At 60.0% G+C, this 57,671-nt stretch carries 48 protein-coding genes; 27 read left to right on the top strand and 21 right to left on the bottom strand.

The annotated features are described in order from the left end of the window. Window positions 1-126: 126 nt before the first annotated feature. Together GY33_RS19755 and hcp are read left to right on the top strand one after the other, a co-directional pair. Entirely contained in the window at window positions 127-1,845 is a 1,719-nt protein-coding gene (locus tag GY33_RS19755; protein WP_051822445.1) for a sensor histidine kinase, read from the top strand. Window positions 1,846-2,087: 242 nt separating this feature from the next. Beyond that, complete coding sequence (hcp, locus tag GY33_RS0108830) at window positions 2,088-3,716, top strand: hydroxylamine reductase (RefSeq protein ID WP_031386984.1); 1,629 nt, start codon at window positions 2,088-2,090, stop codon at window positions 3,714-3,716. A 199-nt stretch (window positions 3,717-3,915) separates the two neighbouring features. Here the strand turns inward: hcp and GY33_RS0108835 are convergent, their stop codons facing one another. Together GY33_RS0108835 and GY33_RS0108840 are read right to left on the bottom strand one after the other, a co-directional pair. Next, entirely contained in the window at window positions 3,916-6,552 is a 2,637-nt protein-coding gene (locus GY33_RS0108835; protein WP_051822446.1) for an ABC transporter permease, read from the bottom strand. After that, window positions 6,549-7,268, bottom strand: a complete 720-nt coding sequence (locus GY33_RS0108840; protein WP_051822447.1) for an ABC transporter ATP-binding protein — start codon at window positions 7,266-7,268, stop codon at window positions 6,549-6,551. The genes GY33_RS0108835 and GY33_RS0108840 overlap by 4 nt, the downstream gene beginning before the upstream one ends. On the opposite strand from GY33_RS0108840, the gene GY33_RS0108845 reads away from it, so the two are divergent. Further along, window positions 7,242-7,829: an arylesterase gene (locus GY33_RS0108845; RefSeq protein ID WP_051822448.1), complete on the top strand. Its 588-nt coding sequence runs from the start codon at window positions 7,242-7,244 to the stop codon at window positions 7,827-7,829. The two genes, GY33_RS0108840 and GY33_RS0108845, sit on opposite strands and share 27 nt — an antisense overlap. 108 nt (window positions 7,830-7,937) lie before the next feature. Here the strand turns inward: GY33_RS0108845 and GY33_RS0108850 are convergent, their stop codons facing one another. Then, window positions 7,938-8,474: a hypothetical protein gene (locus GY33_RS0108850; RefSeq protein ID WP_035271692.1), complete on the bottom strand. Its 537-nt coding sequence runs from the start codon at window positions 8,472-8,474 to the stop codon at window positions 7,938-7,940. Between the two features lie 380 nt (window positions 8,475-8,854). Between GY33_RS0108850 and GY33_RS0108855 the strand changes: the two genes are divergently transcribed. The 3 genes from GY33_RS0108855 to GY33_RS0108865 all read left to right on the top strand — a co-directional run bounded on the left by GY33_RS0108855 (window position 8,855) and on the right by GY33_RS0108865 (window position 12,167). Continuing rightward, window positions 8,855-10,408 (top strand): PAS domain S-box protein, encoded by a 1,554-nt coding sequence (locus GY33_RS0108855; protein WP_051822449.1) that lies wholly within the window; start codon window positions 8,855-8,857, stop codon window positions 10,406-10,408. Between the two features lie 117 nt (window positions 10,409-10,525). Further along, window positions 10,526-11,248, top strand: a complete 723-nt coding sequence (locus GY33_RS19760; RefSeq protein ID WP_031386990.1) for an OmpA family protein — start codon at window positions 10,526-10,528, stop codon at window positions 11,246-11,248. Between the two features lie 67 nt (window positions 11,249-11,315). Next, on the top strand, window positions 11,316-12,167 hold the full coding sequence (locus GY33_RS0108865) for a motility protein A (RefSeq protein WP_051822450.1): 852 nt from the start codon (window positions 11,316-11,318) through the stop codon (window positions 12,165-12,167). A 110-nt stretch (window positions 12,168-12,277) separates the two neighbouring features. On the opposite strand, the gene GY33_RS0108870 is transcribed toward GY33_RS0108865, so the two are convergent. Together GY33_RS0108870 and GY33_RS0108875 are read right to left on the bottom strand one after the other, a co-directional pair. After that, on the bottom strand, window positions 12,278-13,483 hold the full coding sequence (locus GY33_RS0108870; protein ID WP_031386992.1) for a pyridoxal phosphate-dependent aminotransferase: 1,206 nt from the start codon (window positions 13,481-13,483) through the stop codon (window positions 12,278-12,280). 19 nt (window positions 13,484-13,502) lie between these two features. Continuing rightward, window positions 13,503-15,020, bottom strand: coding sequence for a sigma-54 dependent transcriptional regulator (locus GY33_RS0108875; protein ID WP_031386993.1), 1,518 nt, complete (start codon window positions 15,018-15,020; stop codon window positions 13,503-13,505). Window positions 15,021-15,148: 128 nt separating this feature from the next. Here GY33_RS0108875 and pgl point away from each other — a divergent pair, with 128 nt between their 5' ends. Continuing rightward, the gene (gene pgl, locus GY33_RS0108880) at window positions 15,149-15,883 is read left to right on the top strand and encodes a 6-phosphogluconolactonase (protein WP_031386994.1); all 735 of its coding nucleotides are present in this window, start codon (window positions 15,149-15,151) and stop codon (window positions 15,881-15,883) included. Between the two features lie 15 nt (window positions 15,884-15,898). Here pgl and GY33_RS19765 read toward each other — a convergent pair whose 3' ends face one another. Both GY33_RS19765 and GY33_RS0108890 read right to left on the bottom strand, forming a co-directional pair. Beyond that, window positions 15,899-18,364 (bottom strand): hybrid sensor histidine kinase/response regulator, encoded by a 2,466-nt coding sequence (locus GY33_RS19765; protein WP_152555150.1) that lies wholly within the window; start codon window positions 18,362-18,364, stop codon window positions 15,899-15,901. After that, window positions 18,354-19,919 (bottom strand): ABC transporter substrate-binding protein, encoded by a 1,566-nt coding sequence (locus GY33_RS0108890; protein ID WP_161788457.1) that lies wholly within the window; start codon window positions 19,917-19,919, stop codon window positions 18,354-18,356. Before GY33_RS0108890 ends, GY33_RS19765 begins: the two co-directional genes overlap by 11 nt. A 406-nt stretch (window positions 19,920-20,325) precedes the next feature. Here GY33_RS0108890 and GY33_RS0108895 point away from each other — a divergent pair, with 406 nt between their 5' ends. Then, the gene (locus tag GY33_RS0108895; protein ID WP_031386997.1) at window positions 20,326-22,569 is read left to right on the top strand and encodes an NADP-dependent isocitrate dehydrogenase; all 2,244 of its coding nucleotides are present in this window, start codon (window positions 20,326-20,328) and stop codon (window positions 22,567-22,569) included. Between the two features lie 127 nt (window positions 22,570-22,696). Here GY33_RS0108895 and GY33_RS0108900 read toward each other — a convergent pair whose 3' ends face one another. From GY33_RS0108900 to GY33_RS0108920, 5 genes are read right to left on the bottom strand one after another with little or no spacing between them, the layout of a single operon-like run. Beyond that, entirely contained in the window at window positions 22,697-23,044 is a 348-nt protein-coding gene (locus GY33_RS0108900; protein ID WP_031386998.1) for a DMT family protein, read from the bottom strand. A gap of 34 nt (window positions 23,045-23,078) precedes the next feature. Continuing rightward, complete coding sequence (locus GY33_RS0108905) at window positions 23,079-23,582, bottom strand: GNAT family N-acetyltransferase (RefSeq protein WP_031386999.1); 504 nt, start codon at window positions 23,580-23,582, stop codon at window positions 23,079-23,081. Continuing rightward, window positions 23,579-24,628, bottom strand: coding sequence for a D-alanine--D-alanine ligase family protein (locus GY33_RS0108910; protein WP_035271695.1), 1,050 nt, complete (start codon window positions 24,626-24,628; stop codon window positions 23,579-23,581). Before GY33_RS0108910 ends, GY33_RS0108905 begins: the two co-directional genes overlap by 4 nt. Beyond that, window positions 24,625-25,746, bottom strand: coding sequence for a D-alanine--D-alanine ligase family protein (locus GY33_RS0108915; protein ID WP_084184996.1), 1,122 nt, complete (start codon window positions 25,744-25,746; stop codon window positions 24,625-24,627). The genes GY33_RS0108910 and GY33_RS0108915 overlap by 4 nt, the downstream gene beginning before the upstream one ends. Beyond that, window positions 25,743-27,086, bottom strand: coding sequence for a KamA family radical SAM protein (locus GY33_RS0108920; RefSeq protein WP_051822452.1), 1,344 nt, complete (start codon window positions 27,084-27,086; stop codon window positions 25,743-25,745). The genes GY33_RS0108915 and GY33_RS0108920 overlap by 4 nt, the downstream gene beginning before the upstream one ends. Before the next feature lie 694 nt (window positions 27,087-27,780). Between GY33_RS0108920 and GY33_RS0108925 the strand changes: the two genes are divergently transcribed. Together GY33_RS0108925 and GY33_RS0108930 are read left to right on the top strand one after the other, a co-directional pair. Continuing rightward, entirely contained in the window at window positions 27,781-28,599 is an 819-nt protein-coding gene (locus GY33_RS0108925) for a 4Fe-4S dicluster domain-containing protein (protein ID WP_152555151.1), read from the top strand. A gap of 218 nt (window positions 28,600-28,817) precedes the next feature. Continuing rightward, a complete protein-coding gene (locus tag GY33_RS0108930) occupies window positions 28,818-29,132 on the top strand; it encodes a cupin domain-containing protein (protein ID WP_031387004.1) in 315 nt (104 codons plus the stop codon). 99 nt (window positions 29,133-29,231) lie between these two features. On the opposite strand, the gene GY33_RS0108935 is transcribed toward GY33_RS0108930, so the two are convergent. After that, window positions 29,232-31,343, bottom strand: a complete 2,112-nt coding sequence (locus GY33_RS0108935) for a hydantoinase/oxoprolinase family protein (protein WP_051822453.1) — start codon at window positions 31,341-31,343, stop codon at window positions 29,232-29,234. A 134-nt stretch (window positions 31,344-31,477) separates the two neighbouring features. Here GY33_RS0108935 and GY33_RS0108940 point away from each other — a divergent pair, with 134 nt between their 5' ends. The 9 genes from GY33_RS0108940 (at window position 31,478) to GY33_RS19770 (ending at window position 40,990) form a co-directional block, all read left to right on the top strand. After that, on the top strand, window positions 31,478-32,464 hold the full coding sequence (locus tag GY33_RS0108940; RefSeq protein ID WP_031387006.1) for a TRAP transporter substrate-binding protein: 987 nt from the start codon (window positions 31,478-31,480) through the stop codon (window positions 32,462-32,464). 73 nt (window positions 32,465-32,537) lie between these two features. Continuing rightward, window positions 32,538-33,044 (top strand): TRAP transporter small permease subunit, encoded by a 507-nt coding sequence (locus GY33_RS20470; protein WP_084185068.1) that lies wholly within the window; start codon window positions 32,538-32,540, stop codon window positions 33,042-33,044. Further along, entirely contained in the window at window positions 33,026-34,360 is a 1,335-nt protein-coding gene (locus tag GY33_RS0108950; protein ID WP_031387007.1) for a TRAP transporter large permease, read from the top strand. Before GY33_RS20470 ends, GY33_RS0108950 begins: the two co-directional genes overlap by 19 nt. A gap of 266 nt (window positions 34,361-34,626) precedes the next feature. After that, window positions 34,627-35,121, top strand: a complete 495-nt coding sequence (locus GY33_RS0108955; RefSeq protein ID WP_051822454.1) for a hypothetical protein — start codon at window positions 34,627-34,629, stop codon at window positions 35,119-35,121. A 51-nt stretch (window positions 35,122-35,172) separates the two neighbouring features. Further along, the gene (locus GY33_RS0108960; protein WP_084184998.1) at window positions 35,173-36,462 is read left to right on the top strand and encodes an MFS transporter; all 1,290 of its coding nucleotides are present in this window, start codon (window positions 35,173-35,175) and stop codon (window positions 36,460-36,462) included. A 185-nt stretch (window positions 36,463-36,647) separates the two neighbouring features. Then, complete coding sequence (locus tag GY33_RS0108965) at window positions 36,648-37,925, top strand: phenylacetate--CoA ligase family protein (RefSeq protein WP_031387010.1); 1,278 nt, start codon at window positions 36,648-36,650, stop codon at window positions 37,923-37,925. Window positions 37,926-38,028: 103 nt separating this feature from the next. After that, window positions 38,029-38,637, top strand: coding sequence for an electron transport complex protein RnfA (locus GY33_RS0108970; protein ID WP_051822455.1), 609 nt, complete (start codon window positions 38,029-38,031; stop codon window positions 38,635-38,637). A gap of 80 nt (window positions 38,638-38,717) precedes the next feature. Further along, window positions 38,718-39,821, top strand: a complete 1,104-nt coding sequence (locus GY33_RS0108975; RefSeq protein ID WP_031387012.1) for an NADH:ubiquinone reductase (Na(+)-transporting) subunit F — start codon at window positions 38,718-38,720, stop codon at window positions 39,819-39,821. Between the two features lie 311 nt (window positions 39,822-40,132). After that, the gene (locus GY33_RS19770; protein WP_051822456.1) at window positions 40,133-40,990 is read left to right on the top strand and encodes an SGNH/GDSL hydrolase family protein; all 858 of its coding nucleotides are present in this window, start codon (window positions 40,133-40,135) and stop codon (window positions 40,988-40,990) included. Window positions 40,991-41,077: 87 nt separating this feature from the next. On the opposite strand, the gene GY33_RS0108985 is transcribed toward GY33_RS19770, so the two are convergent. After that, window positions 41,078-41,836 (bottom strand): M48 family metallopeptidase, encoded by a 759-nt coding sequence (locus GY33_RS0108985; RefSeq protein ID WP_161788458.1) that lies wholly within the window; start codon window positions 41,834-41,836, stop codon window positions 41,078-41,080. A gap of 199 nt (window positions 41,837-42,035) precedes the next feature. On the opposite strand from GY33_RS0108985, the gene GY33_RS0108990 reads away from it, so the two are divergent. Both GY33_RS0108990 and GY33_RS0108995 read left to right on the top strand, forming a co-directional pair. Then, the gene (locus tag GY33_RS0108990; RefSeq protein WP_051822458.1) at window positions 42,036-43,844 is read left to right on the top strand and encodes an extracellular solute-binding protein; all 1,809 of its coding nucleotides are present in this window, start codon (window positions 42,036-42,038) and stop codon (window positions 43,842-43,844) included. Between the two features lie 68 nt (window positions 43,845-43,912). Next, a complete protein-coding gene (locus tag GY33_RS0108995) occupies window positions 43,913-45,007 on the top strand; it encodes a microcin C ABC transporter permease YejB (RefSeq protein ID WP_031387016.1) in 1,095 nt (364 codons plus the stop codon). Window positions 45,008-45,050: 43 nt separating this feature from the next. Here GY33_RS0108995 and GY33_RS0109000 read toward each other — a convergent pair whose 3' ends face one another. Then, complete coding sequence (locus GY33_RS0109000) at window positions 45,051-45,812, bottom strand: TrmH family RNA methyltransferase (RefSeq protein ID WP_031387017.1); 762 nt, start codon at window positions 45,810-45,812, stop codon at window positions 45,051-45,053. Between the two features lie 159 nt (window positions 45,813-45,971). Between GY33_RS0109000 and GY33_RS0109005 the strand changes: the two genes are divergently transcribed. Beyond that, window positions 45,972-47,594, top strand: a complete 1,623-nt coding sequence (locus tag GY33_RS0109005) for a lytic transglycosylase domain-containing protein (protein WP_235185497.1) — start codon at window positions 45,972-45,974, stop codon at window positions 47,592-47,594. A 26-nt stretch (window positions 47,595-47,620) separates the two neighbouring features. On the opposite strand, the gene aroE is transcribed toward GY33_RS0109005, so the two are convergent. The 6 genes from aroE to queA form a co-directional block, all read right to left on the bottom strand. Beyond that, window positions 47,621-48,460, bottom strand: a complete 840-nt coding sequence (gene aroE, locus GY33_RS0109010) for a shikimate dehydrogenase (RefSeq protein ID WP_031387019.1) — start codon at window positions 48,458-48,460, stop codon at window positions 47,621-47,623. An 87-nt stretch (window positions 48,461-48,547) separates the two neighbouring features. Continuing rightward, on the bottom strand, window positions 48,548-49,096 hold the full coding sequence (locus GY33_RS0109015; protein WP_031387020.1) for a 2-oxoacid:acceptor oxidoreductase family protein: 549 nt from the start codon (window positions 49,094-49,096) through the stop codon (window positions 48,548-48,550). Beyond that, complete coding sequence (locus GY33_RS0109020; protein ID WP_031387021.1) at window positions 49,093-49,875, bottom strand: thiamine pyrophosphate-dependent enzyme; 783 nt, start codon at window positions 49,873-49,875, stop codon at window positions 49,093-49,095. The genes GY33_RS0109015 and GY33_RS0109020 overlap by 4 nt, the downstream gene beginning before the upstream one ends. Further along, window positions 49,872-50,945 (bottom strand): 3-methyl-2-oxobutanoate dehydrogenase subunit VorB, encoded by a 1,074-nt coding sequence (locus GY33_RS0109025; protein ID WP_031387022.1) that lies wholly within the window; start codon window positions 50,943-50,945, stop codon window positions 49,872-49,874. The genes GY33_RS0109020 and GY33_RS0109025 overlap by 4 nt, the downstream gene beginning before the upstream one ends. After that, on the bottom strand, window positions 50,929-51,189 hold the full coding sequence (locus GY33_RS0109030; protein ID WP_407637381.1) for a 4Fe-4S dicluster domain-containing protein: 261 nt from the start codon (window positions 51,187-51,189) through the stop codon (window positions 50,929-50,931). Before GY33_RS0109030 ends, GY33_RS0109025 begins: the two co-directional genes overlap by 17 nt. A 168-nt stretch (window positions 51,190-51,357) precedes the next feature. After that, a complete protein-coding gene (gene queA, locus GY33_RS0109035; RefSeq protein ID WP_407637384.1) occupies window positions 51,358-52,461 on the bottom strand; it encodes a tRNA preQ1(34) S-adenosylmethionine ribosyltransferase-isomerase QueA in 1,104 nt (367 codons plus the stop codon). A gap of 231 nt (window positions 52,462-52,692) precedes the next feature. On the opposite strand from queA, the gene GY33_RS0109040 reads away from it, so the two are divergent. The 5 genes from GY33_RS0109040 (at window position 52,693) to GY33_RS19115 (ending at window position 57,480) form a co-directional block, all read left to right on the top strand. After that, window positions 52,693-53,175 carry a hypothetical protein gene (locus GY33_RS0109040; protein ID WP_051822459.1) on the top strand — a complete coding sequence of 161 codons (483 nt, stop codon included), beginning with the start codon at window positions 52,693-52,695 and terminating at the stop codon, window positions 53,173-53,175. Next, window positions 53,172-54,398 (top strand): bifunctional phosphopantothenoylcysteine decarboxylase/phosphopantothenate--cysteine ligase CoaBC, encoded by a 1,227-nt coding sequence (coaBC, locus tag GY33_RS0109045; protein ID WP_031387026.1) that lies wholly within the window; start codon window positions 53,172-53,174, stop codon window positions 54,396-54,398. Before GY33_RS0109040 ends, coaBC begins: the two co-directional genes overlap by 4 nt. A gap of 673 nt (window positions 54,399-55,071) precedes the next feature. Further along, complete coding sequence (locus GY33_RS0109055; protein WP_035271698.1) at window positions 55,072-56,391, top strand: NfeD family protein; 1,320 nt, start codon at window positions 55,072-55,074, stop codon at window positions 56,389-56,391. Window positions 56,392-56,395: 4 nt separating this feature from the next. Continuing rightward, on the top strand, window positions 56,396-57,136 hold the full coding sequence (locus GY33_RS0109060; protein ID WP_031387029.1) for a slipin family protein: 741 nt from the start codon (window positions 56,396-56,398) through the stop codon (window positions 57,134-57,136). 47 nt (window positions 57,137-57,183) lie between these two features. Beyond that, window positions 57,184-57,480 (top strand): GAK system XXXCH domain-containing protein, encoded by a 297-nt coding sequence (locus GY33_RS19115; RefSeq protein ID WP_035271700.1) that lies wholly within the window; start codon window positions 57,184-57,186, stop codon window positions 57,478-57,480. Window positions 57,481-57,671: the final 191 nt, after the last annotated feature.

The following is a 57,671-nucleotide window of genomic DNA, read 5'->3' on the forward strand; positions in this document are numbered from 1 at the left end:
TAGCGAGTCCGACGGGCAAGACGCTTTCACTGCCCCTTGAGATGCAGACCCGACGCGCTTGCGCCGCGTGCCGACGAAAGTCGTAAAGCTCCGGGAATGGCCTTTGGCTAAATAACAGGAGAACATATGAGCATAAATACCCGCCTGGCCGCGACGATTGGGGGAGTTATTCTTGTCGCCGCCTTGATTTCGATTCTCTTTGTAAATGCCAGGATGAAAGAGCATGCCTTGCTCGAAGCCCAGGAAAAGGCCCAGGTGATTCTGGATTCCAGGTTGGCCGTGCATACCTATTTCTCGCATCAACTCAAACCGACATTGTTTGACTTCGCCGCGGCAAACGCACCTGAACTGGGCGAGCAGTTCGACCCGGTGTGGATGTCCTCAACATATGCCGTGCGCGAAATGGAAGAGTATTTTAAAGGATTGCACGACATTCCTTATTATTACAAGGAGGCGGCAATCAATGCTCGTCACCCGGCTAATGAAGCCGACGCCCTGGAGCGGGATTTCATTGAAAGGCTGAACCAGGACGATGGGGTGCATTCGTTGTCTGAAATCCGGATTTTCGACGGTGAGCCCTACTTCACCGTTTTGCAGCGCGGCGAGGCCATGGAAGCAACATGTCTTCGTTGCCATTCCGAACCGGAGTTCGCTCCGCGGGGCCTCGTGGAAGCCTACGGCTCGGAGCGCAGCTTTAGCCGGACGGAGGGTGAGGTCGTCTCAGCCGTATCCATCCGGATTCCCCTTGAGGCGGCATACACATCCGTCAATCACCTCACTTTGCAGTTGGCCATTGCGTTCGGGACCGTACTCGTAGGCCTTTTCTGCGTGACCGTGTTCCTGAACAAGCGCTGGATATTCAGCCCATTGGGATATCTTCGCGACAAGGCCCAGGCCATCGCCACGGACCCCGCGCACTTGGGGGAGCAGATCACGCCGCCCAAAGGCACGGAACTGGTCGATCTCGCCAACACGTTCAACAGCATGTCCAAAGCCCTCCAAATTGAACGAAACGAACTTGAAGATCGTGTTCGGCGACGAACGATGGAGCTTGAAACGTCCAACGCCAAGCTACGCAGCGAAATGGCTGAACGCGAACAGGCCGAGGAGATGATCAGGCAGGTCAATCAGCAGTTGCAAAGATCCAATGAGGACAAAGACAGACTCTTTTCCATTATCGCCCATGACCTGAAATCCCCCTTGTCCGGCCTGATGACCTCAACCCAGTTGCTTTCCGAAGACATCAAGCTCTTCACGGAACATGAGACAGCCCATCTGGCCGCGGAACTGCATACGAGCACGCGCAATGTGATGGCGCTTTTGGAAGACTTGATGCAATGGGCGCGCATGGAGCAAGGCAACCTGGAGTTTGTAAGGAAGTCGTCCAATTTGTCTGAATTGGCGAATATTAGTCTGAAATCGGCCCAGGGGGTGGCCGATCAGAAGAGCATCTCAATTACCATTGACATCCCCCATAACATGACGGCCATGATCGACAAGCCGATGATCAACACCGTCATTCGCAACCTGCTCTTCAATGCCGTGAAATTCACGCCCCGTGGTGGAGAAGTTCTCGTTACGGCCCGCCAAGAAGGCGACGTTATTCAGATGGCCGTGAAAGACAGCGGTATCGGCATAAACAAGGAGAGGCTGTCCAACCTCTTCGTCATTTCCAAGGACAAGCGTCAGCTTGGAACGGAAGGCGAGAAGGGAACCGGCCTCGGCCTGGTCATCTGCAAACAGTTTATCGAGAAGCATGGGGGCCGAATCTGGGTAGAAAGCGCACAAGGGCAGGGAACGACCGTGTATTTTACGCTGCCCAAGGGCGGGCGGGACCTCGTGTAGCGGCAACCATCACAGCGAGATGGGGCATGAGTCGACATGGGGGCATCTGCATCAACTGAACGAGACAGATGCGTCCTGGAAAAACTGACAGCGGACATTGCCGAAAAGCATCAGAAAAACGGATTTGCGGCTTTTTGACATAGATCAAGGCGCGGCTTTGCAAGTTAGGTAGAACGAGACCCGTGTTCGGCGGAAAATCCTTTTTACCAAACCTATAGATTCAGAGGAGGCAAGTCATGACCATGTTTTGTTACCAGTGTGAACAGACGGCCAAGGGCCAGGGATGCGAGAAGGTCGGCGTGTGCGGCAAACAGCCGGACGTTGCCGCGTTACAGGACCTGCTGGTGTATGCACTGCAGGGGTTGGGGCTGGTGGCCCACGAAGGCCGCAAGGTGGGCGTGAAGAGCGCGGAGATTGACGCTTTTGCCTGCGAGGCGTTGTTTTCCACGTTGACCAACGTGGACTTCGATCCGGAGCGGTTCGTGCCCCTGATCAAACAGGCTGTCACCTACCGCGAGGAACTGCGGGCCAAGGTCAAGGCAGCGGGCGGCGTCGCGGAATTCGATGCTCCGGAAGCGACCTTCGAGCCTGCTCCGACCATGGACGGCTTGGTCCACCAAGGCGAAGAGCACGGTCTGCACAACGACAAGGTGACCGACCCGGACAAGCGCTCCCTGAAGCATACTCTGCTGTTTGGACTCAAAGGTGTGGCCGCCTATGCCGATCACGCCCGGATTCTGGGCCAAACCGACGACTCGGTGTACGCCTTCATCCATGAGGCCATGGCCACCATGACCCGCACGGATCTGGAGCTGCCAGACTGGCTGGGACTGGTGCTGCGCTGCGGCGAGGTCAACCTGAAGACCATGGAGATTCTGGATGCGGCCAATACCGGCGCCTACGGCGACCCGGTCCCCACGCCCGTGCCCCTTGGCCCGATAAAGGGCAAGGCCATCCTGGTGTCCGGCCACGATCTGAAGGATCTGGAAGAGTTGCTCAAGCAGACCACAGGCAAGGGCATCAACATCTACACCCACGGGGAAATGCTGCCGGCCCACGGCTATCCCAAGTTGAAGGCCTATTCGCACTTCCATGGCCACTACGGCACGGCCTGGCAGAACCAGCACAAGGAATTCAGCGCCTTCCCCGGGGCCATCCTGATGACCACCAACTGCATCCAGCGCCCGCAGGAAAGCTACAAGGGCAACATCTTCACCACCGGTCTGGTGGGCTTTCCCGGGGTCCAGCACGTCAAGAACGGCGAATTCGGTCCGGTGATCGCCAAGGCCTTGGAAATGCCCGGCTTTGCCGAGGACGTCCCCGGCAAGACCGTAATGACCGGCTTTGCCCGCAACGCGGTGCTTTCCGCGGCGGACAAGGTCGTCGAACTGGTCAAGAACAAGAAGATCCGCCACTTTTTCCTGGTTGCCGGCTGCGACGGGGCCAAGCCCGGCCGTAACTACTACACCGAGTTCGTGGAAAAGGTGCCCTCGGACTGCGTGGTCCTGACCCTGGCCTGCGGCAAGTTCCGCTTTTTCGACAAGGATCTGGGCGCCATCGACGGCCTGCCCCGGCTGCTGGACATGGGCCAGTGCAACGATGCCTACTCGGCCATCCAGGTGGCCGTGGCCCTGTCCAAGGCCTTTGGCGTGGGCGTGAACGAACTGCCCCTGTCCCTGGTCCTGTCCTGGTACGAACAGAAGGCCGTGGCCATCCTGCTGACCCTGCTGCACCTGGGCATCCAGGATATCCGCCTCGGACCCTCACTGCCGGCCTTCACCTCGCCCAACGTGCTCCAGGTCCTGGTGGACACCTTCAACATCAAGCCCATCACCACTCCGGACGAAGACCTGAAGGCCATTCTCGGCTAGTTCGAAGTCGTGCGGATTGTATTAAAGAAGGGGGGCGTTACGCCCCCCTTCTTTCTTTTTTTGGCCCCACGCATGCCCGTCCTGACTCGTGAGCGTCCCCGTACACGTACACGAAAATTTTCGCGATGATTCAGGTGGGTTCGTGGACGTGGACGGGGACGGGGAAGAAATGACAATGGAAGGTTGTTCGCTTTTCCCGTTATTCATTCCGCAGCAGGGCCCAGGGCCGGGCGGCCAGGACCGAGCGCATTCCGGCCAAGCCGCAGGCCAGGACCACAAGCAGCCCCAGGGCCAGCACCGTCAGTAGGGTGCCGGGGAGAAACGTCCAGGGGTCGTCCAGGACGCGGCTCACGAACCACCAGGCCAGGCCCGTGCCCAGCCCGGCGGCCAGGGAGGCGGCCACGCCGCCCAGCAGCAGAAACTCCAGCCCCAGGGTGGTGACCACGTCCCGGCGGGTGGCCCCGCAGACCTTAAAGATCGCGGCTTCGTAGCGCCGTCGGTCCAGCCCGGCCCGGATCACTCCGGCCAGAACCACGACCCCGGCCAGCAGGGTCATGGCCGCGATGGCCCGGACGCCCAGGCCGATCTGGTCCGTGACCCGGGCTACGTCTTCCAGCACGTCCCGGACATCCACGGCCACCACCCGGCTGAAATTCTCGGACAATGCGGCCAGCAACGCCGCCCGGCGGTCCTCCGGTGTTTGCGGTGCCAGGGAGACGGTGGCGATATGCGTGTATGGCGAGCCGTCCAGGATGCCGGGGGAAAAGATGATCGAGTGGTTCAGGGCCAGGGATTCCCAGTCCACCTCCCGCAGACAGGTGATCTCGGCCTGGATTTCCCGGCCCAGAATGTTCATGACCAGGGTGTCGCCCAGCCCTGCGCTCAGGCCGCGGGCAATGCCCTCGTCCATGCACACCCGGGCCGGGCCGCGATAGCCCTCCGGCCACCAGGTCCCACCCACGATGCGGACGTCTTCCATGGGCCGGTCGGCAAAGGTCACCCCGCGTTCACCGCGAATAGCCCATTCCACGGCTGGGTCCCGCAGGGCCTCCTCCGGGGTCAGGCCGCCGATGGCCACGATTCGCCCGCGAATGGAAGGTTGGTCTTTCCATTCCGTCAGCTCCGGCCAGGACCGCGCCGTCTCACGCAATGCCTCGACCTGGTTCCGGGGAATATCCACGAAAAAGAAGTCCGGCGCGTTTCTGGGCAATTGCCGGAGGAGCCGATCCTGGAACGAGCCGTCCACCAGGGCCACGGTCACCAGCATGGTCAACCCCAGACCCAGGGAAAAGATCACGCTGGCGGTCATGGCCCCTGGTCGGTGCAGGTTAGCCACGGCCTGGCGCAACAGAGGCCCCGCCCAACGTGGACTGTGTCCGGCCCAAACTCCACTGACCTTGGCTGCACCCCATCCAGCGAGCCGGGCGGCGCCGTAGAACAGGAACACGCTGACCAGAGCGGCGCTGAAAAAAGCGGCCACGGTCCGGGTGTCCTCCACGGCCGCGGCCATCAACCCGGCCAGGGCCAGCCAGGTCAGGGTGATCATCACCCGTTCCCGGAAGCGCAAGGGTTGAGAAAGGGGTTGAACGTACCCGCGAAACAGCTCAGCCGGACGAAACCGCAAGGCGAGATACAGAGGCCGGAGCACAAAGGCCAGGGTGGTGCACAGCCCCAGGATCAGGGCCGTGGCCAGCACTTCAGGGTACAGGCCCAGAACCGCTTGCAGGCCAAGACCCCGGGCCAGGGCCGCGGCCCCGAGGTTGGCCAGACCGACGCCCAGGGCCAGTCCCGCGAGGCCGCCCAGCAGAGCCATCACCAGCACCTGGGTCAGGCAAAAGATGAAAAGGGTTCGAGACGTGGCCCCCAGGCAGCGCATGGTGGCCAGGGTCGTTCGACGGCCCTCGAAATAGGCCTGGACGCTTCCGGCCACCCCCAACCCGCCGATGAGCAGGGCGGCCAAGCCCACGAGATTGAGGTATTTGGACAGATTCTCAATGGCCCGGGTCAGCCCTCTGGCCGCGGAGCCGTGCTCCCGGATTTGCCAGGAGGCCTCGGGAAAAGCGGCCTCCAGCTCGACGCGCACGGCCCGCGTTGCTGCGGCCCGGTCGCCTTCAGGCGGCAAGGCCAGGCGCACCGCGTACCGGACCAGACTGCCGGGCTGGACCAGTCCGGTGGCCTCCAGGTCGTCCAGGGAGATCATCAGGCGAGGGCCCAGGCCGAAGAATCCCGCGGCCTTGTCCGGCTCTCGCTCCAGCACGTCCACCAACCGGAAAGCTGCGTCCCCAACGATCACCAAGTCTCCCACCTCGGCCCCGATCCTCGCCAGCAGCCCGGCTTCGGCCACGGCGCTTGGCTCGGCTCCTGGCTCGTTTTCTCCAGCGGTCAAAGCGGTTTGAAGGTCCGCCCCGGAACGGAGCCGGGCTTGGCCGTACAACGGATAGCCCTGGTCCACGGCCTTGAGTTCGGTCAGGGTCGAGGCCCCGGCCGGTCCACGAGCCATGGCCCGGAGGGAGGCGATCCGGGACGTTGCTCCAAATGTCCGGAACGCTTCCACGGCGGTGTCCGGAATGGGTGCATGGGCCTGGCGCAGTTCCAGGTCACCGCCGAGAATGGCCCGGGTATTGTTCCGAATCCCGGCGTCCAGAGCCGCGGACAAGGTCCCGATCCCGGCCACCGCCCCAACGCCGAGGACCAAACAGAGCAGGAAAATCCCGAACCCCTTGGGCCGGTTACGGATCTCCCGCAAGGCCAGGCCCATGGCAATGATCAGCGGGGTGTCCGCCGCAGCGTTCTCTCCGCTGAGACCGGCCAGGGTGTTTCGAGGCACGTCGCTCATGGGCCGCTGTCCGCGCCGGGCTCCAGGCGACCGTCGCGCATCGCCAGGTTGCGGTCGCACTGCCCGGCCAATCCGGCGTCGTGGGTCACCAGGACCAAGGCCGCGCCGTGCTCGCGGCGCAGAGCGAACATCCGGCGCATCACCTCGGAGCCGGTGGCAGCGTCCAGGTTTCCGGTGGGCTCGTCGGCCAGCACGATCCCCGGTGCATCGGCAAAGGCCCGGGCCAGAGCCACCCGCTGTTGCTCCCCGCCGGACAATTGGGCCGGGTAATGCCGCAGCCGCTCACTCAACCCGACCCGCTCCAGGGACTCCTCGGCCTTGCGCCGGGCATCCGGAGCCCCGGCCAGCTCCAGGGGCAGCCGGACATTTTCCACCGCGGTCATGGTGGGCACGAGATGAAACCCCTGAAACACGATGCCGACCCGCCCGCGCCGCAACCGGGCCAGGGCGTCCTCGCTCATGTGGGTCACGTCCCGGCCCAGAATGCGCACCTCGCCGGAGCTGACCGCCTCCAAACCGGCCATGACCATCAGCAGCGAGGTCTTGCCGGAACCGGACGGGCCGGTCACGGCCACGGTTTCACCGGAAGCCACGCGTAGATCCACGCCGCGCAGAATCTTGACCGTACTCCCACCCGCGTCTAGGCTCAGCCGCACGTCGCGCAACTCAATCACCGGATGATCATCAACATGACTTCCCCCGTTTTCCGTCCGCATCACATTCTCGCCTTCCTGGTGGTGTTCATGGTCTTCGCAACATCTCAAAAGCTTTCCGGTCCATCCTCCGGCCACGCCGCTTCCTCCAACGAAGCCATGCTTCTGGCCTTCGGCGACAGCCTCACCGCCGGATACGGCGTGGCCGAGCAGGACGCTTTTCCCGCCGTTCTCGAAACCCGACTGCGCGGCAAAGGCTATCCCGTCCAGGTGATCAACGCCGGGGTTTCCGGGGATACCACGGCTGACGGTCTGGATCGGCTGGAATGGGTGCTGGCCGGGTTGCCGTCGGATCGCAAAATTCTGGCAATTCTCGAACTGGGCGCCAACGACGCCCTGCGCGGGGTGAACCCGGACATCACCCGCCGCAACCTCACCGCCATGGTGGAGATATTTCAGGAGCGCGACGTTCCGGTCTTCCTGGCCGGGATGCTCGCCCCGCTGAACCTGGGCAGGGACTTCGCCGCACGGTTCAACGCCATCTTTCCGGACCTGGCAGATACATTTGACCTGCCCTTGATCGCCGACTTTCTGGGCCAGAATGGGGTTCAGCCTGTTCCGTAATGCCAGAGAAAAAACGTGCTCATGTTCAGCAAATCCGTGTCTGCAATCTGGAGGCCTGTGTTGCCGCGGCCTTAATAGATTGCGAACACGAGCACGACGAGCCGCCTCTTACTCCAGCAGATACCCGTACCGTCCCTTGATCCGGTCCGTTTCCGCGACCAGCACCTCGGCTTCCTGGGCCACCACGTCCGCGTCCACGAAGCCCAGGCGTTCCCCTAAAAAGTAGGCCAGAACCTCCCTGGATTCCACGTACCGCCAGACCAGCACGTAGGCTGAGCCGAGATACGGACGGTCCGCGAACTGGGGGCGGGTGACCAGGCGCAGGCCGAGGTGCTTCTCATCCGGCCCGGCCAGTCGGAACAGGCTGGATTTCTGGAACGTCTCCTTGAGGTGCAGGGCCAGACGCATGCCCACTGGATCCGTTCCCAGGTGTTCCACCAACACGGGAATCCCGACTTCCTTCACCGCCTCCGGCGCCGATTCCTCCACCGCTTCCTCCGTCGGCGGAGGGGCCTGTCTGGGCTGGGCCGTGGGTTGTTCTGGCGACTGGTCCGTGGTCTCCTGCGCCGAAACCGTTCCCACCGTACCAAACAAAGCAAGGCCGACGGCGAGCAACAGGCAATGAATCGTTTTTCGCGAGATCATGGATGATCCTCCTGAAAAGGGATAAGAAGCGCTCAATAAATACAATGCCGGACGGTCAAGGTCTGTCATGAACGGCGGTCATGTCAATACGTCGGGTGCATGTTGCCGCGAAACCAAATCATTGTAGCGGTCCAGCGACCGCGCGTTTCTATTGGGAACGGTAGGCGCGACCTGCTTTTGACCCCAACAAGTGATGACGCAAGAATCGCAAGCCAAACACCTATCCATTGCCCATTATTTGACTTTTCTTTAGCCCACGGCCGTGATACGCATTTAAACGCCTTGATGTTCAATATGTTGAGGAAAATAAGAAACCCTTGTATTTTCGAGATATTAACCACTGTTTTTAGTGTTCGCGACTATGTCCATTTGGAGACCCCATGGCACAAGAGATTGACTTACGGGAACGAAAGCGAATCGAAAAGGAATTGGTCCAATCCAAACAAATGCTTGAACTGGTCATGGACGCCATTCCCCAGCTCATCTTCTGGAAAGATCGCGACTCCGTCTTCCTGGGTTGCAACAGGAACGCGGCCAAGGCGGCGGGGCTAAGTCACCCTTCCGAAATTCAGGGAAAAACGGACCACGATTTGGCCTGGAGAAAGGAAGAGGCCGATTTTTATCGTGCTTGCGACGAAAAAGTGATGCGCTCAGGCCGAGCCGAATACCATATCCAAGAGCCTCAATTCCAGGCTGATGGAAAAAATGCTTGGCTGGACACCAACAAAATTCCCCTTCACGATGAGGACGGTAACGTCAGCGGTATCCTGGTGACGGTCGAGGACATCACCGAACGGAAGCAGGCGGAGGAAGCGCTACGAAAAAGCGAACGGCGCTACCGGGAACTTTTTGACGGCGCTCCAGTGGGTATTTTTCAGTCGACTCCGGAAGGCCGCTATCTGACCGTGAATCCGGAGTACGCCCGGATCGCCGGATATGCGTCGCCCGAGGAAATGGTGGCCCAGGTGACGAACATTGCCGACCAGCTTTACGCTCGCCCCGAAGAGCGGAAACTGTTCATGGAGGTGCTACGCGAACAGGGCGGGACGGGGTGCTTCGTCGCGGAGTTCAGACGTCGCGACGGGAGCACGTACTGGGCGACCATGACAACCAGGTGCGAGCAGGATGAGCATGGGCGTGTATCCTATACCGGGTTTCTTGCCGACATTACCCATCAAAAACTGGCCGAACAGTCCATCATCACGGCCAAGGAAGCGGCCGAGGCCGCCAACAGGACCAAAAGCGAGTTCCTGGCCAACATGAGTCACGAATTGCGTACGCCGTTCAACGGAATCCTGGGCATGCTGCAGCTTTTGCAGACCACGAATTTGGACGAGGAACAACGCCAGTTCGTCTCTCTGGCGGTAAAAGCTTCCGAAAGATTCACCCGGCTACTCACCGACCTGCTGGAGATTTCACAATACGAGTCGGGGATGCGAAGGGCAGTTGCCGAGCAGTTTCGGGTCCCGGGTCTCTGTGAGACGGTTCTTGATCTTTTCACGGTCATTACTTTGGAGAAAGGCATCGCGGTGGAATGTTCCATTGACGAGGCAATCCCATCGGAACTCGTCGGCGACGTGGGCAGGGTCCGCCAGATTCTGTTCAACCTGATTGGCAATGCCTTGAAGTTTACGCAAAAAGGGAGCGTCAAGCTGGGACTGACTCAACTTCCTCCAATCCGGGATGGAGATCCTCGAATTTTGTTTTCGGTGACGGACACCGGCGTCGGCATTCCCGACGACAAGCTCAAGGACTTGTTCGCGCCATTCGTCCAAGTCGATGGTTCCTACACCCGCGAATACCAGGGCGCCGGTTTGGGGCTGGCCGTGGTCAAGCGACTTGTGGACCAAATGGGCGGAAACATATCCGTGGAAAGCTTTCCCGACGAAGGGACTTCCGTTCACGTGGTCCTACCGTTTAAACACGTCCCCTGATCTCTTCCCGCAACCCGGAGTCTTCCCTCAACCGGGACAGGTCATCTCCGCTTGGGTCAAAGCAAAAACAGGCATTGCACTTGCATGTATCCCTGGCAAACCCCAAGCGAGAACATTATGCCCCGGCAAAAAGCTCCTCCTGAAAAATCCCCTTCAGTCCACCAACATCCCTTGAATATCCCGGAGTTTTCTCTGGAACGGGGCGAACAGCGGTCCGTGACGTGGTCCGTGCCCTGGTCCGACCTGATGATGGTCATGTTCATCCTGTTCCTGGTGCTGTTCGTCTTTTCCCTGCGCGAAAAGGACCGGATGGTGATCGGCCATCGCACCCCGGCCAGCATCCAGACCGTTTCCTCGTCTCCGGCTCAGTTGAACATGCTCCCGCTCTATGAGGTGCTCCGGGATCGCCTGCTCGGCCACGAGCGTTCGGTGAACGTCGCTTTCCTCGACGACGCTTCCATCGTTATTTCCTTGTTTGGCGAGAATCTATTTCCGCCCCTGTCCCACGAGTTGGACCTGCGTTCCAGGCCTCTGTTGTCAAAAATCGGACACACGGTTGCCCTGGCCCAGGGCAACGTGGTGATCACCGGCTTTGCCGATGACGCCCATACTGCTTCGGAAGTGCCTGGACCGCCCTCCGGCGGTCGCGCTCGACACCCCGGCGTCTGGGAGGTCGCGGCCTTGCGGGCCGCCGCCGTGGCTGAACATTTCGTGCGGGAAACTGGTCTGAATCCGGACATGCTGATCATCCAGGCCACCGGTGCCGATCGCCCCCTGACTCCCCGGCTGTCAGGACGGGAGCATATCCAACGCCGCGTGGAAATCCGGATCGAGCCTTGATCGTTCCAGAAAATCACCATCAAACGCCTTCAACACAGCGCAAATCTCTCCGGCCAAGGAGTTTCTCATGAAAAGCAGAACCCTGATCACAGCGGCTATTTGTTTCTTCGGCTTCATCGCCGTGTTTTTCTTTTCCGGTCAGGCCCAGGTCTACTTCAACCTAACGGCCTTGCTCGTGGTGTTCACCGGGACCTTGGGATCGGCGCTTTTGGGCAGCGGACCGGACGGGCTGCGACGGGCTTGGCGCTGCGTGCGAACGGCCTATGCGGAAAACTCCGTGCCGGAGCGGATTCTGGTCAAGGAACTGCTGCGCACGGCCCATGTCTACAAACGCACAGGTCGGCTTGCCCTGGAAGAAAACGCCCCGGACTATCCGCCGCTCACGCGGGGTCTGGAAATGCTGGAGGACGGCTATACCGAGGCGGAGATTCGGGAAGTGTTTCAGGCCGAGGCCAAGGCTTTCGTGCAATACCGAGAGGAGATGGAGCGCATTTTTCGGAATATGGCCACTTACGCCCCGTCCTTCGGCGTGGCCGGCAGCGTCATCGGGTTGGTGGGCATGTTGGTGGGTCTGGGCGACACGACGTTGATCCTGAAGAGCATCCCGGTCACCCTGGTCTCCACGCTTTATGGCATCGTCCTGGCCAACTTCCTGCTGCTGCCCCTGGCTGAAAAGCTTCGGGAGAGCACCCGCGGAGAACTGGCCCTGCGCCGCATCGTGCTCGGCGGGATGGTGGGCATGATCCGGGGAACGGACTTCCTGAAACTGCAAACCCTGCTCAACGCCATCACCACCAAGCACGACGCCCACGTGGACGGGTTACAGGTCATCCGGGAAATCAAGGCCAACCTGTCCAGACCGGCACAGCCGACCACGGCTGGTCGTCTGGAACTGGCTCCGGCGGTGAAGCGGTCCTGAAGTATCCTAATGGATGCGTTCCTTCCAACGGATGGAAAATTCAGTGGAAAGGTTGGCAAAATAGATCGCTGCAAACCTCCCAAGGGGGCGTCAAGTGAGCTTCGCCCGACTCACCGAAATTTCGTCGCGGCTCGCTTGAATCCTTCGGCGGAACGGCGGATGACGGTTTCGTCCACGCAGAAGGCCAGGCGGAAATAGCCGGGGGTGCCGAAGCCGCGGCCGGGGACGGCTAGAATCAGTTCTTCCTGGAGGGCTTGGACAAAGGCCACATCGTCGCCGCCAGGGGCTTTGGGGAAGAAGTAGAACGCGCCCTGGGGCTTGAAGAAGGGGATGTTTGCGCCTTCCAGGATTTCGGCCATGGCCGTGCGGCGCTGGGCGTAGAGGTTTACGTCCACCTGCGCGCCCAGGGCCTTTTGCATCAGGCGCTGTCCGATGGCCGGGGCGTTGACGTAGCCCAGGATGCGGTTGGTCAGGGTCAGTCCAGCCAGCAGTTCGGCCTTGCCGGGCATGGTCGGATTGACCAGGGCGTAGCCGATGCGCTCCCCGGCCAGGGCCAGGCTTTTGGAAAAGGAGCTGACCACCACGGTATGCGGGTACAGGGGCAGGAGCGAGGGCACGGGGTGGCCGTCAAAGGTCAGGAAGCGGTAGGGCTCGTCCGAAAGCAGGTAGATGGTCCGCCCCGTCTCCCGGCTCTTGGCTTGCAGCAGTTCGGCCAGGGCTTCAAGTTCGGACCGGGTGTAGACCCGCCCGGAAGGATTGTTCGGGGTGTTGATCAGCACCACTCGGGTCTTGGGACCGATGGCCGCGGCCACGGCGTCCAGGTCCAGGCTGAAATCATCCGGGTTCGTGGGCACGGGGCGCAGTACGCCGGAGTGATTTTCAGCATAAAAACCGTACTCCACGAAGAACGGAGCCGGACACAGCACTTCGTCTCCCGGCTCCAGCACGGCTCTGAAGAAGCTGTTCAGGGCCCCGGCCGCGCCGCAGGTCAGGATCACGTCCTGATCCGAGACGGGCACGCCCTGTTCCTGGGACAGAAAAGCGGCCAGGGCGGATCGGGCCTCGGGATATCCGGCGTTGGGCATGTATCCGAAGCGCTGGTCCCGGCGAGCCAAACCTTCCAGGGCCTCGTACACGGCTTCCGGTGGAGAGAGGTCCGGGTTACCCAGGCTGAAGTCGCAGACCGCGTCCACGCCGTGCCGTGCCTTGAGTTCCGCGCCGGTCTCGAACATTTTGCGGATCCAGGAGGATCGCTGGAGATAGGCCTGGATTTGCGGAGCCAGGGTGCTGGACTCTGTTGTCGTCGCTTGGGGCATGCTGCTTTCCTCCATCCGTTCAGGGGACCTGGAGCCCCATTTTTCGGTATTCGTTAAGTTTGTTGCGCAGGGTACGCACGGACACTCCCAGCAGCAGAGCCGCCTGGGTTCGGTTGCCGGCGGTGTGGTCCAGGCTTTTGAAGATCAATTGCCGTTCCACCTCGTGCAGCGGCAGGATCGGACGCTGGGCGTCGGAAATGTCCAGAGTGGTCGCGTCCGAGGATCTGTCAACTACGGCGGCTTCAGCATCTCCGACTTCGACTTCCACTTCGGTATCGTCCTCGTATTCGGCCTTGGCACTGGGCTCGCTTCGCGGCTCTTCAGCGCAAAAGCTCCCCAGGTCATTCCCGAAGGCTTGCTCCTGCCAGTCGCCGCTCTCATCCAGAAGAAAATGCCTGGACTCGATGGGCGCTCCGCCGCAGAGCAGCGCGGCTCGTTCCATCAGGTTTTGCAATTCGCGCACGTTGCCCGGCCAGTCGTGCTCCGTGAGCCACTGGCGGGCTTCCGGGCTGATGCTGATCTCGCCCAGGGAGTACATCTTGGCGAACCGGCCAACGAAAAAATCGGCCAGAAGCTGGATGTCCTCCCCCCGTTCGCGCAGAGGCGGCAGGCGCAAAGGGATGACGTTCAGGCGGTAGTAGAGATCCTGACGAAACTCTTTAGCCTCCACGGAAGCGGCCAGGTTGCGGTTGGTGGTGGCCAGAACCCGGACATCCACGGGAACCGTCTCGCTTCCGCCGACCCGGTCCAGTTCGCCTTCCTGCAAGACCCGGAGCAGCTTGGCCTGCAAGCCCTGGTCCATCTCTGAAATTTCATCCAAGAGAAGCGTCCCACCGTGAGCCAGCTCGAACTTGCCCAGCTTGCGGGTGATGGCACCGGTGAAGGCTCCTTTTTCGTGGCCGAACAGTTCGCTTTCCAGAAGGTGTTCCGGCAGGGCCGCGCAGTTCACGGCAATGAAGGGTTGCGCCGAGCGGTCGCTGAAGTTGTGCAGGAACCTGGCGAACATTTCCTTACCTGTTCCGGATTCGCCGGAAATCAGGATGGTCGCCTTGGAGCGGGCCACCTGGCGGGCCAAGGCCAGAGCCCGTTTCATGGTCGGGTGTCGGCCGATAATCGCGGTTTCCGGGTCGTGCTGGGATTCCGTGGGGCCCGGTTTCGGGGGCTCTTTGGGCTTGGTCTCGGACGGGGCCGTGAGCAGGGCGCGAACCTTGTCCCAGAGCAAAGGCTCCAGCCAATAGTCCCTGGCCCCCAGATCCAGGAATCGCTTGGCGTCCTCCGCCGAGCCGTTGTCCGTGAAGATGATCACCGGGGGCATGGAGTTGCCGGACTGTTGCATGGCGCGGAGCAAGTCCTCGGCTTGGAAGCCGGTCAGCCGGTCCCGGCAGAATACCAGAATCGGCTGCTGGCGCTGGATGAACTTCAACGCCCCGGGGATGGTTTCGGCCATCCCCACGTCCAGACCGGCGCGTTTGATGGGCTGAAAGAGCGGCGTGACCACGGAAGTGGGCGCCAGAAAGAGGATGCTCGCTACAGGCATGATTTCATCTAACTGGAAGACGATTGTTTTTCAATCGTTTCGTGTTGATGCTCCAGTGCAAAGCGAATATGTGACCAAGGCGGACGACAAAATCGAACACGCACGGAATGAAAACAAGAGGAGAACGGATGATTTCCCGAGACACGGTCCATGACTTCCCCAACGTCCAAGCGGCCTACGCCAATGCGGCGCTGTGCATCGCCGCCGCGCTACGCATTCCCGGTTCTCGACGGATCACCCTGGCCTTGAGCGGCGGGCGCTCGCCCATCAAGCTCTTCGAACTGCTCCGCGCCGATTCCCAGGGCCTTTTCAAGGACATCCCCTGGGAGCGAGTGGTCGTCTGCTGGGTGGACGAACGCTTCGTCCCGCCGGACCATCCGGAAAGCAACTTCGGTCTGGCCCGCAAATGGCTGCTCTCCAGCCTGCCCATTCCCGAGGAGCAAATCTTCCCCATACCCACCCAGCCCTCCCCGGAACAGGCGGCTCAAGGCTATGAACAGACCCTGCGTCAGCTGTTCGCTTCGGAAACGGAGCCCGCCGCCCCTTTCCCCCGCTTCGATCTCGTGCTCCTGGGCATGGGCCCGGACGGCCACGTGGCTTCCCTTTTTCCGGGCAAGCCGGCCCTGGACGAGCATGAGCGTTGGGTCACCCACGTGCCCGAGCCGGGCATGGACCCACGCATTCCACGCATCACCCTGACCCTGCCCGTGCTCAACAGCGCCCGCTCCACCGTGGCCCTGGTCACCGGAAGCAAAAAACAGCCCGCGTTTCAGGAAGCCTTGACCAATCCGCGAAGCGCCCTCCCCGCGGCCCTGCTCGCCCCCCAAGGGGACATGGCCTGGGTGACCTGCTTCGCGGACTGAACGAGTGGCGAAACGTCACGGCGCGTCCGGGTCATTGTCCAAGACCCGGCGAACCTCGTCCAACAACTCCTGCATGCGATACGGCTTGCCGATGAAGCCGGTCGCGCCCTGGCTAAGCAGTTCCGACGCGTTACCCTGGACGGAAAATCCGCTGGCGATGAGCACCTTGGCCCTGGGCTCGTGGGCCAGCAATGCGCTCAGACATCGCCGCCCTCCCATGCCGGGCATGTTCAGGTCCAGGATGATCATGTCCACGGCGGAGGACTGTTCCTGGTAGAAGCGCAAAGCCTCTTCCCCGCTTCCGGCGCCGACCACCGTGTATCCGGCGCTCTCCAAAACTTCTCGCGTCAATTCAAGGATCTCCGGCTCGTCGTCCACCACCAGAATGCTTTCTTCGCCTCCGGGCGAAGAGCTTTCGGTTTTGTCGGATGATGATGACGCCGGGGGCTGATCCGCCTCGGGAAAGTACAGCATGAACGTCGTTCCCAAGCCGGGCTCGCTGTGGCATTGGATCAGGCCGTCGTGACTGGAAACGATGCCGTAGACCGAGGCCAGCCCCAATCCCGTGCCTTTCCCCAGTTCCTTGGTGGTGAAAAAGGGATCGAAGATTCGCTCTCTGGTCTCCTGGTCCATGCCGGAGCCGGTGTCCGCGACTCGGAGCAGTACGTAGTCCCGCGGCGTATCGGACCGGTTCAACTCCTCCGGTAATGCCTTCCTGACCACATTTTCAGTGGAAATGCGCAAGAGACCCCCATCCGGCATGGCATCCGCGGCGTTGCCAACCAGATTGAGCAGGATCTGTTGAATCTGGACCGGATCGGCGTTGATCGGCCGGAGTGATTCGGCCAGAGACGTCTCCACCTGAATCATCCTGGGAAACCTCTGTCGCCACATCTTTTCGGTCTCGAGAATTTCCCGGTTCAAGTCCATGGGCAATGGTCTGGACTCCAGCTTGCGGCTGAAGGTCAGCAACTGGCGAACAAGACTGGTCGCTCGTCGACCGGCATTGTCGATCTGCTCCAAAGCGTTCAGATCCGGGTCGTCCGTGGCCTTTTTGGCCAACAAAAGCTGGGTATAGCCGTTCATGACCTGCAGGAGATTGTTGAAATCATGGGCCACCCCTCCGGCCATGGTCCCGACGGCCTCCATCTTCTGGGCATGCAGAAGCTGGGATTGGAGTTGCTCCCTTTCCTGTTCTGCCAGGACACGTTCGGTGATGTCCGTGTCCCTGCCATGGAAGCCGTAAAGCCTTCCCTGGTCATCCAACAGCGGCATTCCGCTGCTGTTCACCCAGACCGTGGCACCGTCCTTGGCCAGAAGAGGCTTGAGCGGCATGGAGAGACGCAGGCCGCGACTCAAGGCATTGTCAAAGATTTTTTGGCAGCCTTCGCGTTCCTCCGCCGGGCACATCTCGGTAAACCGCTTGCCGATCAGTTCCTCCGGGCTATACCCGGCAACCTCTTTCACCACCGTGCTGATGCTGGTGTAGCGGCCCTGGACGTCCAGCTCCCAGACAAAGGTTCGGCTCTGTTCAGCCAACTGATCAAACCGGAAGGTGGTTTCCCGCAATCGTGCGCTGATGATTTCCTGCTCTTGCAGCAGGGCGCCCAACTCCTGGTTGCGACGCTGGATTTCCTGGAAGGACTCCCAGAGTCGGTGACGCAGGGATTCGAAGGACGCAGCCAGAACACGGGTTTCTCCCAGGCCCACCAAGTCGATAGGCCGGTTCAGCCAGCCTTCGGTCATCCCCCCAACGGCCCCGGTCAGTTGGCGCAAGGGCCGGATATGGTAGTCGACGATCAGGTAAAAGATGCCGAACAAGACGGACAAACCGAGAATGCTCCAACCGATGTTGAACCGCAGGATGCGTTTTTCCGCGCCAAGCATTTGATTCAGGGGGACTTGGTATGCCAACACCAACACGCCGATGGGATCGTGGTGAATGGAACCGACCAGGGGGAGATAATCCGTCAACCCGGCTTCCGGCTGCCTGGAGAACGGCCCGGCCAGCTTGAGCGAGGGCAGAACGGGCTGAGCTGAGTCTTCTTGGCTCCACAGTCTCGAAGGCGGACTCCATGTCAAGCTCTCAGGAGCGGAGACTGGTCGTCCATCTTGAAAATCCAGGAGAATCTCGTCGGTCATGGAGAGCAGAGTCAGGCGATGCGGTGGCGTCAGGGAGGCCTGCTCCAAGTAGCGCATCAGGGATCGTTCCAGCTCCTGCCGGAAAAACGCGGCCTCCTCGTGCAGCCCCAGCCGCAGATCCATGACGTACATGCCCATGGTCGGCAGATTGGCTACGAACTGGAGGTCCATGCGCCGCTGTTGGATGTATTCCTGGATCAACCGCTCGCTGCCCTGTCGGGCAAGGGCGTAGTTGAAAATCACCCCACCCCCGGCGGCAAGCAGAAAAAAGGGCATCAGCCAGCCGAGCATCAGCCGCCGCAGGCCCCAGTAGGACATGGGCGGAAGTTTAGGGGTCAATGGCGATCTCCCCCAGGTTGAGCAGGTATCCGCTTCCGGAGAAAGAATTCTGGGCGATGCGCCGGTTCATGACGAAGATGCTGGGCCAGATGAACAGGGGCATGGAGTAGTGCTGGTCGTAAAGGTGGATTTCCATTTCCGCCAGGGCGTCGTGGACCCCTTCCGGGGTTTTGGCCCGCATGGCCGCGAGGAACAAATCGTCCGCCTGGTGGTCGACCTCGATCCAGCGATTGCCGCCGTCATTGAAAAACGCCTCGAAATGCGTGGCCACGGTGTTGGTATACAGCCCGCTCTGCACGATGGACAGGTCCCACCGCTCCGCCTCGATGGGGTTGTCCGGCCCGTGGGTATAGTTCTTGATCCGCTGGTAGTATTCCTGGCGGGTCACGTACCGCTCCAACTCCACCTCGACGCCTCCGGCCCGGAGCATGGCCGTGATGGCCAAAGCCAGCTTTTCCTCGCTGATGAAATATCCGACGACGATGGACAGGGGATTCTCCGGTCCGAACCCGGCTTCGGCCAGCAGCTCCTGGGCCGATTGCGGATCGTAGGGATAGGGCTGAAGCCCCTCGGCTTCGTCCAAGGGCAGGATAAAGGCGACCATCCGCGCGGTATCTCGGGAAACATAACGCAGCAATGTATGCCGATCCACCAGGAAGTTCAGGGCTTGGCGCACTCGGATGTCGCTCAGCGGTGTATCCGGCTTGCGAGTGTTGTATAAAGTGGTCAGGTGGCTTGTAGGGTAGGCAATGACACGGTGCAGATGGGCATGGCCCGCGAGCAGGGGCAACATGGAGGGCGTGCCGGCGTCGAACAGATCTGCCTTGCCGTCGATCATCCACTGGTAGGCGGTCTGGCTGTCCACTGCGGCGGGGCCATGGATCAGGAGTCGCGATGTCCGTGGATACCCCGCTCGCCAGTAGTCAGGGTTGCGTTCCAAAGTGCTCAACGCGCCGCCTCCGGAAATCTCCCGCACGATGTACGGTCCGGTCCCCCAGGGTCCGACTTGGAGAATATTGGCCTGATTTCCGGGAGGGTATCGTCCGGCTGTATGTTCGAAGTAGCTTGGCGAATACATGTAGAACGCGCGCAGATAGACCAGCATTTGCCCTACGTAGCCGTCCGGCTTGAAGTGCATGCGAACCATGTGGTCCCCCAAAGGCTCCACGTCCCGCACGGCCATGCGCAAGTCCAAGGTGGAGTAGGGTGCGACCTGGGCCGCGGTTTCCACGTACCGCTCCCAGTTATGAAGCACGGACCGGCTGGTGAATGGCGTGCCGTCGTGAAATACTACTCCTTGCCGCAAATACAGGTCCATGTGCGTGTCCGTGATTTCCCAGCGCTCGGCTAAGCGGGGCACGAACCGATTCTCATTGTCTACGCCCACCATCGGTTCGACCACGGAGTTGCCCACCACCCAGGAGGCGGCGATGTGCGCGATGACCCGCAACGTGTCCTCAGGCGCTTCCCCGGAATGCTCGGCGGCCCCCGCCGGAAACGCGACGAGCAGCAAGACGAGCCAGCAGACGGCAAGCTTTCCCAGCCGGGATGACATCCAAGCGGGCTGTCTAAAAAATAATTGGAGGGAGGACATGACTGATGCGGGATCGGACGCTTTCCGCGAGAAAAAGCGGAGTGCAGAGGCTGGACGCATGGGGGCTCCTTGTTTGAAAGCCGAGCTTCGAAACAGGGTTGGTCGACAGGTTGAAGGATTGTCGAGGACCGCCCCGGAGGACGGATTTCATCCGTCATCTTGCGGATATGTCCGTCAAACGGTCAAAGTCAACCTCCAACTTGCTATTGGAGTGAAAGTTGATCATATGCCGAACGGCTTCAAGCGATAAGGCGGTTTTCTTGCAGCCGTCGACAACTTTCCAACCGCCGTTCTGTCATGTACACCCGGACTTTTTATTGCATAGCCGACAAGCGACAAAACGAATCCACTCATAGGAGTTAAAAATATGACAAAGGCAAAAAACGCAAAGATCATCTACACCCTTGTGGACGAGGCCCCGGGATTGGCCACGAGGTCTTTTCTGCCGGTGGTCACGGCTTTTGCCGAAGCGGCCGGGATAAATGTCGCGACCCGGGACATTTCCCTGGCCGGACGCATTCTGGCCAAGTTCCCGGATCGACTTTCCGAAGAGCGGCGCATCCCCGACGACCTGGCCGAGCTGGGCGCCCTGGTGCGCGAGCCCGAGGCCAACGTGATCAAGCTGCCGAACATCAGCGCCTCCACCCCCCAGCTCAAAGCCGCGATCAAGGAACTGCAAGGCAAAGGCTACGACCTGCCGGACTATCCGGAGGAGCCGAAGACGGACGAGGAAGTTGAGATCAAGGCGCGGTACGACGCGGTCAAGGGCAGTGCGGTGAACCCGGTGCTGCGTGAAGGAAACTCCGATCGTCGGGCCCCGGATTCGGTCAAGAACTTCGCCCGCAAGCATCCCCACTCCATGGGCGCGTGGACCCCGGATTCCCGGTCCCAGGTGGCCACCATGCGGGACGGGGACCTGCGTTCCAGCGAACAATCGACCACCATCACCGAGGAAACAGCCGGGAAGGCCCGGATCGAATTCGTGGCCCCCAGCGGCGAGGCGACCACCTTGAAGGCCGGGATGGCGCTGGCCGTCGGCGACATCGTGGACGCCGCGGTGATGCGTCGCAACGCTTTGCGAACATTCCTCGCGGAACAGATCGCCGACGCCAGGGACCGGGATCTGCTGTTCTCGGTCCACCTGAAGGCCACGATGATGAAAGTCTCGGACCCGGTGATCTTCGGCCATGTGGTGTCCGTCTTTTTCCAGGACGTCTTTGCAAAGCACGCCGAGACCTTCGCGGCCTTGCGGGTGGTTCCGGATAACGGCCTGGGTGACCTCCTGGTCAAGGCGGCCACCCTTCCGGAAGACCAGCGAGCGGCCATCGAGGCGGACATCCGGGACGCCCTGGCCAAGGGGCCGAAGCTGGCCATGGTGGACTCGGACAAGGGCATCACCAACCTGCACGTTCCCAGCGACGTGATCATCGACGCCTCCATGCCCGCGGCCATCCGCGCCTCGGGCCGGATGTGGGGGCCGGACGGCACGTTGCACGACACCAAGTTCGTCATTCCGGACAGCAGCTACGCCGGGGTCTACCAGGCCGTGATCGACGACTGCAAGGCTCATGGGGCTCTTGACCCCAAGACCATGGGCACGGTGCCCAACGTCGGCCTGATGGCCCAAAAGGCCGAGGAGTACGGAAGCCATGACAAGACCTTTCCGGCTCCGGGGGAAGGCGTGATCCGGATCGTGACCGCCTCGGGCCAGGTGCTTCTGGAACAGCAGGTGAAACAAGGGGACATCTGGCGGGCCTGCCAGACCAGGGACGTTCCGGTGCGCGACTGGGTCAAACTGGCCGTGAACCGGGCCCGGGCCACGGGCTGGCCAGCGGTCTTCTGGCTGGACGACCAGCGGGCCCACGACCGCGAACTCATCGCCAAGGTCCGGGACTATCTGCCCGAGCACGACACCACCGGTCTGGACATCCGGATCATGGCCCCGACCCAGGCCGCCGCGTTCAGCGTGCAGCGGATGCGGGCCGGGGAGAACACCATTTCCGTGACCGGAAACGTGCTCCGGGACTATCTCACGGACCTGTTTCCGATCCTGGAGGTGGGCACCAGCGCGAAAATGCTCTCCATCGTCCCGTTGATCAACGGCGGCGGGCTGTTCGAGACCGGGGCCGGGGGGTCCGCGCCCAAGCATGTCCAGCAGTTCCTGGCCGAAGGCCATCTGCGGTGGGATTCCCTGGGCGAGTTCCTGGCCCTGGCCGCGTCCCTGGAGCACCTGGCCCACGTGACGGGCAACCCCGGCGCCAAAATCTTGGCGCAAACCCTGGACAAAGCCAACGGACGTTTCCTGGAAAGCAACAAGTCACCCTCCCGCAAATGCGGCGAGATCGACACCCGGGGCAGCCATTTTTACCTGGCCTTGTACTGGGCCGAGGAACTGGCCCGGCAACAGGAAGACACGGCCCTTGGAGGCGCGTTCGCCCCTCTGGCCGTGAAGCTGAAAGAAAACGAAGCCGGGATCAACGAGGAACTGCTCGCGGCCCAGGGCCGGCCCGTGGACATCGGCGGTTATTACCGCCCCGACGATAAGCTGGCGAACACGGCCATGCGTCCGAGCCGGACCTTCAACGCCCTGCTGGACTCGCTCGCTGGGTAGGCTTTTTTGAGCACGCTCCTTTCGCGAAAAGACGGTGCAGACTGAACATTAAATGACCACCTACCGCAACCGGGATTTCGGCGGCCCGCGCACGCCGGGCCGCAAGAAATCACGGCGCTGATCTCCACTACTGCACCGGCCCGCCGCCCCGGAACATGAAGTACACCGCGCCCACCAGGCACAGGGCGGCCCAGAGATAATCCAGGCGCAACGGCTCCTTCATGTACACGAAGGCAAAGGCGGCGAACACGCTCAGGCTGATCACTTCCTGCATCACCCGCAGTTGCCCCAGGGTGTAGAAATTGATGCCGATGCGGTTGGCCGGGATCATCAACGCATATTCGAACAGGGCGATGCCCCAACTGAACAGGATCACCAGGACCAGGGGCTTGGCGGCCATGTGCTTGAGATGGCCGTACCAGGCGAAGGTCATGAACATGTTGGAGAAGAAAAGCAGGATGATGGGTTTGAACATGGCGGATGGTTCGCGAAGGAGGACGGCCGTCGACTCAGGCGCGAGCCGCGGGAAGGAATTTACGATAGATCAACTTGTCGTCCCCCGGGGCGTAGAAATCCTTGAGCTCGGCTTCCAGGGCGTATCCGCACCGTTCGTAGAACCGCCGCGTGGGGTGGTAGAGATCGCGGGAGGACGTTTCAATATAGACCCTGGTGCCGCCCAGGGCCTGAATTTCTGCTTCGGCCGACTGGATAAGGCGCTTGCCCAGGCCGTGGCCCTGCCGACGCGGATCGACGATGATCCAGTAGAGGTCAAAGCTGGAAATCGTGCAGGGAATGGGGCCGAAGCAGGCGTAGCCCATAAGACAGCTGGCCGCGTCCTCGGCGAACAGAAAATGATACCCGCTGGCCGGGCCCTTGTTCAGGCGCTCCTCGGCCAGTTCGGCGGCTACGGCCACCTCCTCGGCGGTGAAGAAACCCGTGGCCTTGGCCAAGCGCGCAATGGCCGGAATGTCCGCGGCCCGGACCTCGTCGCGCAAAGCCATGGGGTCGCTCATGCATGCCTCCTTGGGACCGCGACGGCTCGAAAGATACGGTCCAGGGCCGTGTCGAAGGTCAGGCCCGAGGCCGACAGCGCGGCCTGAAACCCGGCGTCCGGAGAAAGGCAGGGGTTGGCGTTCACGTCGATGATCCAGGGCCGACCTTTCTTATCTACCCGATAGTCCACGCGGGCATACCCTTCCAGGCCGAAGACCCGCCAGCAGTCCAGGGCCAAAGCGCTCAATTCGGCCAACAGCGGCGCGTCCCGCTCCGAAAATGCCAACTCCCGCACGGTGTTTTGGAACTCGAAGCTCTGCTCCAGCCACTTGGCCCGAAAACCCACCACCTGGGGCTGGTCCGCGGGGAAGTCCAGGAAACGGATTTCCGCCGGGGCCAGGACCTGAACCGGCGTATCAGCCAGGCTGGGGGCCGCGTCAGGGTCCGCCAGCAGGGCCAGATTGAATTCCCGGCCTGGAACATATGCTTCGGCGAACCATTCCCCCCCAAAATTCCGTTGCCTTTCGCGCATGGCGGCCATGAGTTCCTCCGGGCCGATCACGGCCAGGACGTTGTCCGCGTCCAGGCCGTGGGAGGCGTGTTCCCAGACGGACTTGACGATGTACGTGCCGGGAAAGACCGCGTTGCCCCGGCCCTGGTGGTCCAGCCAGACCGGCGTGGGCAATCCGGCCCCGGTCAGATCGGCCTTGGCCAGCAGTTTGCTGGTGGAGCGCTCCAGTGCCCTGGCCGGACTGCCGGTGCAAGGCAGACCGTGCCGGGCCAGGACGGCCGGGACGTGATGTACGTGCCGGGCCGAGCCCTGAATGCTCTCCACCAGATTGACGACCAGATCCGCCGCGACGTCCGGGAACGGGCCAGGGGCGTCTGGTGCGCCAGAAGCACCGGGCGCGTCGGGCGCAAACCCAGCTTCTGGCCAGGGCCGGACCTCCACCTCATGGCCCAGCCGGGTCGCGGCCTCGGCCACGGCCCGGACCTGGGCCAAAACGTCCGCGTCGTCCAGAGAGGCTACCTCGCCCAGCGGGCTGTGCGCCACCAGGATCTTCATGCGGCCCGGACCAGCGACTGACCGTGCCCTCTCAGGTCCACTTTTAAAGCGGCACTTGGTTCCTGGGGATGGAAACAGTCCGACGCAAGCCGGACGGCGGATACGACCCCGAGGTCCGGTTCTTGGCCAAGAGCCACATTTCGCACTTCCAGCCGTTCCAGGGCCGACTCCATGATCATCCGGATCAGGTCCCGATGGGCGATACCCTGAAAGCCGCACAGAATGGACAGATCCGAACGAACCGGGTGCAGACCGGGCAGGGGGTTGACTTCCAGGATCTGGGCCGCGCCGTGTTCGTCCAGGCGGAAGTCCACCCGCCCTCCGTCCCGGGCCCCCAAACCGCGCCAGGTTTCCAGGGCCAGCAGGGACAGCATAGTTCCTTCCACGCCCTCCACCAGCCGGTAGCGGACCCGCTCCTCGTACTCCTCCTTGTTGTCCTGAGAGTAGATCAGCCGGTCCGCGCCTTCCAGAAGCAGCACCTCCATCACGCCCAGAGATCTGGCGCGCTTTCCCGTGCCGACGACGCCCACGGTGAACTCCCGGCCGGACAGGAAGCGCTCCACCAGCACCGGCTGGTCAAAGCGGCGCAGCAGGTCCGCGCAGGTCCGGGACAGCTCTTCCCTGGTTTGGATCAGGCTGGCGCACTCCACGCCCTTGCTGGTGCCCTCGGCCACGGGCTTGGCGAATAAGGGGAAAGCCAGGTTCACGGACTCCAGGTCAGCCAAAGATTCCACCAGGGCAAAGTCCGGCGTGGGCAGCTTCAGGTCCCGGAGCACCCGCTTGGTCATGGCCTTATGCAGGCACAGGCCAAGCAGCAGCGGATCGGAAAAGGTGCAAGGAATGCCGTATGCCTCCAGCAGGCTCGGCACCTGGGACTCGCGGCTGAAACCGCGCAGCCCCTCGGCGATATTGAAGACCATGTCCCAGCGTCGCCCCGCGCCCAGGGCGCGCATTACCGCGTCCAGATTGCCGATGCGCTCCGTTTCCAGGCCCATGGAGCGAATACCGGCCTCGATGGCTTCGATGGTTTCCGGGCTGTCGAACTCCGCGGTCTGTTCCAGCGTATAGCCCTGGGCCAAATAGTCCCGGCGCAGGTCGTAAGTCAGTCCGATTTTCATGCTCCACCTCCTGATTCCCGCGAGGCGAACGGCTCCGGATCATGCACGCGGAACGTTGCCCCCTCGAAGTTCCTGAACACCAGATCTTCCCCGACTCGACCTTGGAGATACTCCGGGCATAATGGCGTCTTGCCCCCGCCGCCGGGCAGGTCCACCACGAAGTGGGGCACGGCGTAGCCCGAAGTGTGTCCGCGCAGGCCCTGAATCATCTCCAGGCCTCTGGTTACCGGGGTCCGAAAATGGCTGGTTCCCACCACCTGGTCGCACTGGTAGAGGTAATAGGGCCGGACGCGGTTGCGCAGCAGGCCCTGGAACAGGCTGGTCAGCGCGGGTACGGAGTCGTTCACGCCTTTGAGCAGCACGGTCTGCCCGCCCAGGGGAATGCCGGCGTCCGCCAACCGGGTGCAGGCAGCGGACGCCTCCGGGGTCAACTCCTCGGCATGGGTGCAGTGGATGCTTATGAACAGCGGATGGTAGCGCTTGAGCATTTGGACCAGGCCGGTGGTGATCCGCTGGGGCAGGACCATGGGCACCTTGGTCCCAATGCGGATGATCTCCACGTGCGGGATGGCCCGCAGCCGCTGGAGCAGGTACTCCAGGGCGTGGTCCGTCATGGTCAGGGGATCGCCGCCGGAAACCAGCACGTCGCGCACCACGGAATTGCGGGCGATGTAGCGCAGGGCCGGTTCCCAGCGGCCCGGGCCTTGCGCGATATCCTGGCCGTGATCCGATCCCTGTCCAACGCGCCGGGAGCGGGTGCAGTACCGGCAGTACGTGGAGCAGAAATCCGTGGCCAGAAAGAGCACCCGGTCCGGATACCGATGGACCAGCCCCGGCGCCGGACTGTCATGCTCCTCGGCCAGGGGATCGCCCTGTTCGCAAGGAAGGACATGGTGCTCCGCCATGGTCGGGATCACGCACCGCCGCAAGGGATCGTGGGCGTCGCGGGCATCCACCAGACTGAGGTAGTAGGGCGTCGCGGCCATGGGCAACATGCTCAGGTCCGGACGCAAAGCTTCGCGCTCCGCGTCGGAAAGTACGAGCATCCGTTCCAGCTCATCAAGAGAGGTGACCCGGTGCTTCAGTTGCCAGCGCCAGTCGTTCCATTGGCCGGGCTTGGTTTGAGGATAGTGCTTGGCCAGAAAGGCCGCGGAGCGAGGATTGAGGGGAAAGGAAGGTTTCGTGGATTTGCGTGTCGCGAATCCACCCCAGGGACGGCCAAAAGTTTGGCCGATCACGCCGTCCAGCAGTCCGGTGAATCCGGACTCCGGTCCAGAGCCGATGCCCGCGTCACGTAATAAAGCGGGAGGCTCGCTGTCCATCTCCATGATTTCTTCCATGAATTGGCCTCGTGATTCTCCGGAAGATCGTCCCGGAATAATACATCCATATGCGCGACTCCCAAAAGGTAACCACCTGACATAAAGAAGTTACCTTGACATCACCACGGGGGACATCCGAGGGAGGCGAAAAAAGATGAGGCCATTTGCTCCGAAATGTTGAAAAACACAAGAGGGGGAGAAGGAAATGGAGTGCTGGTCGCTGATGGGAAAGATGAGGTTTTGGCTGTAATAGTCAGTAATAAAAGAATAAAATCCTAATGACCTGCAAGCGATGAATCTTTCGAGACCATGATCCGAGGATGAAGCTTAAGGGTAAAACGCGAGGCCCGTGGCCTTTTTGAGACAAAAAAGCAAACTCCAAAAGGTCGCCAATGAGTGATATATTCTCTTAAAATGTCGTTTTGTATGGCTAATTAGTCTCAAGCATATCCTTGAAGTCGCCTTCCTCAGCCCCAGTGGTTTCCAAAAATACGTTTTTTTTGATTCGAGACGACGCTGTGATGAATCGAACAGCTATCTCAATGAGATATGACGGAACTCGGGATGTGGGTCATTTTTGATATGGAGTTTCGTGATGCAAACTTGACACAGGTCAAGGCGGCTGATTCCGCAATGCGGCATACAGGACTCACGCGCAAGGGAAACTCGTCCGGCGCGACTGCAAAACCGCGACAACAAGGAGAGACGATTCATGACCAAGCGACTGAGAGAAATGAGAGATATCGTTCGTATCGACGAGGACCTTTGCGACGGCTGCGGGATCTGTGTACCTGGCTGCGCCGAAGGGGCCATTGAAATCATTGATGGCAAGGCCAAGCTGGTGGCCGAGAAATATTGCGACGGCCTGGGTGCCTGCCTGGGAACCTGCCCCAAGGATGCCATCACGGTCATCAAACGCGAGGCCGACTCGTTTGACGAGGAAGCCGTGGAAGAGCGACTGCACGAACTCAAGGCCTCGGAGCAAGCACAAGCCGACCAGAAGCCGAAAGCTGCTCCAACCCTGGGTTGCGGATGCCCCGGCTCAGCCATGGCCACTTTTGCCCCGGCCAAGCCCGCCCCAGGTGCCTCATCAGCCGCTTCGGGTCCGCGGTCCGCGGAAGAATCGGTCTCGGCCCTGACCCACTGGCCGATCCAGATCCGGTTGATCCCTCCGCACGCCCCGTTTTTGAAGGGCGCGAATCTGTTGGTGGCCGCGGACTGCGTTCCGGCCGCCTACCCGGCTTTGCACCAGGAACTGCTGCCCGGTAAGGTGATCATGCTCGGCTGTCCCAAATTCGACGACGCCCAGAGCTATGTCGAACGCTTCGTCGACATCTTCAACCAGGCCGGGATCAACAGCATCACCGTGTTGTCCATGGAAGTGCCCTGCTGCGCCGGGCTGGCCGAAATCGTCCGCCGGGCCCTGCTTGTCTCCGGAAAACATATTCCGTACCAGGAAATCGTGATCACCCGCCAAGGCCGAATAGCTCCCCAAGGCAGGGCAGAGTTCAAGGGCATGCAGCCTTTGTAAGAGCGAGTACGGCTACTCAGTTCCTCCAAGAATACGGACTGGATACCCGCCTTCGCGGGAATGACATGTTTATTAGTGCTGTTCCCAAGTCAGTCATACCCGCGAAGGCGGGTATCCAGCCGCGGAATGAGGCTCTAACCGGGCTGTACTGAATTGTTACGGGCGATTCGAATTAGCCGAAGCGAAAGTAAATCACCCCTCAACCAAGGAGTTCTATCATGAAGAAGATCAATCTGTTCGAAGCCAACGGTTTCAACGACCTGGGGTTGAGCAAGTTTCTGGTGCATGATTCGCCCTACTTCAAAATTCTGAATTTCAACTTCAGAGCCGGACAGCAACTGCCCATCCATTCCCACGACATCGAAGGACAGCTCTCGATCCTGGTCGTTGAAGGCGAAGGAGAATTCCTGGCCCAGGACGGAACCCTTCCGGCCAAGCCCGGTGACGTCCTGGTCTGCGACATCAGCGTGCCCCACGGCATCAAGGCGACAACGGACATGCGGACCTTGGTGACCATCGCTCCGCCGATCTGATGGGGCCTAGCGACAGAGAACAAATAATCGTGCCGGGCTGAAAAGCCCGGCACGATTATTTGTTGATCATTGGGAGGCCTAACCGTCTAATCGACGGATTCAGCTGTTGATATCCAGTACCAAGGCCCCGAATTCATCCACCCGGGCCTCGGCAAAGGGCGGGACCAGCAGGGTGGAGGTGTATTCCACGATCACGGCGGGGCCGGGAAGGTGGTTGTCGGCCAGGAGGGCGTCGCGTTGCCAGATGTTGGTGTCGTGGACTTGTCCGTCAAAGACCACCGGCCGGGTGTCCAACAGGGCGTCCGCTGGTGGCTGGGCCGTGCCTTGGGCAATGGAGGCAAAGACCGGTTTCTTGGGGACGCCTCGGGCTCGAAGGCGCAGGGTAACGATTTCCACGGGTTTGGATGGATTGCGGTAGCCGTATGCCTTTTCATGCAGTTCGTGGAAGGCGTCCGCTGGGTCGGCCTGAATGTCGAATGGGGTGATGATCTCAAAGGATTGGCCTTGGTAACGCATGTCCAGGAAGCGCTCCAGCAGGACATCCTCGTTGGAAACGCCCTCCTCGGCCATCTCCTGGACGGCCCGTGATTCCAGAGGGGCGAAAAGCCCCAGCAACTCGTCCGTAAGCTCTCGCGTTTTCCTTGATGAGGTTCCAGGCCCTGCTTCCGGCCCTGGTCCCGGCGCTTCCCGCATCACGGTCTGGGAATAATCCTTGATCACGTCGGCCATGACCATGCCCACCGCGGAGAGGATGCCCGGATTCATGGGGATCAGCACCCGGGGCATGTTCAGCAGCTTGGCCAGATACGCGGCATGCAGGCCACCGGCCCCGCCGAAGGAGAAGAGCGTGAATTCCCTGGGATCAAAGCCTCGCTCCACGGAAATGACCCGGATGGCCCGCTCCATGTTGGCGTTGGCCACGGCAAGGACGCCTTCGGCAAGTTCACGGGGGGCGAGCCTCATTTTTTGCGCCGTGACTTCGAAGGGTTCCTGAATTCGCCGGACGTCCAGGGCCATGTTCCCGCCCAAAAAATAATCCGGCAGCAGCCGTCCCAGAAACAGATTCGCGTCCGTGACCGTAATCCGCTCGCCGCGGCCGTAGCAGATGGGGCCGGGGTCGGCCCCGGCGGATTCAGGCCCCACGGTCAGGGCCCCCCCGGCGTCCAGCCCGGCAATGGACCCGCCTCCAGCGCCCACGGTGTGGATGTCCAGCATCGGGGTGCGCACCGGATAGCCGGAAATAGCCGCGTCCGTGGTCAGGGAGAGATCGCCGTTCAGCAGGGCCACATCCGTGGACGTGCCGCCCATGTCAAAGGTGATTAGCCGATCGAAGCCGGACAGCCGGCCCATGGCCAGGGCTCCGACAACCCCGCCGGCCGGACCTGAGAGGATGGTCCGCACGGACTCACGCATGGCCGTGGCCGCGGAAATGGATCCGCCGTTGGACTGCATGATCCGCAGGGTGCTTTCCGGATGGCCGCCCTCGGCCTCCGGGGCCTGGAGGTGGTCCTGCAGAAACGACAGATACCGGTGCATCTTCGGGGAGACGTAGGCGTTGATCACCGTGGTGGACATCCGCTCGAACTCCCGGAACTCGGCCAGAATCTCGTGAGACAAAGAGACCGGCGGCCCGGCCTCGCCGCCTAGTTCGGCCAGCAGTTCGGCCATGCGCCGCTCATGAGCCGGGTTGGCGAAACCGAACAAAAAGCAGACCGCCACGGATTCCGCGCCCGAGGCGAGGATTTCCCGGACCACCTCCGCGGCCCGCCCCTCGTCCAGGGGCGTGCGTTCTTCCCCGCTCTGGATCATCCGTCCTGGCACGCCAAAGCAAAGTTCCTGAGGAACCAATGGCTGCTCCTTGACGTAGGCCAAGTCGTACAGTCGGGAACGGTTCTGGCGGCCGATGGCCATCACGTCCTCGAATCCGGCGTTGGTGATCAGAGCCGTGCACACGCCCTTGCGTTCCAGAATGGCGTTGGTGGCCACGGTGGAGCCGTGGACCACCTGCACCGGTCCGTGTCCGGCTATGGACCGTAATCCGTCCAGCACGGCCCGGGCCGGATTGTCCGGCGTGGAAAGCAGCTTAAACACCTGCCAGCCGTCGCCGTCCTGGTAGATCAGATCCGTGAAGGTCCCACCGGTGTCTACGCCGATGATACAGGAGCCGACGCGGGTGCGGGATGATGAGAGCGAGCGTGGATGTGGGGTCATGGGGTGGAGATGATATTGGGATGAAAGGTTGAGAGGCGACGATGAACAACCTTGCCGAATTTTTCATGACCGTGTAACAGAGTTGTCGCAAACTTTCCAGCTTTTCCCCAACCGCTACAGGAGGATTTACAAAAATGCGAAAACGCCTTGCTCTGCTCGTCGCCCTGGTCTGTTTTTCGGCGTTGGCTTGCGTATCCTGGGCCAATGCCCAGACCATGCGCATGGATTTGAACGCCATCTACCCGGCTTCCAACTTCCACTCCCAGGGGGCGGTGAACTTTGCCGAGAAGGTCCGGGAGTCCACGGGCGGCTCAGTGGACATCACCGTGCACCCCGGCGGCAGCCTGGGTTTCAAGGGGCCGGAACTGCTCAAGGCGATCATGGACGGCACTCTGCCCATGTCCGACATCCTGATGGGCGTGGTTTCCGGCAGCGAAGAGATTTTCGGGCTGTCCACATACCCGATGATTGTGGGCTCCTACGCCGAAGCCAAGGTCTTTTACGACGCGGCCAAGCCACATTATGAAAGCGCCTGCGCCAAGTGGAACCAGAAGCTGCTCTACGCCGCGCCCTGGCCGCCCTCGGGGCTGTTCACCAAGAAGCCTCTGATGGCTCTGGCGGACATGAGCGGACTGAAGACCCGAACCTACGATCGCAACGGAGCCCTGTTTCTGGAAAAAGCCGGCGGCAATCCCATGTCCCTGCCCTGGGGCGAGGTTTATTCCGCCCTGTCCACCGGCCTGATCGACTCGGTGCTCACCTCCGCGGTCTCGGGCAAGGACGGGGCCTTCTGGGAGGTCTTGGACCACTTCACCAAGATCAACTTCGCCTATCCTCTGAACATGGTGACCATCAATCTGGACTACTGGAACGCGCTCAGCCCGGACCAGCGGCAGGCCATGCTTGCCGCGGCGGCGGAAGTCGAGGCCGAACAATGGGCCGCTTCGGAAACCGGCAACGAGGACTCCCTCCAGATTCTGGCGGCCAACGGCATCACCATCGCTGAAATGACCCCGGAAATCGAGAACGCCCTGCGCGACTTCGCCATGGAAATTCTCGAAGAATTCAAGGCCCAAGCCGGAGAGGAATCCAAGGCAGCCTTATTGGCCATTGGGAAGTAACGTTGTTTGGGGCGGCGGCGGGCGCCGCCCCTTTTTTTTATGACGTATGGGATTTATGCGACCTATGTGACCTATGGGACGACTGATTGATCGGATATTGCGCTTTTTTGATTTCCTGAGTCGCGCCGCTGGGTGGATCGCGGCGGGATTCGCGGTTTTGATCGTGCTGTTGATGACCGTGGAGATCCTCAGCCGGTCCTTGCTGAGCAAATCCACGATGGTGGTCAGCGACTACTCGGGCTATTTTCTCGTGGCCCTGGTCCTTTTGGGCCTGGGCTTCACATTGCGCGAGGACGGTCATATCCGGATCAAGCTGGTCCGGATGCGCCTAGCCGAACCCATCAGTCGCGTTCTGGACGTGCTCATTGCCTTGGGCTGCGCGGCCATGACCATCTTTGCCCTGCGGGCCACCCTGCGCATGGTCATGGCCTCCCACCGCCTGGACATGCGCGCGGACACCGTCGCCCAGACCCCGTTCTGGGTTCCCCAACTTGTCATCCCCATCGGCCTTGCTCTGCTGCTTGTCCAACTTCTGGCCTTCATCATCCGGAGGGTGCGGTCATCATCAGCGACCCGTTGATCCTTGCCCTGGTTCTGCTGGGGATCATGTTCGCCCTGCTCCTGTCCAGCATGTGGATCGGCTTTGCCCTGTTCGCCACGGGCTTCGCCGGGTTGCTGCTCTACGACGTGACCCTGCCGCCGACCATCTCCATCTGGGACCGCATCGCCCAGATCCTGGCCAATTCCATCTGGAACTCCTTGAATTCCTGGGCACTGGCGGCCCTGCCACTGTTTATCCTCATGGGAGAACTGCTCTATCGCACTGCTATTTCCACCCGGCTGATGAACGCTCTGACCCCCTGGTTGAGCAACGTGCCGGGACGACTCTACCACATCAACGTGGCGGCCTGCTCTCTGTTCGCGGCCGTGTCCGGCTCCAGCGCGGCCACCACGGCCACGGTGGGCAAGATCACCCTCAAGGAACTGCGCCGCAGGGGCTACGACAAGCGACTGGCCATTGGCTCCCTGGCCGGGGCCGGAACCCTGGGCTTTCTGATCCCGCCCAGCCTGATTATGATCATCTACGGGGTGCTCTCGGACACCTCCATCGGCCGTTTGTTCATGGCCGGGATTCTGCCCGGGCTGGTCCTGGCCGGGATGTACTCCCTGTACATCGCCATTGCCTGCCTACTCCGGCCCGAAGCCGTGCCCGCGTCCGACGAGCGCTATACAATGCGTCAGCGCTTGGTCGCCCTGAAAGACCTCCTGCCCGTTGTCCTGCTGATCATCCTGGTTCTGGGCGGAATCTACGCCGGATTGACCACCCCCACCGAGGCCGCTGCCATTGGGGTTCTGGGTGCGCTGGGGCTGGCTCTGGTCTCCGGAAGTCTGACCCGGACGGCTCTGACCGAGTCCCTGCTCTCCACGGTCAAGACCACGGCCATGATCTGCTTTATTATTGCCGGGGCGGCCTTCATGTCCCAGATGGTCGGGTTCGTGGGCATCACCCGTTCTGTCTCGCAGTACATCACCGCCCTGGAACTCTCCCCCTACATGCTCCTGCTTGTTCTCGGCCTGATGTATCTCTTGCTGGGCATGATTCTGGACGGGATATCCATCGTGGTGATGACCCTGCCCATTGTCCTGCCCATCGTGGTCCTGGCCGGATTCGATCCGCTCTGGTTCGGCATCTTCGTGGTGATCATGGTCGAACTGTCTCAGATCACTCCTCCGGTGGGCTTCTCCATCTTCGTCATCCAGTTCATCTCCCGCGAAGACGTGGGTACCATTTTCAAGGCCACCTTTCCCTTCTTCCTGATCACCGTGTTCATGGTCGTGCTCATCACGGTTTTCCCGGAACTGGTCTTTTACCTGCCGAACAAGATGCTGCGCTGATTGTGCTCCATGGTTCCCCCTGGAATCGTGCCTGAGTACGTGAACAAAACCAAAAATCCCTCAGCACCAGGGCTCCGCAAACGTTCGTTGGGTCACCGTGAAAAGGCTGCGGGTCCTTTCGTTTCGTTGACCATTGCCTGTTCCACGGGAAACAGATAAGATTGCAAACTTGGCACGCCACAAGGGGAAACGCTCCTTGTGGCTTTTTTTACCCGGAACAGCGGTCGCGGACTCTTCGGAGCGACGTGACCCTCAGAAGGATCGTTATGACCACCGAAAGCATCCAGGCCGGCAGTTCGGTCGAATCGGCATGTCGCAAATGCAAAACCGTCACGGATCACCATGTGGTGGTCATGATCGACGAGAAAATCGGCAAAGTGCAATGCAAAGTCTGCGGAGGGCAGCATGCTCACCGGCCCCCCAAGGCGGCCCCTGCTCCCAAAGCCGCCGCCCAACCCAAAGCAACGGCCGATAAAAAGCCGAGAGCCTCAGCGGCAAAGAAACCCGCGGGGCCTAAAAAGCCTTCCCCCGAGGTCTTGGCCCTTTGGGAGGGCAAAGTTGCCTCCACGGCTCCGGCGGATGTAAAACCCTACGCCATGACCGCCGACTTTGCAGACGGCGACGTGATCAGCCACACGGTTTTCGGCCCAGGGTACGTCCAGCGGTTCATCAAGCCGAACATGATCGAAGTGCTGTTCGAGGACGGCTTGAAAATGCTGCGGTGTTGCGCCGAAGCTCCCGAAGCACCTGGCAACTCCTGATCCGACCGCCGGGAGTCTTCCGTAGCGGCGCACCGCCGCTTTCGCACCCTCATGTCACCCGTCAGCGATCCTTCCGTCCCGTTCCCCGCGCGCGCTACCGAGAACAATTCCTCGCCAGGCCCGCCAGGAGGCCCTTCAAGCGGACCGGCTGATCCGGCTGGTCTGGCGGCGCCTTACGACCCGGCCTCCTCCCGCAAGATCCTCGCGGTATTGTGGGTGCTGCTCTTCGCCACCTGGAGCCAGTTCATGATCGTGGCTCCGCTGCTGCCCCAGATCAGCGTCCGCCTGGCTGTTCCGGAGGTCCATCTTGGCTGGCTGATTTCCGGGTACGCCATCTCCATGGGCGTCTGCACCCTGTTCTGGGGGCCCATTTCCGACCGGCTCGGGCGCAAGCGCCTGTTGATGCTGGCAAGCGGCCTGATGGCCCTGGTGCTCTTCGCCCATTGGTGGACCCACTCCTATTCGGCCATGCTTCTGATGCGGATTCTGGCCGGAACCGTCGGCGGCGCCTTGACCACCGGGACTCTGGCCGCGGTGGGGGACTACATCCCTCCGTCCCATCGCGGGTGGGCCACGGGCTGGATCATCAGCGGCTTCGCCGCCGGACAGATCTTCGGCGTCCCGGCCGGAGCCTTTCTCTCCGGGGTCATGGACGATCGCCTGCCCTTCATCTTGCTGGGGCTGCTCATGGCCGCAGCGGGCTGGCTGGCCTGGCGCTGGATGCCGCCCTTGCCGCCCACCCCGTCCATCTCCTGGCCGACGATGCTCATGGACATGCGCCGACATTTGGCCACCCCCCGGTTGCTGGCCGGGTGCGGGGTTGGAGTCTGTCTTTTCGGCGGCATGGGGTTGTTCGTCCCGTTTTTTCCATTATGGATGGAACGCTCCCTGCTGCTGACCAGCCAGCAGGTGGCCTGGGTTTTTTCCATCGGCGGCGTGGCCGTGGTGATCAGCAGCGTGGTCATGGGTCGGCTCTCGGACCGGATCGGGCGCTACGGCTTGATCATATTCGGCTCCTTGGGAGTGGGACTGTTCATGCTCGCCAGTCCGTTACTGCTCCATTGGCCTGACGGTGCGTACCTGCTCTTCGCCTTGATCATGGGCTGCGCCGCGGCCCGGGGCAGCGCCTTTCGGGCACTGCAAACCGAACTGGTTCCCGCCGGAGAACTGGGCCGCTACCTGAGCCTGTCCGCGTCCCTGGAAAACATCGGATACGCCGCGGGCAGCGCTTTGGCCGGCTTGCTCTACGTGGCCTTCGGTTTCTCCGCCATCGCGGCGGCCTCGGCCATGACCGGCCTGATCGTCCTTGTGCTCGTTCGCGGTTTTCTGCGGCCCAAATGACGGTTCGGACAACGGATCAGATAGCGGTTTGGGGCACGTTTTCAACGACCACGATGTTGAACATTCGCCTTGTTCGGGTTAACCATGCCGGGGACGGTAGGGAAGCCGAACGTGGGTGCGCCCCCTGAGCCTTTCGCTGGACCTCCCGCCGAACCGACATCAGAACCAGAAGGAAGGAGCTATCCATGGACGACGCATCGCGCAAGGACGGCATGTTTCACGAAATGGAACGGGAACCCGAGGAACAACGCCGAGACAGAAAGTGGGGGGCGGTCAGGAATCTGGTCCGCCAAGCCTGGACCGAGGCGCCCGCTTTCAAGTCCAGGTTGGAGAGCGCGGGGCTGACCCCGGACGACATCCGGTCCCCGCAAGACTGGCCGCGTATCCCGGTGCTGCGCAAGAAGCAGTTGATCGATCTGCAACGCTCCGGTCCTCGCCTGGGCGGGCTGTTGACCACGGATCTGGGCGATCTTCGCCGACTCTATTTTTCCCCCGGACCCATTGCCGACCCCGAAGGCCTTGGCCGGGATTTCTGGGGCTGGGCCGAGGCGTTTTACGCCGCGGGTTTTCGCGAATCCGACCTGGTCCAGATGACCTTCGGCTATCACCTTACTCCGGCCGGACTGATGCTGGAGGAACCGCTGCGCGAACTGGGCTGCGCCGTGATCCCGGCCGGACCGGGCAACACCATGCAGCAGGTGGAGATCATGACCTCCTGGCCGGTGACCGGGTTCGTGGGCATGGCCAGTTTTCTGAAAATCATCCGGGACAAGGCCGTGGGGCAGGGCAAGGATCCACGGCGGGACTTTCAGCTCAAAACCGCCTTCGTTGCCGCCGAACGGCTGACCGAGTCCGTGCGCCAGGACCTGGAAAGCAGTTTCGACATGCTGGTCCGTCAGGGTTACGGCACCGCGGATTTGGGCTGCATCGCCTACGAGTGCCCGGCCCTTGGCGGGATGCACCTGTCTTCGCGCCGCCTGGTGGAAATCTGCGATCCGAAAACCGGCGAACCGTTGCCCGCCGGGGAGATCGGCGAGGTGGTGGTTACCCCGTTCAACCCCGTATATTCGCTGATTCGCTTTGCCACCGGGGACCTTTCCCGGCTGGTCACCGAACCCTGCGCCTGCGGACGCACCGCCCCCAAACTGGCCGGCATCCTTGGCCGGGCCGACGACACGGCCAAGGTCAAGGGACAGTTCATCTACCCCCACCAAGTGGCCCAGGCCATGTGCCGTGTCCCGCCCGTGGCCCGGTGGCAGGTGGTGGTGTCCAACCCCAAGGGCAAGGACCGCCTTGAACTGCGGGTGGAACTCAGCGAGGCCGTGGAACCGGAAAAAATCCAGGCCGTGTTCCAGGAAGGATTGAAGTTACGGCCGGAAGTAAAAATTCTCGGCGACGGAGAGCGGCTGGATGAGAATGCTCCACCTTTGGTGGATGAGCGGACTTATGATGATGAAAAATAGTACGTGTTCCGCACCCGAAATCCCATCGAACGTCGGCGCTTGCCAGACCCAATCCAGCCGGGCTAAGCTCTACTGAACCGGTTTTCTTTAAGAGGAGAGACGAATGGAAGACGCCGTCAACCTGACCGGCTTCGCCTCGGTGGTGCTCATCTTCGTGTCCGCGGCCTTCACGGACAATATTCTCCTGACCCGCTTCCTGGGCATGTGCTCGGTGCTTGGCGTGTCCAAGAGGGTGGACACCAGCCTGGGCCTGGGGGCTGCGGTGATTTTCGTGACCACCTGCACCTCTGGTCTGAATTATCTTGTCTACCGGTATCTGCTCGTGCCTCTGGAGCTGGAGTATCTGCGGCTCATCGTGTTCATCGTGGTCATCGCCGCTTTCGTCCAGTTCGTGGAAATGGTCGTGGAACGCATCTCCGAGGGGCTCTACAACGCCCTTGGTATTTTCCTGCCGTTGATCACGGTCAACTGCGCCATTCTCGGCGTCTCGCTGTTCATGCTGGGCACGCCCTACAACCTGCTCCAGACCTTGGCCTACGGAGCCGGAGCGGGGACGGGCTGGGCCCTGGCCATCACCATCATCGGCGGCATCCGCGAGAAGATCAACGAACAAGCCTTGCCGCGCGGACTGGCTGGACCAGGAATCACCCTGATCGTCATCGGAATCATGTCCCTGGCCTTTGTCGGCTTTTCCGGCATGATCCGGATTTAACAGCGGCAACGCTCTAAGCCGATAAAACGCCGAGTTTTCGGCCCTTCCTCCCAACCAACCACCCACCCACACGACGTTCCATGCTCGCTTCCATCGGTCTCGCCGTCGGCTTCCTGGCCATTACGACCCTCCTGCTGGCCATCCTGCTCGTCTTCGCCGAACGCCGCATCCTGAACTACGGCCCCTGCACCCTGGACATCAACAACGGCAAGAAGTCCCTGGTGGTCACCGGCGGGTCCTCGCTGCTCTCCAGCTTGGCCGACAACGACATCTTCATCCCCTCTGCCTGCGGCGGACGAGGAAGTTGCGCCTACTGCAAGGTCCAGGTCCTGGACGGCGGAGGGATGGTCAGTCCGGTGGAAGAGCCCTACCTGACACCTGAGGACATCAAGACCAACGTCCGGCTTTCCTGCCAGGTCAAGGTCCGCCGGGACATCAAGCTGGCCATCCCGGACGAACTGTTCCTGGCCAGGCGCTTTCAGGGCAAGCTGGTCCACAAGCGCAAACTGACTTATGACGTAGTGGAGTTGCGTATTGCCTTGAACAATCCGGAATCCATCGAGTTCGCCGCTGGCCAGTACATCCAGCTTGAATCTCAGGAGTACGCGGGCCGCGACGCGGTCATGCGCGCCTACTCAATCTCGTCCATCCCTTCGGACAGTCGCCACGTGGAGGTAATCATCCGCAAAGTGCCGGAAGGCATCTGCACCACCTGGGTCTTCGACCATCTCCAGGAGGGCCAGGAGGTTTTCCTGAGCGGGCCCTTCGGCGAATTCAAGCTCTCCGACACCAAGGCCCCGGCGGTGTTTCTGGCCGGAGGCAGCGGCATGGCCCCGATCTGGAGCATCCTGCGAGACATGCGCGAACGCGGAGACGACCGCGAGGCGATCTACTTTTTCAGCGGCCGCAATCAGGACGACCTGTTCTTCACCGAGGAACTCTTCGCCCTGGAAAAGGAACTGCCCAACTTCCGCTACGTGCCCTGCCTGACCAGGGAAGATCCCGATTCCGACTGGAAGGGCGAACGCGGCCGCATCCCCGCGGTCCTGCCCAAGTACATTCCCGACACCACGGCCTACGAAGCCTACCTTTGCGGCTCCTCCAACCTCATCGACGCCTGCGTCGACGCCATGAAACAGCGCGGCCTCCAGGAACCGAACATCTTTTACGATAAATTCGAGTAGCGGATCTCCCGCAACGATTCCCCCGTACACGTCCACGGTTCTCATCCACTGAAAGTTTACCCGGAAATGCGGGCTTCACCTGGGTTTGGCACGCTCTTTATCTGTCCACATGGGAAAATAGTTGACATGGTTGGATCACAGTGACTAACAACTGCCAGCTATTCGTGAACAACCTCGAAACCGAGGGTTTTGTTGCGGAAGCTTCCGTGCCAAGGTTCTCCGCTGAACAGGAAAACACCGGCACGGCGTCGGCAACGTTCCCTGAATGATCTTTATTCCGTGCCCCCTACTGTTCAACGGAGATCACCGTCATGCAACGAGTTTTCATCTTCGCCCTGTTTTTTTTCACTCTGTGTCTCACTCTGGCTCCACAATCATCCCTGGCCTCCGCGGAGCTGCAGTTACACAAATCAAATTTTCAACAGCCGGCATCGCCTCCCGCGCACGACTTCGGCGACAATGACCCCAACGTCATTCTGGCCCTTGGGGACAGCATCACCGAAGGCACCCCGTTCGTCGGGCGTAGTGAAACCTATCCGGCGCATCTGCAGGCCATGCTCGGCAGGACGGTGATCAATGCCGGCGTTGGTGGAGCACGCAGTCGTGACGGTGTTGCCAGGATCAATGGTCTGCTACGGCGCTACAAGCCCGGCTACGTGCTGATCATGTACGGTGCCAACGACGTCATGGAACGATCAGCTGAGGAAATAACGAAAAATTTATTGACCATAGCCAATACGGCAACGGAAAACAAAACAATTCCTATTCTGGCCACGGTCACCCCGGTGGACGGACCGAGAATCGGCAGAAAAAACTTCATTCTCAACCTGAACGAAGTCATCACAACCAAAGCCACTGAATCTGGCTATCTCGTGGCCGATACGGCCACAGCTTTCGGCTGGGAAGGTCAATATCTTCTTTCCGACGGATTGCACCCCAACAGCGCTGGGATGGAAATCCTCGCTCAAACCTATTATGAAAAAATTCTTGAAGCGGAGAACGAAAACGGCGGAGGCGGAGGCGGTGGAGGCGGCTGCACCATTGCCGCTCATGGCCGACTCACCGGGGATTGGCTGATCGTGCTGGCGGGCCTGTTCGCGCTTTTCTTCCTTGGCCGACGTGGCCGAAATCCTCATCCGGCGAAAAACGCCGAGGTGATCACTGGTTAAGCGCAATAGGTAAATGCGCCGGCAGGGCGACCAAACCGACGAGGATGACGCGAATACGCCCGAAAAAGTAGGATTTTCGCCTCCAGGTCAACGACTGGTCAGCCAAGTCGGCATAAGCCGCCAGGCCGTGCGCATTTCCGCGCGGATACACTTGGCTTGCGGCTCGTGCATGGTCAGCAGGGTCCAGAAGTCAGGGCCGTGGTTCATGATTTTTGTGTGGCAGAGTTCGTGGATCAGGACGTAGCGAGTCCAGGAACGGGGGAGGAAGAGCAGTTTGCAGTTCAGGTTGATGCGCCCGTGGCAGGAGCAGCTTCCCCAGCGGCTTCGCTGATCGCGAATCGTGACCCGGGAAAAGGGCATCCGCAGATCACGCGCCAGTTCGGCCAGCCAAGTCGGCAGCACGGCGGCGGCCTTGACGCGAACCCAGGCCCGCAGCGCCTGGGCGCGATCTTCGGCACGGCCGGACTCCGGCCCGCAAACCCGGAGCACGCCTTGGGTCATGACGCGCACCCGGGTCGATGTGGACGCTTGATTCGCGTCCGGGTCGGCATAGCGTACCTCCCAATGTTCGTTAATGGCCGGAAGGTCGATGCATTCCGGCAATACGACCTCCCCGGCTTGGGCGGCGCGTCCCGCTTGCGCGAACCGGTGCAGATGACGGGCGATCCAACGGGACTTGTTCCGGAGCAGCCGCTCCAGGTTTTCGCGTGGCGGAGCCGCCCCGGCTGGCACGATCACCACCATGCCTTCCGCGGCGGACAGCCTGATTCGAATCTTTCTTGCGCGATCGGATTCTTGAATCCGGTATGGACAGGATCGCCCGTCGGCCAGTTCAACGCACTGCATGCGACCGTCATAGCCCAGACCGCCATTGGTGTCATTGCTTGAATTCCGGGCCGTGACTCGAACGGTCCCGCCTCCCTTCGATTCTCTTCCGCCCCCTCTTGCTTCACCATGCTTGGTTCCGTATTCTCCTGGAAAGCGTGACGCGTAGCGAAAGCGCTCCATTTCAACTTCGCCCATCGATCAGCCAAAGCGAGGATCCATGCCCGCAATCCAGCTCCATTTCCGATTTGCCCTGTTCATGTTTTTCTCCCTGCTCCTTTCCGCTCCCTCGCCATCATCGGCGGAACAGCCTTGGCGGCATGGGCTGGCCCTGCACTATGACCTGAAGTACCCGCCGGACTTTACGCACTTCGACTACGTCAACCCCGACGCCCCCAAGGGCGGGGAGTTGCGGCTCGCCGGCATAGGGACCTTCGACAGCCTGAATCCCTTTATTCTGCGCGGCACGCCTCCTCTGGGCATGGGGATGATTTTCGAGACCCTGACGGAACGGTCCCAGGACGAGCCGTTTTCCGAATACGGGCTGATCGCCGAGAGCATGCTGATCCCGGAGGACCACTCCTGGGTGGCCTTTACCTTGCGGGAAGAGGCTCGGTTTCATGACGGTTCGCCCATTACGGTGCAGGACGTGATCTTCACCTTGGAGCTGCTCCAGACCAAGGGCCATCCGTTCTACCGGGCCTATTACGCCAACGTGGTTTCCGCGGAGGAAATCGGTCCCAGACAGGTCCGCTTTTCCTTCGGGGAATCGGTGAACCGGGAGCTGCCGCTGATCATCGGCCAGATGCCCGTTCTGTCCAAAGCCTATTGGCAGGATCGGGATTTTGACCGCACGACCTTGGACATCCCCCTGGGCAGCGGCCCGTACCGCATCGCCCGGGTGGAGCCCGGACGGTCCATCACCTATCAGCGGGTGGAGGACTACTGGGCCGCGGACCTGCCCGTGAACCGCGGCCGGTACAACTTCGACGTGATGCGCTACGACTACTACCGGGACGTGAATGTGGCCCTGGAGGCCTTCAAGGCCGGGCAGTACGACTTCCGGCAGGAAAACGTGGCCCGGAACTGGGCCACGGGGTATGACGGACCGGCCCTGCGTCAGGGCCGGATCGTGATGGCGGAGATTCCCCACGAACTGCCCACGGGCATGCAGGGTTTCGTGTTCAACACCCGCCGCCCCATGTTCCGCGATCCTCTGGTCCGGCAGGCCCTGGCCGAAGTATTCGACTTCGAGTGGTCCAACGCCAACCTTTTCCATGGCGCCTACACCCGGACCGCGAGCTACTTTTCCAATTCCGAACTGGCCTCCGCCGGTCTGCCGCCCCCGGAGGAACTGACGCTGTTGGAGCCTCACCGGGACATCCTGCCGGAGAGTGTTTTCTCCACCGAGTTTCAGCCTTCGGTCACGGACGGGTCCGGGAACATCCGCGAAAATCTGCGCAGGGCTTTGGACCTCTTAGAACAGGCCGGCTGGACCATTTCCGGTCGAGACCGCAAGTTACGCCATGCTTCCGGCGGAGAGGCCCTGGAGTTTGAGATCCTGCTCAACGATTCAATCTTTGAACGGGTTTGCCTGCCCTATGCCCGAAACCTGGAACGGCTGGGCATCACGGCCCGGGTGCGCACCGTGGACGCCACCCAGTACCAGAACCGAATGAACGACTTTGATTTCGACATGACCGTGGGCCTGTTTCCGCAATCCCTGTCGCCGGGCAACGAGCAGCGCGACTTCTGGACCTCCGAGGCGGCCGCGACGCCCGGTTCCCGGAACATCGCCGGGGTCCGTGACCCGGTGGTGGACGAACTGGTGGACCTGGTCATCGCCGCTCCGGATCGGGACAGCCTGGTCACCCGCGCCCGGGCTCTGGACAGGGTTTTGCTCCACGGCCACTACGTGATCCCACACTGGCATTCGCGGGAATTCCGCGTAGCGTATTGGGACAAATTCGCCCGACCGGAAATCAACCCCAGATACGGGCTGGCCTTGGACGCCTGGTGGGAGAAGTAGTCCGCTCCGGAAGAGCCTTGTCAATAATCCCGGAACCATCCTAGCCGCCCCTTGCCGGAAGACCCGCCGTGACCGCCTACATCCTGCGTCGACTGCTGCTCATGATCCCCACGCTGCTGGGAATCATGGTCCTGAACTTCATCATTATCCAGGCCGCGCCCGGGGGTCCGGTGGAACGGGTGATCGCGCAACTGCGCGGCCATGACGTCGCGGCCACGGGGCGCTTCGCCGGCACGGACCGGGGCGAGATGCAGGCCGCCCATCTCTCGGATGCGGATCAATCTCGATATCGCGGGGCTCAGGGCATCGATCCGGAGCTGATCGCGGAACTGGAGCGGATGTACGGGTTTGACCAGCCTCCGGCGGCCCGGTTCGTTCAGATGATCGGCAACTACCTGCGGTTCGACTTCGGACAGAGCTTTTACCGCGACCAAACCGTGGTTTCGCTGATCCTCCAGAAAATGCCCGTGTCCATCTCCCTGGGGCTGTGGACGACCCTGTTGGTCTACGCCATCTCCATCCCCCTGGGGATTCGCAAGGCCGTCCGGGACGGCTCCACCTTTGACGTGGCCACCAGCGCCGTCGTCGTCGTGGGCTACGCCATTCCCGGCTTTTTATTCGCCGTGCTCCTGATCGTCCTGTTCGCCGGAGGCAGTTTTCTGGACCTCTTTCCTCTGCGCGGCCTGACGTCGGAGAATTGGCATGAGCTGAGTTGGCCCATGCGTGTTCTGGATTATTTCTGGCACCTGACCCTGCCCGTAGCGGCCATGGTCATCGGCGGATTCGCCGGTCTGACCATGCTCACCAAGAACTCCTTCCTGGAAGAGATCAACAAGCAGTACGTGACCACGGCCCGCTCCAAGGGCCTCGCGGAGCGACGGGTGCTCTACGGCCACGTGTTCCGCAACGCCATGCTCATCGTGGTCGCCGGTTTTCCCAGCGCCTTTATCGGGATTCTGTTCACCAGCGCCTTGCTCATTGAGGTGATCTTCTCCCTGGACGGACTCGGCCTGCTGGGCTTCGAGGCGGCCATCAACCGGGACTATCCGGTGATGTTTGGAACCCTGTACATCTTCACCTTGCTGGGGCTGCTGCTCAACCTGATCGGCGACTTGATGTACACGCTGATCGATCCGCGCATCGACTTCGAGTCACGAGGATGATCCCCGCCTGGTCAGTTCAACCTCTGGTCAACCCAGCACCCGATCAACTCGGCATGTTGGCGCGGGCGAACATGACCAGGGCCATGGCCCCGGCCTGAGCTACGTTCAGCGATTGCATCTCTCCCGGCATGGGGATGAACAGCTTGTGGTCGCACCTTTTGAGGACGTTTGGCCGAATGCCCTTGTCCTCGTTGCCCAGCACCAGCACGGCTGGGAAGGTCGGGGTGAATGAGAACAGATTTTCCGCGTCGCCGCCGACCACCGTGCCGTACACCGTGCAGCCTTGGTCCATGCAGTATTCCAGGCTTCTGGCCAGGTTGGTAACTTGGGCGATGGGCAGGCGGTTCAACGCTCCGGCGCTGGCTTTGGCGGCCACGGCTCCGGGAAACGCGGTTCTGTTCTTGGGCAGGATGATTCCCGCCCCACCCAGGGCGACCATGGACCTGGCCAAGGTCCCTAGGTTTCCGGGGTCCTGGACCTGGTCCAAGGCAAGGACCAAGGGCAGGGGAGCCGTCGCGGCCCGCTCCAGGACCGCGGCCATATTCGTGAAGCCCGGTTGAAAAATCCGGGCCAGCACGCCCTGATGGTTCCCGGGGTGAATACGTCGCATCTCCGCGTCAGTGACCTTGCGATAGCGGACCTTTTGGCTCTTGCAGACGTCCACGATGCGTTCCAAGGCATACGATCTGACGCCGTCCTGAATATATACAACGTCCACCTGTTCAGGTTTGGAAAACAAAACTTCTTGAACAGGCTTGCGCCCCACAGTCCAACAGCCTTGATCCTCGTCGATATCATGACTCATCTTGCCACTCTGCTCTCTTTTTGGAATTTTATCTTGCATTTCAGTATGTTTTTCGTTAAACGACCACGGAGTTAACAACTCGGTCAACAAATCTTCTCGAAATATCAATGAGATCGCTCACCCGTATCCCCTCATGAGCCCCATGCCCATGGAGACCACATGAACATCCGATTGTCTTTTCTCGTTTTGATGACGTTATTGCTACTGTCCGCCTGCGCGGCCCATCAGAAACCGTCTTCCCATACAGCTCTGCCCGACGGGGGCAAAGATGCTCGAATAGCCGCCGAAGGACAACCCGGCGCATCGATTTTGCTCGATGGGGAAGAACACCTTTCACTCCTCGACCCTCCTCTGGATGCCTACGGACGAATCGACGTGGATACCGACTCCCCGCTGACGGACGCAGAGAAAAAAGCTTTGGAATCGCCTTTGGAGTTCGAATTTGTCCTGGATATTCAGGAGACCAGGGAAGTAGAACGCTTTTTCCGCTATTTCACTCATGAGGGTCGTGAGCGTTTCGAAATGTGGCTGAAGCGATCCGAACAGTTTCTCCCAGAGGTACGCGACATTTTCGCCGAATACGGTCTGCCTCATGACTTGATCTATCTTCCGTTCCTGGAAAGCGGCTACAACCCCATGGCCTATTCCCGTGCCGGTGCCGGCGGCATGTGGCAATTCATGCCCAGGACTGGTCAATCCTTCGGAATGACCTTTGATTGGTGGCTCGATCAACGCCGCGACCCCCGGATGTCCACCCATGGCGCCGCCGCTTACCTCTCCCGACTGTACGACATGTTTGGGGACTGGAATCTGGCCCTGGCCGCCTACAACGCTGGGGAAGGGCGTATTTCCAGAGCCATGCAGCGCAGCGGAACGGACAACTACTTCGACCTGGCCGCCATTAACAACCTTCTGGCTCTGGAAACACGGCACTACGTACCCAAGTTCATGGCCATATTGAAAATTATCCAGAATCTTGAGGAACTGGGCTTTGATCCCATTGACTGGGGCAACACCCCAAAACTGGCGGAAATCGAGATTAAAGGCGGAACGGATCTCGTAGCTCTGGCCAATTCCTGCGGCATGGACTGGGACGCATTTCGCCAACTTAATCCCGCATTTCGACGTCAAGTGAGCCCTCCGGGCATGAATCTGACCATCTTCGTCCCCGAAGACAAACAGGCAACCGTGCAGGCCTACCTGAAAAAGCCCGCCGCGGCTCCGTTTTCAGGCTTTCAGCGCTACCAAGTCCGCCGTGGCGACTCCTGGTACGCCCTATCCTCCCGTTTCGACACGCCCATCAACGTCCTGAAGCGCATCAACAACAGAACCAGCAACACGCTACGCATCGGCGAATCCGTGATGGTTCCCGCATCCCCAGCAGCAGTGGCCGCTGCTCAGCAAACCGGCGGAGCCTCCGCGACCCAGCAACGGGCCAGCCAGCGCGCCAACCATGTGGTCCAGTCGGGAGATACGTTGTGGAGCCTGTCCAGGCGACACGGGGTTACGGTTCAAACCCTGGCCCAGGCTAACGGCATAACGACCGGCTCCACATTGCGCGTCGGACAGCGACTGTACATTCCCCAGATCGACCGCTCAGGAACTCGGACGGCGTCGTCCACGACCAATGTTGTCCAGTACCGTGTCCGCAGCGGCGACACCTTGTGGCGCATAGCCCAGCGTTATGGCGTGACAACCAACAACCTGGTCGCATGGAACAAGCTGCCGAGCAACGGGCTGATCCGCCCTGGTGACAACCTCAAGATTTACGTTACACAGTAACGCGGGGCGAGCCGATTGGCTCGATACTATCCGACCTCGCCAAGAGCGGATGAAAGCAACTCCCGAACGGGTTCGTTCGGGAGTTCTTTTTTGGTCCAGAGCCGAAACTGTCCCTGGGCCTGGGCGATGAACATCTCCAGCCCGCCGAGGAACGGAATCCCGCTTTCCTTGGCTTGGCGGAGAAAACAGGTCTCACGTGGATTGTAGATCAGGTCGTAGGCGATGCGAATATTGGACATTTTGCCGGGCCAAGGGCTCATTTCCTCAAACTTGCCGGACATGCCCAACGGAGTGGCGTTGACTAGCAGGTCTGCGCTCCATTGCCCGCGTTCTTCCCAGGGAAGCCCTTCGCAGCCCGCCTCTCGGGCCAGGGCTTTGGTCTTTTCCGGACTCCGTCCGCAAACCGTGACGCGTTTAACGCCGATCCGTTTCAAACCCCAGACCGCGGCTCTGGACACCCCCCCGACGCCAAGGATCAGCGCCGTCCTGATCCGGCTCCGCATGGCCGTCAATGGTTCCAGGAAGCCCTGGACATCCGTGTTGTCCCCCCAGAGTTCCCCGTCGCGCCAGAACAACGTATTCACGGCTCCGGCGCGCATCGCGTCGGCGGTCAGTCCGTCCAGGTACGGCATGATCGCGCGCTTATGAGGGATGGTCACGCTGGCCCCATGGATCGGTAAAGACCGTAGGGCCGCGACGAATTCCGGCAGCCTGTCGGTCGGCATCGGCCATCGACAATAAACAGCCCCCAAATTGTAGTGTTGGAAGCCCCAGTTGTGGAGCAGCGGGCTCAAGCTGTGCCCCAACGGATGCCCGATAATTCCGTAGAGTCGCTCAGGGATGAAGATCGGCTTGATTGCAATCATGGCGGAGAAGTAGGGGCGGGTTTGAAACCCGCCCCTCCTGAAGGTAGAAAACCAATATCCAGCAGTTGGGAGTTTTTCAACGAACCGTCAGCCCTTGACCGCGTCGGCCCCGGCCTGAATCGCCTGTTCGTTGGCGGGAATCATTTTCGCGTAGTTCGGGGAAATGACCTTCTTCAGACTGGCTTTGAGCACGTCCAGCGGCACGACGCCGGTCAGTTGAACGTACGCACCGATGGCCACCATGTTGGCCATCTTGGTATTGCCGAGACCATCCGCGATCTCGTTGGCCGGTACGCCCACGGCCCGGACCCGCGCCGTGTCGGCAAGCCCCATGTCCACCAGGGAGGAGTTGACCACAACGATGCCTTTGTCCTGGACCCGGGGCTGAAACTTGTCCAGCGACGGGCGGTTCATGGCGATCAACGACTTGGGCCGATGAATGATCGGCGAGCCGATGTCCTCCTTGGAGACGACCACGGTGCAGTTCGCCGTGCCGCCGCGCATTTCCGGTCCATAGACCGGCAGGTAGGTCACGTTGAGCCCGTCTTCCATGGCCGCGTAGGCCAGAAGCGTTCCGATCAACATGACCCCTTGACCGCCGAATCCGGCCACGATGACGTCTTGATATCCGCTCATCCTTCCACCTCCGTACCTTCAGCGGTTTGCTCCCACATGAGATCCTTGTACGTTCCCAAAGGGAAGTAGGGGATGAGTTCCTCGGCAATGCGCTTGTTGGCCTGCACCGGGGTCATTTTCCAGTTGGTGGGGCAGGTGGCCAGGATTTCCACGAACCCCAGGCCAAGGTTGTTCTGGGGCGCTTCAAAAGCCTTGCGCACGGCCTTTTTTGCCGCCCGAACGTTTTTGACCGAGTCCACGGCCACCCGAGCCGCGTAGGCGGTCCCGCCTAAAGAAGCGATGATTTCGGTCATCTTGATCGGCTCGCCCTCGTTGTCCGCGCACCGTCCGCCGGGACAGGTGGTGGTCCGTTGGCCGACCATGGTTGTGGGGGCCATCTGGCCTCCGGTCATGCCGTATACCGTATTGTTCACGAAGATGATGGTCACCCGTTCTCCGCGGTTGGCGCAGTGCATGGTTTCGGCCATGCCGATGGAGGCAAGGTCCCCGTCGCCCTGATAGGTGAACACCGCCGCCTCGGGTCGGGCGCGCTTGACGCCGGTGGCCACGGCCGGGGCGCGTCCATGGGGCGCTTCTACACAGTCCACTTTCAGGTAGTTGTAGATGAACACCGAACATCCGATGGAGCCGATGCAGATGGCTTTTTCGGACAGCGCCAGCTCGTCCAGGCACTCCGCGACCAGGCGTTGGGCCACGCCGTGTTGACAGCCCGGACAGTAGTGGGTCGGAACGTCCGCCAGTACGCCGGGCAAGGTGAAGGCCGCCTTACCGTTTTTCATGAGTTCACCCCCAATGCCGCAAGGATGGGTTGTTCAAAGTCTTCCGGGGTCGGCAGATTGCCGGGCATATGGCCGTAAAAATCCGAATCCGCGTGCTTTCTGACGGCCAGACGGACATCGTCCACCATTTGCCCCAAATTGTGTTCGATGGTCAGGAACCGCTTGCCCACTGCGGCCAGCTTGTCCAATTCCCGGCTGGGAAATGGAAACAAGGTGATGGGTCGATGCAGGCCGACTTTTTTGCCGGACGCCCGCAATTTGCGGATAGTGCTTTTGGCAATGCGACCGATGGAGCCGAAGGCGACCACGATCAACTCTGCGTCGTCCACGAGGAAGTTTTCGAAAAGTACGTCTTTTTCCATGGAGGCGTACTTGTCTCGCAGGTGCAGGTTATGTCCGGCCAATGCACCGTCGGTCAGGTGCAACGACTTCAGCAGTCGAGGGTCGCGTTGCCCCTTGCCAGTCAGGTTCCACCCCAGATCCGGGCTCTTGTTTCCCGTATCTTTGGGGTTACCCAGCGTAACGGGCTCCATCATTTGACCGATGATGGCGTCGCCGAGAAGCATCACGGGATTGCGGTAGGTAAAGGCCAAATCAAAGGCCTTGCCGATCAGATCGTAAGCCTCCTGCACCGTGCCGGGCGCCAGGACGAGCTGTCGGTAGTCCCCGTGCCCACCGCCTTTGACGGCTTGATAATAATCGCCCTGGGACGGACCTATATCGCCCAATCCAGGTCCGCCGCGGCTGATGTTCACGATCACGGCGGGCAGCTCCGTGCCGCCCATGTAGGAGATGGCCTCCTGCTTCAGCGAGATTCCGGGGCTCGACGACGAGGTCATGGCCCTCACCCCGCAGGCCGCCGCGCCCAAGAGCATATTGGCCGCGGCCACTTCGCTTTCCGCCTGCACGAACACGCGCCCGAGGTTGGGCATGACCTTGGACATGTATTCCGGGATATCGTTCTGCGGCGTGATGGGATAGCCGAAAAAACACTGACATCCGGCATCCACGGCGCCGCGACAAATGGCCTCGTTGCCTTTGATCAAGACTCGTTCACCCGGCGTGGACATCTGCAGTCTCTCCTTTCTTTGCTTTTGCCGGTTTGCGCCATACGGATACGGCATAGTCCGGACAGATCAGCGCACACGCCGCGCAGCTCGTACACTCTTCCACCACCTCGTCGCGCACCTCCACGACCTTGTAACCGGACGTGTTGAATCGCGAGGACATGGTGATGATTTCCTTGGGACAAACCGTCATGCACAGAGCGCAGCCCTTGCACCGGTCTTCCCGAAACTCAACTGGTCGCATCATTTTTCCTCCAGGTCGGACCTCTGAACATATTCCGTCGGTAGAGACGGCTTTCCAGCATTTACGCGAACCGAAGCGGATTGAAAAGTCGCCTTGAAAACTTTCTTCACCGCATTTTCGGCTTGCGGTCCAATTTTCGTCGTTTTCGACAAAGTCGCCGTCCGCGAAACATCATGGACGAATGAACATCGCGTCACCGTATGAAAAAAAACGAAACCCTTCGGCTACGGCCCTTCGGTAGGCGGCCAAAATTCGTTCTCGACCGGCAAAGGCGCTGACCAATACCAGTAAACTGGATTTCGGAAGATGGAAGTTGGTGATCAACCCGTCCACAACCTGAAACGTGAACCCCGGGCAGATGTACGTGTCCAACCAACCCTCAAACGGTTCCACCCCGCCCTGGATGGCGGCGACGCCCTCCAGGGTGCGCATGCTCGTGGTTCCCACGGCGACGACCGCCCGGCCTTCCTGTTTAGCCCGACGGACCGCCTCCGCGACGCCTTGGGTGATTTTCACGTATTCGCCGTGCATCCGGTGGTCACGGATATCGTCGCAGCGGATCGGGCTGAACGTGCCGTATCCGACATAGAGCGTCACTTCGGCCCACTCATGCCCGGCCTGGATCAGCTTGTCGCGCAACAACGGAGTGAAGTGCAGCCCGGCCGTCGGAGCCGCGATGGAACCGGCTTCCTGTTCGTCGGCGTAGACGGTTTGGTATCGCTCCAGGTCTCGTTGGTCCGATGGGCGGCGAATGTAGGGGGGGAGAGGGATTTCTCCGGAAGTTCGGAGAATTTTTTCCAGGACCAGCTCGGACGGCCAGCTCAATTCGACTTTGGTTTGCCCGAATTCACCTTTTTCCAATACTCTTGCCTGAATTTCGCTGAATTGAAACACTTTGCCGACCTTGGCTTTTTTAGCCGGGCGAAGCAGCACGTCGCTCGCCACCATGGATTTCCGTCTCTCGGTCCGTTGGGCGCGTCGCAAAAGATTGAGCGGCGTCAGGAGGAGCATTTCCATGCCGCCTCCATGTTCCCCCACTGTTCGAAGCCGTCCCGGTACTACGCGGGAATTATTGACCACGATCAGTGAACGTCGCGGAAGGTGGTCCAGGATATCTTCGAATACACCCACCTCCGGAGAGTCATCGCCCTTTCCCGTGATCAAAAGACGCGATCCATCGCGGGTTTGTGGCGGATTTTGGGCGATCAACGTCTCCGGTAGGTGGTAGTCGTATGCATCGAGGCAAAACCTCGATGGGATGTCTTTGGATTTCAGTTCATGAGTCATTAGCTCTTGAGTCCCAGGTTTACTTGGTCTACGATGAAAAACAAAAGAGAATCAGCTATTGAAGCGCAAGAAGCGCTCCCCGCGCACCGAGCACATTTCAAATAATGTAGGCTTTTGGGGGAGTCGCTATTTTCGGAAAACTAACTTCTTTTGTCGTCGATCCATTCTTTGCTTTAGGCACGTCAACCTCACTCGATCAACACTTTTAAGGAGATCACAATGAACACCGCCACCCGCATACTACTTGCTTGTCTCTTGCTCTTTGTCGCTTCCTGCGCTTCCAAGCAGCACGGTGGGAACGGCGATCCCACTGATCCAACCGTCACTCCGTCCGGTCCGGCAAATTATTATTATGATTTCGATGACATCCTCGTACCTCGGGACATGAAGCTGGTCCCGCGTTCTTCTTTCGTCCTGGAAACCCCGGGAGTAAAGGCCGGGATGCTCGTTTTCAAGGGGCGTATCGATCCGGTTTCCCTGACGACCTTTTTTACCAACAACATGCTCAAGGACGGATGGCACATGAGCAGTGCGTTCCGATATCAACGAACCATCATGGTTTTCACCAAGCCGGATCGGGACTGCATAATCAACATTCATGACGGACGCTTTTCCACGCAGATGGAAATATGGATCGCCCCCAAAGCGCCTTCCAGCGCACCCGCGTCGACTTTACGCCAGGAACGCACGCTGATCCAATGACCCATCCCCACACCGATTTCATCGGCTTTTCTGGAAAACGCCTGCAACTGGGCGTCACCGGTAGCGTCTCCGCTTTTCGAGCCGTGGACGTCATGCGTCGCCTTCAGCGCGCCGATATCCAGGTCGGGGTTACTTTAACCGCTGCGGCCCAGGAGTTCGTCAGGCCCTTGCAGTTTCGGTCCTTGACTTCGGGACCGGTCTATGAAGGACTTTTTGATTCGAATCAAGCCGAGTACGCCCACCTTGAGCCGGCTCAGAATGCCCATCTGTTTCTCATCGCACCATCCACGGCTAATACCTTGGCAAAACATACGGGCGGGATCGGAGACGATCTGCTCAGCTCGCAACTGTTCTCCTTCAAAGGCCCCATCATTCACGCTCCGGCTATGAATCCTCGGATTTGGACTTCCCTGGCCGTTCAGAGCAATGTATCCAAGCTGAAGGAACGGGGGATCGGAATTGTTCCTCCGGATACGGGGTTGATGGCGTGCGGTGAAACCGGGGAAGGGCGTTTGGCCGAAGTTGAGGAGATTTTCTTATATGCCCTCAAGGGCCTGCTCCCCCAGGAACTCGCCGGACAGAGGTTCCTCGTCAACCTGGGGCCGACTCGTGAATATTGGGATCCGGTCCGAGTAGTTACAAACGACTCCTCCGGGACAATGGGCGCATCCATCGCATTGGCCGCCTGGCTGCACGGCGCCGAAGTCTCGGTAGTTAGGGGGCCGACCCCATATCTCTGGTTGCCTCGCTTTCTTCCAACGGTTGACGTAACCTCCGCCAAAGAAATGCACCAAGCATGTCTCGATCTCGCGGCTGGAATGGACATCATTTGCTTGACCGCGGCTGTTTGCGATTATCGTCCCGTCGCCGTGCAAAAAAACAAAGCAAAAAAAACCTCTCTGGGCGAGCGTATCACCTTAGAACTCGAACAGAATCCCGACATCTTGGCGGACATCGGGAGAGCTCGCAAGCCCTCCCAGTACATAATCGGCTTCGCTGCGGAGACGGATGACATCCTTCGTCACGCCCAAGATAAACTTCATGAGAAACACCTCGACCTGATCGTGGCCAATTCCGTTACTCATCCAGGCAGCGGATTCGGGACCTCTACGAATCAGGTTCACCTCATCAGCCGTTGCGGCCGAAGAGAGTCCTGGCCTCTCTTGGCGAAAACTGAAGTCGCGATGCGCATCATTGAATGGTTTCTTGACCATTCGGCCTGATCGACCATGGACGAGCGAACCCGGCTTTGGCAAGAAATCGGTTTGCGATTCGTGTTCCGAACGCCGCGCATCGCTTCCGCACTGGTCGATGTAAACTCTTGCTATACTTCATTTATATCGCCTCAACCAGTATTATCCTGGAGCATCGACCCAGACCATCCTTATCCTGAACCTCTCATGTTCTACAGGCGAAAGCTCAGCCCTCCCATCACCGCGTTCATAACCTATATAAATTTGGACCATGACTTTCGAGGATTGCCCAACGAATCCCGTATACGTTTACTTCACGCAATCATCGACAAAGCTATGCCCTGGTCCCTTGAAGATGTGGCTTTTTGGCCTCCGGCCGTGTACGCTTCCACTCCTGTTCCCCATGAGGATTTAGAGGTGGCCTTTCTCCGCGTAATTACAGACTTCAGTCCGAAATACATCCTTGATTTCGGCGGTTGCGTCGAGTCTTTATTTCCCGACCGTTTACATTCCGTGCTTCATAGGCCCACCAACTCAGCTTTACCCAAGTATGTTCTCCTCCCAAGTCTTGATGACATGCTACCCGATAATAAGCCTGTTAAAAAAGCTGCTTGGGAGATCATCCGACACTTGAACTCCTGAATTCTTATATTTACTCTCATATTAGCATTTAACGACGATTTCTTACCTAAGCGAGACCCTTATGAGACATGCGCTCTTATTCTACGTAATCTTAGTATCGTTTATTCTGTTTCTTGCCGCTCCTGTTTCGGCCAATGATCGTTTTCCAGTCCATGTTCTGAAGATTCAGGGTTCCATCAATCCCGCTCAACAAGATCTTCTCGATGAAGCAATAAACCATGCATTCAAGGAACAAGCCCAGCTCTTCGTTCTTCAACTCGACACGCCGGGAGGTCTTGGAGAAACTACCAGGAACATGGTCAAACAGATTCTGAATGCTCCCTTGCCCGTGGCCATCTGGGTTGGTCCTGACGGTTCACGGGCTGCCTCGGCTGGGGTTTTTCTCGTCGCCGCGTCAGCTATTGCCGGGATGAGCCCCAATTCCAACATCGGCTCCGCTCGGCCCGTTGGTGTCGGAGGAGAGGATATTCCTGAGGCTATGGCTGAAAAAATACTCAATGATTTCCTGAGTTTAGTACGCGCATCAGCTCAGAGTCGCGGGAGAAACGTCGAGTGGTACATTAGCGCTGTGAAAGAAAGCGCCAATCTGACTGGAACGGAAGCCGCCATGTTACGCGTGGTCGACCTTGTTGCGGTCAGTGTACCGGACTTCATAGAGCAGATCGGCATTCGAGGCTTTGAATGGCAAAACGAACGAATCTATTTCAACATTACCGATGTTGCTGTTGTCGACTTTGAACCAGGCCTTTGGTATTCTATTCTTTCCTGGATACTTGACCCCCAAATCGCCTATTTTTTGCTCATGGGAGGATTGGCTGGGATTTTTTTCGAACTGACCAACCCAGGCGCGATTTTCCCAGGCGTTCTCGGTGGCCTTTGCCTGCTTCTGGGGTTGTACGCGTTATCCATTTTGCCGACTAATGTTGCCGGCCTTTTGCTGATCCTTTTTGGCCTGATGCTTTTTGGACTTGAATTGATGATCTCCAGCTTCGGTCTCCTAAGTTTGGCCGCCGTGATTTCCATTTTTTTCGGGTCGGTGATTTTGTTTCGGTTTGAATACGGGATTGGAGGAGTCCCTATGCCCAGCATCATCGTAACGACCATAGGCATTTCCGCGTTTGTCGGGTTCTGTTTGTATTTGGTCGCCAAAGCCCATCGTAACAAGCCCTTCAGCGGGCCACACCAATTGATTGGGCAGACCGCGAAAGTCAAACACTGGTCTAAGGACCATGGCGTCGTCCACCTGCAGGGGGAATCTTGGACTGCCCTCAGCGACTCACCCTTATCACTTCAACCCGACGACGTTGTCTCTGTTTCCAACGTCGACGGACTTGTTCTTCACGTTATCCCAACGTCAACACACAACATGTCAGGAGGATGATTTCATGGGTGCTTTTTCTTCTTTTCTCCCGTTACTGCTCATTGTTGCTTTTTTTCTTTTCTCCGCGATTCGCATTCTTAATGAGTATGAACGTGGGGTCATTTTCCGATTAGGCCGGTATGTCGCGACAAAGGGACCCGGCTTGATCATTTTGATTCCTCTATTAGACAAGATGGTCAAAACGAGTCTGCGTACCGTTGCCATGGACGTGCCTCATCAGGATGTCATCACCAAAGACAACGTGAGTATTAAGGTCAATGCCGTCATCTACTTTCGTGTCATCGAACCATCCAAATCCGTTTTGGCCATTGAGGACTTCCTTTTCGCAACCTCTCAGCTTTCCCAAACGACTTTGCGCAGTGTCTGCGGCGCCGTTGAACTCGATCAGATTTTATCCCAGCGTGAAGAAGTGAACATGCAAATTCAATCCATCCTGGATGCCCAAACAGACGCATGGGGCATCAAGGTCTCCGGTGTTGAGTTGAAGCACGTCGACCTGCCTACGGAAATGCAGCGAGCCATGGCCAAGCAGGCAGAAGCTGAACGAGAACGTCGCGCCAAAATCATTAACGCTGAAGGTGAGTTTCAAGCAGCAGAAAGGTTGACACAAGCTGCTGAGATCATCTCGCGCAACCCTGAAGCCCTTTCCTTGCGCTACCTGCAAACCATGCGAGAAATGGCATCATCCGGACAAGCAACTATCCTGCCTATTCCTCTTGACTTTTTAAGACTGAATCGTCCATAGACAAAAAACAACGTACGCTAAATTAACTTCTAACACTTCTTCACCCGATGAATTTTCCAGCAATCAAATCCCAAATGCTCGATTTGTTTACTGCGATTATGCAGGCCGCTGATTCTGGTGAATTGCCTGCACTCAAAGACGTTACTTCTTTTTTGCAGGCAACTGAGAAAATGGCCATGAACGCGACTGAGGCGTGGCATTCAGAAGCAGAAGATTTTTTACACTTAACGCGACAACTACATATGGTTGTCAAAAAACAGAACATTCAAGAGTCTGTCCTTATTCTTGACGCACTTCAAGATGCTCAAGAATTCTGTCATCGGTCGTTTAAGCCGGAGAGTTAATGTTTCACGTGAAACATTAACTCTCCGGCTACCGGCTCATATTAAAAACCGGCAACCACTCACAGCTGTTCAGCGGCCTTTAATCATTTGGACGTCCGGCCATTTCCGGTGTTCTTTCTCCCGCGGTCGGTTGTGGGAGGACAAGCTCTGATTTGGTCGGGCGTCCGCGCTGAAATGAACTATGGGTAAAC

The sequence above is a fragment of the Desulfonatronum thiodismutans genome, assembly GCF_000717475.1.
GTDB classification, from domain to species: domain Bacteria; phylum Desulfobacterota; class Desulfovibrionia; order Desulfovibrionales; family Desulfonatronaceae; genus Desulfonatronum; species Desulfonatronum thiodismutans.

What these genes read in the sequence shown, in the direction of transcription:
- GY33_RS0109030 (WP_407637381.1), bottom strand. Translation starts at nt 51,189, where the DNA reads ATGATGCGACCAGTTGAGTTTCGGGAAGACCGGTGCAAGGGCTGCGCT.
- GY33_RS0109025 (WP_031387022.1), bottom strand. Translation starts at nt 50,945, where the DNA reads ATGTCCACGCCGGGTGAACGAGTCTTGATCAAAGGCAACGAGGCCATT.
- GY33_RS0108835 (WP_051822446.1), bottom strand. Translation starts at nt 6,552, where the DNA reads ATGAGCGACGTGCCTCGAAACACCCTGGCCGGTCTCAGCGGAGAGAAC.
- GY33_RS0109060 (WP_031387029.1), top strand. Translation starts at nt 56,396, where the DNA reads ATGGGTGCTTTTTCTTCTTTTCTCCCGTTACTGCTCATTGTTGCTTTT.
- GY33_RS0108960 (WP_084184998.1), top strand. Translation starts at nt 35,173, where the DNA reads ATGTCACCCGTCAGCGATCCTTCCGTCCCGTTCCCCGCGCGCGCTACC.
- GY33_RS0108940 (WP_031387006.1), top strand. Translation starts at nt 31,478, where the DNA reads ATGCGAAAACGCCTTGCTCTGCTCGTCGCCCTGGTCTGTTTTTCGGCG.
- GY33_RS0108990 (WP_051822458.1), top strand. Translation starts at nt 42,036, where the DNA reads ATGCCCGCAATCCAGCTCCATTTCCGATTTGCCCTGTTCATGTTTTTC.
- GY33_RS0108935 (WP_051822453.1), bottom strand. Translation starts at nt 31,343, where the DNA reads ATGACCCCACATCCACGCTCGCTCTCATCATCCCGCACCCGCGTCGGC.
- GY33_RS0108890 (WP_161788457.1), bottom strand. Translation starts at nt 19,919, where the DNA reads ATGTCATCCCGGCTGGGAAAGCTTGCCGTCTGCTGGCTCGTCTTGCTG.
- coaBC (WP_031387026.1), top strand. Translation starts at nt 53,172, where the DNA reads ATGACCCATCCCCACACCGATTTCATCGGCTTTTCTGGAAAACGCCTG.
- hcp (WP_031386984.1), top strand. Translation starts at nt 2,088, where the DNA reads ATGTTTTGTTACCAGTGTGAACAGACGGCCAAGGGCCAGGGATGCGAG.
- GY33_RS0108915 (WP_084184996.1), bottom strand. Translation starts at nt 25,746, where the DNA reads ATGAAAATCGGACTGACTTACGACCTGCGCCGGGACTATTTGGCCCAG.
- GY33_RS19760 (WP_031386990.1), top strand. Translation starts at nt 10,526, where the DNA reads ATGCCCCGGCAAAAAGCTCCTCCTGAAAAATCCCCTTCAGTCCACCAA.
- GY33_RS19755 (WP_051822445.1), top strand. Translation starts at nt 127, where the DNA reads ATGAGCATAAATACCCGCCTGGCCGCGACGATTGGGGGAGTTATTCTT.
- GY33_RS0108955 (WP_051822454.1), top strand. Translation starts at nt 34,627, where the DNA reads ATGACCACCGAAAGCATCCAGGCCGGCAGTTCGGTCGAATCGGCATGT.
- GY33_RS0109015 (WP_031387020.1), bottom strand. Translation starts at nt 49,096, where the DNA reads ATGAGCGGATATCAAGACGTCATCGTGGCCGGATTCGGCGGTCAAGGG.
- pgl (WP_031386994.1), top strand. Translation starts at nt 15,149, where the DNA reads ATGATTTCCCGAGACACGGTCCATGACTTCCCCAACGTCCAAGCGGCC.
- GY33_RS0108840 (WP_051822447.1), bottom strand. Translation starts at nt 7,268, where the DNA reads ATGCGGACGGAAAACGGGGGAAGTCATGTTGATGATCATCCGGTGATT.
- GY33_RS0108975 (WP_031387012.1), top strand. Translation starts at nt 38,718, where the DNA reads ATGCTCGCTTCCATCGGTCTCGCCGTCGGCTTCCTGGCCATTACGACC.
- GY33_RS0108905 (WP_031386999.1), bottom strand. Translation starts at nt 23,582, where the DNA reads ATGAGCGACCCCATGGCTTTGCGCGACGAGGTCCGGGCCGCGGACATT.
- GY33_RS0108920 (WP_051822452.1), bottom strand. Translation starts at nt 27,086, where the DNA reads ATGGAAGAAATCATGGAGATGGACAGCGAGCCTCCCGCTTTATTACGT.
- GY33_RS0108895 (WP_031386997.1), top strand. Translation starts at nt 20,326, where the DNA reads ATGACAAAGGCAAAAAACGCAAAGATCATCTACACCCTTGTGGACGAG.
- GY33_RS0109020 (WP_031387021.1), bottom strand. Translation starts at nt 49,875, where the DNA reads ATGAAAAACGGTAAGGCGGCCTTCACCTTGCCCGGCGTACTGGCGGAC.
- GY33_RS0108850 (WP_035271692.1), bottom strand. Translation starts at nt 8,474, where the DNA reads ATGATCTCGCGAAAAACGATTCATTGCCTGTTGCTCGCCGTCGGCCTT.
- GY33_RS0108855 (WP_051822449.1), top strand. Translation starts at nt 8,855, where the DNA reads ATGGCACAAGAGATTGACTTACGGGAACGAAAGCGAATCGAAAAGGAA.
- GY33_RS0108845 (WP_051822448.1), top strand. Translation starts at nt 7,242, where the DNA reads ATGACTTCCCCCGTTTTCCGTCCGCATCACATTCTCGCCTTCCTGGTG.
- GY33_RS0108910 (WP_035271695.1), bottom strand. Translation starts at nt 24,628, where the DNA reads ATGAAGATCCTGGTGGCGCACAGCCCGCTGGGCGAGGTAGCCTCTCTG.
- GY33_RS0109000 (WP_031387017.1), bottom strand. Translation starts at nt 45,812, where the DNA reads ATGAGTCATGATATCGACGAGGATCAAGGCTGTTGGACTGTGGGGCGC.
- GY33_RS0108985 (WP_161788458.1), bottom strand. Translation starts at nt 41,836, where the DNA reads ATGCAGTGCGTTGAACTGGCCGACGGGCGATCCTGTCCATACCGGATT.
- GY33_RS19770 (WP_051822456.1), top strand. Translation starts at nt 40,133, where the DNA reads ATGCAACGAGTTTTCATCTTCGCCCTGTTTTTTTTCACTCTGTGTCTC.
- aroE (WP_031387019.1), bottom strand. Translation starts at nt 48,460, where the DNA reads ATGATTGCAATCAAGCCGATCTTCATCCCTGAGCGACTCTACGGAATT.
- GY33_RS20470 (WP_084185068.1), top strand. Translation starts at nt 32,538, where the DNA reads ATGGGACGACTGATTGATCGGATATTGCGCTTTTTTGATTTCCTGAGT.
- GY33_RS0108870 (WP_031386992.1), bottom strand. Translation starts at nt 13,483, where the DNA reads ATGCCCCAAGCGACGACAACAGAGTCCAGCACCCTGGCTCCGCAAATC.
- GY33_RS19115 (WP_035271700.1), top strand. Translation starts at nt 57,184, where the DNA reads ATGAATTTTCCAGCAATCAAATCCCAAATGCTCGATTTGTTTACTGCG.
- GY33_RS0108875 (WP_031386993.1), bottom strand. Translation starts at nt 15,020, where the DNA reads ATGCCTGTAGCGAGCATCCTCTTTCTGGCGCCCACTTCCGTGGTCACG.
- GY33_RS0108925 (WP_152555151.1), top strand. Translation starts at nt 27,781, where the DNA reads ATGACCAAGCGACTGAGAGAAATGAGAGATATCGTTCGTATCGACGAG.
- GY33_RS0109005 (WP_235185497.1), top strand. Translation starts at nt 45,972, where the DNA reads ATGAACATCCGATTGTCTTTTCTCGTTTTGATGACGTTATTGCTACTG.
- GY33_RS0109055 (WP_035271698.1), top strand. Translation starts at nt 55,072, where the DNA reads ATGAGACATGCGCTCTTATTCTACGTAATCTTAGTATCGTTTATTCTG.
- GY33_RS0108865 (WP_051822450.1), top strand. Translation starts at nt 11,316, where the DNA reads ATGAAAAGCAGAACCCTGATCACAGCGGCTATTTGTTTCTTCGGCTTC.
- GY33_RS0109040 (WP_051822459.1), top strand. Translation starts at nt 52,693, where the DNA reads ATGAACACCGCCACCCGCATACTACTTGCTTGTCTCTTGCTCTTTGTC.
- GY33_RS0108970 (WP_051822455.1), top strand. Translation starts at nt 38,029, where the DNA reads ATGGAAGACGCCGTCAACCTGACCGGCTTCGCCTCGGTGGTGCTCATC.
- GY33_RS0108900 (WP_031386998.1), bottom strand. Translation starts at nt 23,044, where the DNA reads ATGTTCAAACCCATCATCCTGCTTTTCTTCTCCAACATGTTCATGACC.
- GY33_RS0108965 (WP_031387010.1), top strand. Translation starts at nt 36,648, where the DNA reads ATGGACGACGCATCGCGCAAGGACGGCATGTTTCACGAAATGGAACGG.
- GY33_RS0108930 (WP_031387004.1), top strand. Translation starts at nt 28,818, where the DNA reads ATGAAGAAGATCAATCTGTTCGAAGCCAACGGTTTCAACGACCTGGGG.